The following is a 56,046-nucleotide window of genomic DNA, read 5'->3' as shown; positions in this document are numbered from 1 at the left end:
GGCACCCCGCGCACTAAATTTTAAGGGAGAGAAGGACATGAATATTTCGACAAAGACGGCTGCCGTCGCGAGCCTGGTTTTTTTCACTGCCACTGCTGCGTTTGCGCAGGACACCCTGCCACAAACCCTGTTCACCAACGTCCATGTCTTTGACGGAGTAAATGAGGCGCGGATCGAGAACGCCAGCGTTCTGGTTGAAGGCAACTTGATCAAAGAAGTGTCCACCGAGGCTATCGACGCGCCTGGCGCGACGGTTGTGGATGGAGGTGGTCGCACATTGATGCCCGGGCTGATCGACAGCCACGTCCATCTGAACCTGACCGGTCTGTTCACAAGCTTTGGTGGCGCGGAATATGCGAATTGGGACGGCGTCGGCGCGATGGCGGTCGCAAACGCGCGTGATTACCTTATGGATGGGTACACAACGGTTCGCGATGCCTGTGGCCAAGGTGATGCGATGAAAAAGCTGATCGATCAGGATATCCTTGTCGGGCCACGGATTTACCCGAGCGGTGCGTGCATCGGCCCACAATCTGGTCACACGGACTGGCGCAGCCCTCGTGCCCGGGCAGAAGGTGGCCCCGTCGCACAGGTGGAAGAACTAAATCTCGCGGTCGTTGCAGACGGCGTAGACGAAATCAGAACGGCCGCGCGCCGGAACCTCAGCTATGGGGCCACGCAAATCAAGCTAACCGTCGGCGGCGGAGTTTCCTCGGAATTGGACCCGCTTTGGTCCGTTGGATACAGCGTGGAAGAAATAAAGGCAGCGGTCGACGTTGCGGCTTTTTTTGACACTTATGCTTTCACGCATGCCTACACGGACGAAACTGTCCAAATGGCACTGGATGCGGGCGTCAAGGTCATTGAACACGGCCAGATGGTCACAGAAGAAACCGTGAAACGAATGGCTGATGAAGGGATATTCTGGTCCCTCAACACCGCCGGGTTCTCACCGATCCTGTTTGAGCACCCGAACTTTGCACCGGGTACGCCAGCAGGCATCAAGCTTGCGGTTGCACATGACCAAAGCAAGGATCTCATCGCGCTTGTCAAGAAATACAAACCCAAGGTCGTGCACAACGTTGATACAGTACTGTCAACGCTCGATCAGGGCCGTGCCCATCGCGATTTCGAAAAGTACCAGTTTGCTGATTGGTTCGGCAATCATGCCATGCTGGTCTCCGCTACGTCGACCGCGGGCGAACTGGCGCAGCTGACTGGCCAACGTAATCCTTATCCGGAGCAGTTGGGGGTGATCCAATAAGGAGCCTACGCCGATATCCTGATCGTCGATGGCAACCCGCTGGAAGATCTTTCTGTCTTGGGGGCCCAACCGAAATGGTTTGACGCGGAACCGCGTGAAGAAGGTTTCGACACCATCCGTGTCATCATGAAGGACGGCAAATTCTACAAGAATACGCTGGAATAAAGGAAAGTGGGGTGGTCTATCTTTGATAACCCCACACTTCAGCCAAGAAACCTTCCCTGAAAGGAAAGACTGTGAAACATCTCAGCCTTGGCGTCTTTATGGCGATCTGTGGTTCAATTGCCGCTGCTGAAGACGCCGAAAGCATGCGTACGTTTTTGTTCATTGGCACGTCCAATAGCACCGCTTGGGAAATGCAGATCGCCAATCCGGGGGATCGCGCAGCCTCGGTGAAGGGCGGGATCGAAGCGCTCGGTGGAGAGCTTTTGAGCTATTACTGGGGGCTTGGAAACGGGAAGAACTACATCACCGTTTCACTGCCAGACGATCCAAGCTTTATCCAGGCCTTCTATGTCAGCCGCCTCGGCGACGGCTTGTTGGATGACTACCAGATGATCGAATTGATGAGCAGCGCCGACATGGCTGTGGCGCTGGAACGTGTTCCCGAAATCAAAGCTGTGGATGACGTTAAGTGATTGGAGGCTTGTCGCACCAGAGATCGTATCTTCCACCACGACCGACCCTTGCCACTGCCTTATTGAGCGCCTTTGCACTATTTGGCGGTGCTGCTGATGCCCAGGAAAATTCTGCTCAGGCGAAACTGGAGGCCGCAGCCCAGGTATCGTTGGGTGGTCCGGGATCAGCCAGCGCGCAGCAGGAGCAAGACAGGTTGCGCCGGCTGGAAGATTCGCGTTGGCCCGGTTTGGACCGTGCCATTGATCCAACCGAAACCGCTTTGGGTCGATTTCGGGAAAACACCGGATTGGCGCTCAGCTTTGATTACCAAGCGCTATACCAACGCAGTTCTCACAGCCTGACCGGGCAGGACGAATCTGCATCCGGTCAGCTCAGGATGATTGGGACGTGGGAATTGGCAAACCGGGGTGGTGAAAACCCGGGTAGCCTTGTCTTTATTCTGGAGAACCGACACCGGTTGGGCCAGTCCATTGCACCCTCAGCACTGCCTGCGCAAATTGGATATCAAGGGGCAACTGCGGTCACGTTTGGGGACACGAACACGACCTTGTCGGTAGCTTACTGGCAACAAGCCTTCGCAAACGGACGAGGAGGAGTGGTGGCGGGTCGGATCGATCCGGGCGACTACTCTGACATTCTGGGTTACGTGAACCCAAGGACGACCTTTTCGAACTATTCAATCCTGTTTAGCCCGGTGCTGCCAATCCCCGATCCCGGTTTTGGTGTCACGGTCGGCGGCTACCTGACGGATCAAATTTATGCGTTAGGGGTGGTCAGCGATGCCAATGGGTCTCTCACAGACATTGAGTGGTTTTCCGGGGGTAGCGAATTCTACAAATACGCCGAGATCGGCTGGACGCCCGAAAAATCAAAACGATTTCTGACAAACGTTCATCTGGGGATGTTTCACACGGATGCGCGCCAACAAGTTGGCGTACCGGAAACATATGGAGCCACACTTTCTGCCAACCATACATTCGACAACCAACTGATGATCTTCGGACGGCTGGGATGGTCCAATGGCGGCGGTGCGTTGGCCAAGCGTGCAGTCAACGCAGGCTTGATGTGGCGACCTGGCCCCTATGATGATCTCCTTGGCATAGCGGCCACTGTTGCCGACCTGACGACACCAGGATTGCCCAATCAAACGACACTTGAAGCTTTCTTCCGTTTGGACTTGGCCGACAATCTGGCACTGACGGCAGACGTGCAATACCTGAAAAATCCCGGATCAAACTCGAACGACCCGCTGGTCTTGGGACTGAGACTGAGGGTCAATCTTTGATGAATGCCGGGTAGCAGTTTCCGTTCGGGCTTCATTTTGGCCGGAGCGGGCGGGGGCGGCAAGTGAGTGGGTCGCCCCCAACTATTTTTGATGGCAGACCTTTTCGGTCTCCTTATGATCTCTTCAGTCTTTATGTGGGAGCTTTAGTGTCATGACGCGATACATCTACGGTTTGGTTATTTTGCTCTTTGCTGCGGCGGTTTCGACGTCAAACGCTGTTCCAGCGTACGCACAGAACGCGGCGAGTGAACAGGAACCTGCCGAGGTACAGCAAGAAGATCTCTTAACTCAGGTTGCCGACAAATCAATTTCTGCCGGTGACCTGGAGATACTGCTTGTTCCGCTGACGACTGATGAGCTTTCGGAAATTGCTTTTGCCTGGCAAGACCATGTCCGCAACCAACTTGAAGAAATTGCCCGTATCAATCTTAGCCTTCAGGCCGGAAACGAAGCGCAAGAAGATGACCTGAGATCACAACTTTCTTTGATAAACGATACTGGCACTGTAATTTTGGATAATTACACTCTGGTCTTGGACGAATGGGCCCTAAAGGGTGCCGCAGAAGAAGACCTGAAGCCGCATACAGATTATCTCTTGGCGCTCAAAACTGGCGTGCTTAAAACAACGGATTTACAGACTTTATTTCACAACGCTCTCCAATGGTTGGTTTCCTGGGAGGGAGGTGCTGGTCTTCTATTGGCTGGGTTGGGTGTTTTGGCTGCTGTTTGGGTTATGATGTTTGTCGCCAAAATGGTGCGTCGTTTAACTGAGCGCGGTCTTGAAAAGATACCAACAATATCGCGGATGCTTAAGAAATTCATTGCGACCGCAGTGTTTTGGGCGGTCTTTATTCTCGGCATTCTGGTTGTACTTGCCTTGTTTGGTGTGAACGTCACTCCTTTGTTTGCAATATTTGGTGGATTGTCTTTCATTCTTGGCTTTGCGCTTCAGGAAACGCTAGGCAATCTCGCCAGCGGACTGATGATCATGGTTTTAAAGCCATTCGATACCGGAGACTATATTCAGGTTGGCGGGTCATCTGGTTTTGTTGACGAGATGTCGGTCGTTTCGACAAAAATCCGAACCTTCGACAACCAGATCATCATTGTGCCGAATAGTAAGATCTGGGGTGACGTAATCACAAATGTCAGCGCATCTGATGAGCGTCGCGTCGATCTGGTTTTTGGGATCGCGTATTCAGACAACGCTGCTCACGCAATCGATGTTCTGAAGGAATTGGTCGCAAGACATGAACTATGCCTGAAATCGCCTGATCCAGAAATATTTGTTGGTGAGCTTGGCGACAATTCAGTCAATATCTTTTGTCGACCGTGGTCCAAGTCTGACGACTACTGGACTGTCTATTGGGACCTCACAGGACAAGCCAAAGAGCGGTTTGACCAAGAGGGAATATCAATACCGTTCCCGCAGCGCGATGTTCACCTGATCCCAGTGGAAGGAGTAAAGACATGAGAGCATTAGTAATATGGGTGATGTCCTTTCTGCTTCTTTGCAGTGTAGCCTCGGCCCAGTCAGAAGAAATACTGCTGCCACAGCAGGAGCGAGAAGATCCCGAATTCATAGCACCGGTTATTGTCGATGGGGATGAGCTTTTTGTCGTCCGCGGATCCAGCGCATTGCCCGCAACGGACAGGGCCGCAAAGATTGAAGAAAGAATTGCTCAAGTCGCGGATAGATCAGAGAGCAAAACGGTCGACATCCAAATCTCCCGGGCTGAATTTGGACAACTCGTACGCGTCGACGGCCATATGGTCACTATTACCACTCAGGCTGACGCCGACCACGAACAGATGGACATTGAAGTTCTGGCCGGGCTGCAAGCAGAGGCCATCGAAAATGCCATTTTAAAGTACCGGGAAGCGCGATCCAGCGAAGGCCGCGTTGACAGCGCCTTGGCCGCTGTCGCTTGGACGGCGTTGTTTGCACTGGTGTCATACTTTTTCTTTGCCAAACGGAAGAAGTTTCTGGGCTACGTCAGAAACAACTTGGAAAAGAGAGCGGAAAGCGTCGAGGAAGCTACAAAGTCAATTCTACGAAGTAGGGCAATCGCGTCTATCATCGTTTATTCAATTCATGCTTTGATGTGGGTGCTGTTTCTGTTTTTTCTCTATTACTACCTGTCCTTGGTTTTGCTGTCTTTCGCGGAAACCCAGGCCATCGCTCAAGTTCTTCTAAAGTACGTTAGTGAGCCATTGATAAATGTTGTGTTGGCTGTCGTTGGGTACATCCCAAACCTGATCATGCTGGTGATTATTGCAGCCTTATGTCGATTTGCGATCCGCGGCCTCGATCTGTTCTTTGACAACCTGGAGAACGGTGCGTTCGAAATCAAAGATTTCGAGGCGCACTGGATCGCGCCGACGAACATGCTGTTCAGGGCTTTGGTCATCGTGATCGCACTGGTGTTCGCCTACCCGTACATCCCGGGCTCAGGTTCCCGGGCGTTTCAGGGCCTGACAATTCTTGCCGGTATCATGGTCTCGTTGGGATCCAATACAGTTGTATCGAACATGATGGCAGGTCTGTTTGTCATCTATCGGCGCAGCACGAATGTTGGTGATCGAATAATGGTCGGAGACAAGATTGGGGACGTAACCGAAATCAAGCTTATGGAAACACTTATCAAATCCATCAAAAACGAAATGATCAGTATTCCAAACGCTCAGTTGTTGAACTCAGAAGTCGTGAATTATTCGCGCAAAGTCGATGGTCGAGGCCTTCTCGTTCACACAACGGTCGGGATCGGGTACGAGGAGCCGCCAAAAAAAATCACGGCAATGTTGATAGAGGCGGCTCATCGCACACAGGGTTTGAAGAAAAACCCGGAGCCTTTTGTACTTTGGACACAGTTGGCTGACTATGCCATCAATTACGAAATTAACGCATACACATCTCGAGGATCGAGTTTGCCTAAGATTCTGTCTGATCTACACCAAAACATCGTGGAAGTGTTCAACGAGAACGGTACGCAAATTATGACACCGTCCTACATGGCTGACCCGCCAAGTCCTAAGATTCCCACCGAAGAATGGGATGGAAAGCTTGCTCATATAGCGGAGTAAAAGAATACCACGTCCACTCTGGGTCCACTAAACCCTTCCATTGCAGGTTGTCGGATTAGTTTGATTGATCCAGAGCAATGGGTAGGATTAATGAAATAGTTTTCAGAACGTTTTGAGGTTCCAGATGATCAATTGGGCATTTACTGCAATGGTAACGCTTCTCGCGAGTGGCGCTCTTGCCGCTGGTATGGAGCGGTGGGGTGAGTCCGGCGACTGGAAAATTTTGATCGACCCCGAGAAAGGAAATGGCTGCCTCGCGTGGAAGCCCTTCGAAGACGACATGACAGTTGAAATTGGCGTCGCACCCAATCAGGCTGGCGGTTTCTTTGCCGCCTACAATCCGGCCTGGGTTCAGATTGAGGACGGATCAACCGGCATCGTGAACTTCGATTTTGGTGACGCAAAGTTTGAAGGCGAAGCCATAGGTGTTTTTAAAAATGGCGTCCCCGGGGGTTACGCCTTTTTCGACAACCCTGCGTTTGTAACCGAATTCGGCAAGCGCCAAAGCGTCACGATTATTGGTGAAAGTGGAGCCGAAGTAGAACTTGATCTAAGTGGGTCCTCAAAAGCCATCGAGGCCGTTTTGGCATGCCAGGCAGAACAGCCTGAACCACTAAAGAACTAGGTCGTGACCGACTATTGAAGCTGATTCATGTCTGGCACGCACGGTTGCCTGTCTGCTGGCATCGCATCAGCACCTTCCGGAGCCTTGTTTCTGGATCCACCTACATCCAACTTGAACTTCGGTGACGAAAGTTGGCCAGTCACGTCAAACGGCCACGCGCTACGGGATAGCGGTTTGCCAACTCGACGAGGTTCTGCCCTGATCGCAATAGTATCTTTGACCCAATCCACTTGGCCCTTGGCCACCAATTGAACAGAACCCGTTTCAACCACGATGGAGTCTGAGCTTACCCGGCCGGCTTCGATGCTAATTGGTGCCACAACGCATGTTATGTCCGTGTAACCTTGACGGAGTTCCTCTGAAAACAGCCATGGGAAAATACCAAGCCCTGCCAACTCCAGAAGGCTGGTGCTGACATAGCCTTGTGACATCGATAAAGAAGCAGTGCCGCGCATGGAATTCACAAACGCTTTGCCAGACGCGGTATTGCCTGAAACGTTAAACTCACCACTCAAACGTCCATAGGCATCTATCCCGATACCCAGTTCATCGAGAATCTCTCCGAATTCCCATCCTGAGGTTGACCCCGACAAGGAGAGCCAATCAGGTGAGTCAATCAGATCCATCACTGCCCGTAGGCTGAAGTTTCCACCGCCATAAGCCATCTGGAGCGGGCCAAAATCTACGGTCCCTTCTTTTGCAGACAATTGGCTGGAAACAGAAGTTACGCCTTGTTGGCCAACAATCTCCTTAAAGTCGATCTGTACCTCGACGTCTGCCTCTCTCAGTACGCGCTGCACATCCAGAAGATCGGCTGGCTTTCCTTTCTCCTTTGGTAAAACCAGGGGCTGTACGTTGGTTTCCTTCGGTAGAACCAAGGGCTGTACGTCGGTTTCAGGATCTTTTGAAGCGTCGCCTACCAAGCTTTTAAGCTGGTCCAGCGTAGCGGTCAGGTTTTTTAGATCGTTTAAATCGAGCCTTTTACTCGCAACGTTTCCGCGAATTACAGAAGCGCCCTCGGGAAATTTTGCATCCAAAGCGGCCAGAAGGTGTGACGAACCGGCTTCAAACTCGATTGAGGCAGTGAAGTCCTCGCCCTGCTTCGACGTCACTGCATCGACGGCAAGTGCGCCAATCTCGACAGGTTGCAATTTAAGCGCAGTCAGAAAACTAGCTCCGTCGCTGACATCCAGTTCCACGTCAAAATCAAGGCCTGACAGCCCTTTCAATTCGCTGACCGATAGCGCGAGGTCAAGCGCCCAAATATCTGTGCCATAGGTGGTTGCATTAAACCTGTTGAGCGAAACAGGCCCTCCTTCATTGGACAAGCTGAAGTCGGCATTTATGCCACCGAGCTGATCGACAAAATCTTCATCCATATTTGGCAAAATCAATTTGGCCGGCCCGTTGAGTGTGCCTTCGAAAGTCACGTCCTGAAGCTGAAGCAGGTCGAGAATTTCGCCGTCGGCCTTTAGAATTGGGTCCGCAATGGGTCCAGCCTGTAAGGCGATGCCCAGCATCGCAAGCCGACCATCGGGCATGCGGCGAATGCGTTCGATAGAGGCTGGCCCGATCACGTCCAGGCCTTGATCAAATGCGTTAGTTTGGAACAGAAGTTTCTCGAACTCGAAAGACGCAAGTGATCCTATCATGTGCATTTCAAAGGCTGTGAACTTCAGCTCCTGGAAACTCTTTGCTGCGTTCGGCGGCTGCCCCTCAGGATAAAGCCGCGCGTCGAATAGCAGATCAACGCCCCGAGCTGTGTAGAGGTCTTCTATCGATCCTTCTGCTGTAAGTTGCTGTCCGTCCTCAAGGTTTACGGTGGTCGTAAAGGTCTCGATTTTCAGAGCATCCTGAGAAACAAGCTCTGCTTGCAACTGGCCATTCCCTTCCAGAACTCGCTCCAGCCCAATGACTTCAAGAAAGTCACCGAATTCACCAGTGTCCATCTGCAAGACAGCACGATAGCCACCTCCCTCGCTTTCCGAAAATGGTTCGCCGTCATAGCTCACCGTCATTTCGCCAAAATTGGCGCGCGTCGTAAACGGTGCACTATGAGGATAGTCTCCCTCGATTTCGAAACTTTGACCGTTGACGGAGCCGGTCCCCGATACCTTTGTTCTTTGCCCTTCTTCTACCTGTTCCAGAGCGAGAGACTGGAGGTCAAACACGAAAGAAAAGCCAGAGGTTTGATCATCAATGTTCAACCCAATGGATGTGAAAGCCACATTCTTGTCGCTCAGGAATGAGAGGATCCCGCTACCTTCTGGGTCGCCCTCATTGGACCCGCCTGTCTCAGCTATAGCTTCTTGATTGTCCTCTTCCGCGGCGTTTTCGGGTTCAGGTTTTGTCGTCGGTCGGCCTTTTCGCCAACTTGTTGTGCCGTCAGCAGCTGTAAGGAAATTCGCCTGGAGACCGTCAACGACGAGGTTGTCAAAGTGCAGACGTCGATTGGCCAAAGCGGCAACATCCAATTCCAGTTCCAGAAGGTTCAATTCTGCAAGAGATGTTTCCGGCATTGTTTGGCTCGGGATAATCACACCACCGACGTAAATGTGGGTGATGCGTCCAAGCGCGACACTTACATCGTCGTTGACTACAATCGGTTGTCCGATTTGTTCAGAAAGGACTTTTTCGACCAGGTCACGTCGCATCTCCGAGAATAGCGGCGCAGCAAGTAGCAACCAAACAAGTGCGATTGTTGCAAACACAAGTAGTACGACAATCCCAATTGTTCTAAACAGCCAAGTCCTCATGCATCCCCCTGACGTCGCCTACGCCGTTTTGTCTATCTGCAATTCGGCGTTTGCCAATCTACTGAAAAAGTTGGGCACGTAACTCGGTTCTCGCGCGCCGCGCATTTCGTGCTCATCGGTCCAAAGCTGCCAGGATACGGGCATCCCGTTCGTAAGGGTCCTCGCGGAAATGAACGACCCCGTCTTCGACCCACGCTGTCCAATATGTCAAAAGAACCGGCATTGGCTCAGGTAGATCAACGCGCGTTGTCTTTCCGCTATCCAAAATGGACTGCATCTTCTGCCGGCTCCAATCTGGCTCTCCCTCCATCAGAAGGCTCGCGAACTCGAACGGATACTCAAGGCGAACGCAGCCGGAACTGAGATTTCTCTCGTTTCGGTCAAAAAGGGTTTTGTCGTTTGTGTCGTGCAAGTATACAGCATATTTGTTTGGAAACATGAACTTAACCAAACCCAGCGCATTGTCTGGGCCCGGCTGCTGAACCAGGGTCACGCCGGGGTTCTTCGCCCCCCAGTTTACGGCGTTTGCGGGGATTGTCTGGCCATCCTTGTTCCGAACAACATAGTTGTTGCGTGTCAGATAGGCTGGATCCTTGCGGATGCGCGAAAGTTTGTCTTTACGAAAAATCGAGGCGGGAACGGTCCAGGTGGGATTGAATTCCATATACTTGATTTCGTCTCGGAACACTGGGGTCTTTCGATAGGCTGACCCTGTGATTGATCTAGTGGTCCAAAGCGTGCCATCCGATGTGACCAAATATGTGCGGGCTCCTGCAATGTTCACCAGCACGAATTCGTCGTCGACTTCCCGCATAAGCCAGCGGCCACGTTCCAAGCTGAGACGCAGCTTGTTAATTCGATCTTCCACCGGTTTGTTTAGCGATGCGAACGTCTTACCGCCAATGACCCCATCGGCTTCTAATCCATGCCGACTCTGAAAAGATTTGACTAATTTCACCAAGTTATCGTCGTAAACCCAAGCTGTGTTTATGCCGTTTTCACCATCTTCAGAAGAACCGCTTGTTTCAACGAAGCCTTCTGCCGCCAGCCTTTCGCGCAGCTTAGCGACAGCAGGGTCCACCATCTCTGGTTTAAGAACGGTTTCATCCGGAACATTGGTCCAACCGCCCTGTAAAGCAATGGCCCTATACTTACTCAGTGCTTCGACAAGCATCGTATACTGCGCATTGTCGATATCGATGCGTTCGATTAACGCGCTAAAACCTTCACCTTGAAGAAACTGATTCAGGGCAACGGCTGGGTCTTGTTGAATTACCGGTTTTGAGAAGTTCCAATCATCGTCCAGTGCATTTGGGTCGACTTTCCCAAACACCAAATGATGAACCAGTTTCACCGCAGCGTCCGTTGCCAGAATATCGAACAATGCTTGATTAGAAATATCGCCAGTTTGGGCGGCCTTAAATGCGGCTTGAAGCTCCGCTAAGTCAAAATCTTCCGGTCTGAAGCCCTGTTCTATAGCACTATCCAACTCATCAAAGAGTTCGTCTGCCAATTCATCGCGTGTCCACGCAGGAGTGAAGCCCCTCTCTTCGTAGAAACGCGGCACTAGGATTTCAGCATCCAAGCTCTTTCTGTCAGGTAGCGTGCTACTCACGTCCAACTTGGCACCGAGTAGAGAAGCAATCTGCTCTGATATCTCGTTTGCGACACTTGGGTTGGGGAATATTGTTACCAATGCAGTTAGCGAAATCGCGACTAACGACTTAACGTGACCCACCAATACCTCCTGCGGCTTCGCGCTATATGCTGTCTCTATGTGGGAGGATACTCATACATAATGTATAATCAAATCGTAATTTATGATTTTAGTGTGGCCATTTGATTGGAGGGTTCGAGAGTCGTGTGTATATGCAGGGGATTGACGCTGAACGTCCAAACGATCCTGTGGACGAGGCGGCCCTGTTGAATCTACTGTCATTGCAGTATCGACGGAGTTGGGCGGGTTATGGCGACATTTGTATTGGTCCATGGAGCGTGGCAAGGGGGATGGTGCTGGGCTCGCGTAGCCGCGCTTCTGCGCAGGGAGGGTCACGACGTTTTTACCCCTACACTGACAGGTCTGGGCGAGCGTGCTCATCTCGTGAGTGACGAAACCGATCTGGCCATGCATATCGAGGATGTCCTGGGGGTGATCACGTGCGAAGAACTCTCTGACATTGTTTTGTGCGGTCATAGCTATGGCGGCATGGTTGTCACCGGAGTCGCAAATAGAGCGCCCGACCACATTCGCTCACTTGTGTACCTCGATGCGCTCGTGCCGGGCGATGGGCAGGCCGCCTTGGATGTGTTGCCTGCGGATATCGCGGCAGGGCTTCGTGATAGTGCCGTCGATGGCAAAGTCGCGCCGGGCCCAGCGGAGGCTTTTTCGGTGAATGGAGCAGACTGTGCGTGGGTAGACCGCCGAAATGTCGCGCAACCACTCAAGACATTTGAGCAACCGATGCAACTGGTGAGCGGCGGAACCAAGGTGTTAAAGCGGACCTACATCTATGCCACTGGCTGGGTCCCAGGGCTTGGCCAACCGTTTTTTGAGCGATACCAGCATCAGTCGGGGTGGACAGCGATTTCGGTGCCATTCGGGCACTACGTGATGATCGATAGGCCTGAAGACTTGGCCCGAATTCTAATGTCCGCAATTTGAACGTGGCCGCCGATTCCTGCACGAGTGGGCAGACAGCGAAATCGCCCGTATTAGAATGGTTATTGCTTCCATTCCGATTGTCCTACTTCAACCACCGCTTCGGGGGAAGATGTGCCGCAGCGCCGCAGGTTGTCCCGCGTTTCAACTGATCAGCTGGCATTGATCTCAAGCGGTCGAAAGGCACCCATTGATGAGTTGAAGCAGGGGCAGGTCCAGATTGGCACCGCTGCACAATTTAGTTGCTGTAATGCAACGATTGGACGGCTCAAATCGGATGCCTAGATAGCATTGGATGAAGCGGAATATCATGGTTCCCAAAATACCGCGTGGAATTGGTGGTACATGAAGAGCGAATACCCTAGGCTTAATTTGCAATTAAAAAACAAATATTTGAGTAGAGAATCGCTTTGGGCTTTCTTGAAGCTAGTGCGTCGCTGTTTGTCAGAAACAATCTAAGGTTGAATTAATTTCACTTTTAGTATCAGTTTGACTTGACACACCGGAAACATTTACGTGATTGCTGCACTTCGGTCTCTTTTCCGCCAGATTCTGTCCTGATAAGTAGGTGCAGTAAGCAGTGATTTGTTGAAAGGTACAGGCGGATACAATGACAGCCGGGGACAGCGGTCGCATATCCATTTCGTGGACGCAGACAGAGTTAAACGGACTTGAGGCGGCGCCTCAGTCTTTTTTGAAAGTAGGAGCCGCATGGTCGTGGCGTGGGCAGGCTCTTTCATTGGCCAGTCCGGCCGAGCAGGGCCTTGTGTTGTCGGGTCAGGCCGAAGCATACGCATCAAAAGTGCTAAGCAGCATCGCGCCGTCGCCGAATCTGGCAGACGGAACGCTGGGTCGCATCGTTCTGACCAATGGCGCACAAAAGTACACGGCGCTTTTGTTTTTGGTCGCCGGAGACACACACCCGACACTGGTTTTCGAAAACGGGTATCCCGCGCGCGATCAGGAATTCTGGGTCAGTGCGTATACCGAGTTTGAAAGCGAAAGCAATTCCAGCCTCACGGACCAAACCGTTGTCGCTTTCCCGATGCGGTCGCCGATGGATAAGGGTTGGGAAAACGCAGTTGCGGACGTCCGAAGCGTAGCAGACTAAAGTTCCAATCAGGCTGCCTGCATTCGCACATAGCAAAAAACCCATAGCCGTGTTGACTCCGCCAGTTCTGCGGATATAAGCGCGGCTTCATTGGTGTTGGTGGGCCCCGTAAGGGGATTCCTGTCATGGGGGAAACCTCAAGAGGACAACGCCCTTCATAGTGGCCTGTACGGGCCTCGACCTAAAGAAGGAGATCAGCCGTGACCAAACGCACGTCTGCCAAGTACAAAATTGACCGCCGGATGGGCGAAAACATCTGGGGTCGTCCGAAATCCCCGGTCAACCGTCGCGAATACGGCCCCGGCCAGCACGGCCAGCGCCGCAAGGGCAAACTGTCGGACTTCGGTCTGCAGCTGCGCGCCAAGCAGAAGCTGAAAGGCTACTATGGCGACCTGACCGAGAAGCAATTCCGCCGCATCTATGCCGAAGCCGTACGTGTGAACGGCGACACCGGTGAAAACCTGATCGGCCTGCTGGAGCGTCGTCTGGACGCTGTTGTCTACCGCGCCAAATTTGTTGCAACTGTCTTTGCTGCACGTCAGTTCGTGAACCACGGCCACGTCAAAGTGAACGGCAAGCGGGTCAACATCCCTAGCTACCGTGTCAAAGAAGGCGACGTAATCGAAGTACGCGACAAGTCCAAGCAACTGGCTGTAGTTCTGGAAGCCGCTGCTCTGGCCGAGCGTGACGTGCCTGACTACATCGACGCCGACCACTCGAAAATGACCGCGACCTTCGTGCGCGCACCAGGCCTGGGCGATGTGCCGTACCCGGTCGTCATGGAGCCGAACCTGGTTGTCGAATTCTACGCGAAGAACTAATCGTCGCCGACATCGAATTTTCGAAAGGCCGCGCAATTGCGCGGCCTTTCTTTGTTTAAGGGGGGCTCTGTTCCCAATTGTCGCGGGCTGTGATTCCGCCGGGATAACTTGGCCAGACGAAGAGCGGATCAGATCGGCAAGGGGCGCCCCTCAGCGATTGCCTCCATTGCGAAATACGATGTGACACTGTCCAGTTCGACCTTATCGATCAGTCGCTGATATACTTTATCGTATGATGACATATCCTGGGTGACGACCTTCAATTGATAGTCATAGTCGCCGCCTATGCGATGGAAATCCACCACTTCGGGGATGGTCAGGACGTGGCGGCGAAAGGCCTGCAACCAGTCCGCCGAATGATGCCGGGTGCGTAGCATGACAAAGACGACAAGGCTTAGCCCCAGTTTCTCACGCGCGATCTGCGCGGTTGATCCGGTAACGACACCATTTTCGTTCAAAGCCTTTAATCGGCGCCAGCAGGCGTTTTGCGATAGCCCGACCCGATCAGCCAACTCACGCTGAGATAGCGTTGCGTCTGTTTGAAGCTCACGCAAGATACGTTTGTCAATTTGATCTAATTTTTTAGCCATTCCGAAGCATATGACACAAAAAAATGAAATTCTACCAAAAGATAGGGGAGGTATCCGCGGCAATACTCAATCATATTGGATTGTGCAATACGGAGATTTCACCATGACCTTGTCCAAATTTCGCGCAGACCTCCAATCCACCACTCGCAATTCAACCCTGCGCGATGGGCTGATCGGAGAGAATGTTCTGATCCCCGGTCTGAATGGGGACGTTCCGCTGGTTTACGCGGACTACGTCGCTTCCGGTCGTGCGCTGCAGCAGGTAGAGGATTTTGTCGCCCATGAGGTGCTGCCTTTTTATGCCAACAGCCATACCGAGGCCTCCTATTGCGGGTCTTACATGACCCGTCTGCGCCGCGAAGCGCGCGCGGAAATAGCCCGCATTGTTGGAGCAAAGGAAGACGACGCGGTGATCTTTACCGGGTCCGGCGCCACTGCGGGTCTTAACCGGCTGGTCAGTTTGACGGGAATTGAGGGGGCTGACCGGCCGGTTGTTCTGATCGGGCCGTATGAGCATCATTCGAACATCCTCCCTTGGCGGGAAAGCAAAGCGCAGGTCATCGAAATTCCCGAAGCGCCCGAAGGCGGCGTTGATCTCGGTGCACTTGAACGGACATTGGTGGACAATGCAGATTCCGATCTGATTGTCGGGTCTTTTTCCGCCGCCTCTAACGTAACCGGTATCATTACAGACCCGGACCCGATCACGCGGCTGCTCAAGTCTCATGGCGCTGTTTCGATCTGGGATTACGCTGGTGGTGGACCATATTTGCCGATGGACATGGGGCCGGAAGATGCGCGCAAGGACGCCATCGTCGTCTCGCCTCATAAATTCCCGGGCGGCCCGGGCGCGTCCGGTGTGCTGATCGTCAATCAGAACGCAGTTCGCCGCACTTGCCCAAGTTGGCCTGGTGGCGGCACTGTCAGCTTTGTATCGCCCTGGCGCCATGATTACAGCGAGGATTTGGCCACGCGGGAAGAAGCTGGAACACCCAATGTGATCGGAGATATCCGCGCCGCGCTGGCCTTCATCGTTAAGGATGTCGTCGGCACGGATGAAATTGCTGAACGCGAAGCCCGGTACAATGAAATGGCATTGAAAGGGTGGGGCGACAATTCGAACCTGACTTTGCTAGGTACTGAAAACCCGCATCGTTTGCCGATCTATTCTTTCCTTGTGCGGGACAACTCTGGCCAGCCGGTGCATCAGCAGTTGTTTACCCGGATGCTCAGCGACATCTACGGCATTCAGGCGCGCGGTGGTTGCGCGTGTGCCGGGCCATATGCGCATCGCTTGCTGGAAATCGACCGTGAAACGTCCGCTGAATTGCATGCCGCATTGTCCGCAGGGGAAGAGATGAAGAAACCCGGATGGGTCCGCCTGAATTTCTCGTACCTTATGAGCGAAGAGACGGTTCAGTTCATCATCGACAGCGTCAATGACCTGTCCCACCGGACTGAGGAATTTACCCCTTATTACAACGCGGACCCGGCGACCGCCCGCTTCAAAGCGGCGTGACGGAATTGCCGCTTTTCTCAACGCGTTGAGACGGGTATGAGAGGCTCCAACAACGGAGCCTCTTATGAACAAGATCACCCCGCAGCCCGGCATTATGGACATCGCGCTTTATCAAGGCGGTCAGTCGCATGTGGCCGGGATCGAGCATGTGATCAAGCTCAGCTCGAACGAAAATCCGTTTGGGCCAAGCCCCAAGGCTATCGAAGCGGTTCGCGATAGCGCGGCAACGCTTCATCGTTATCCCAGCACCGACCACGCCAGTCTGCGCGCGGCGATCGGCGAGCGTCACGCGCTGGACCCGGCACGACTTATCTGCGGCGTTGGCAGTGACGAAGTCCTGCAGTTCATCGCTCAGGCTTATGCGGGCCCGGGGGATGAGGTCATCTATACCGAGCACGGGTTTTCAATGTACCCGATCATCGCCCGCATGGCGGGCGCGACACCGGTGATGGTGGCCGAGCGCAATCGCCACGTGGATGTCGAAAACATTCTGGCCGCCGTGAGCGATCAGACCCGGATCGTGTTTGTGACGAACCCGGGCAACCCGACCTCGACTATGATCCCCGAGGCTGAGTTGCTGCGTCTGGCCGAAGCATTGCCTAAGACCTGCCTGATGGTGATCGACGGGGCCTATGCCGAGTTTGTCGATGGGTCCGACGGTGGTGCATCGCTGGTGGATCGGTTTGACAACGTGATCATGACGCGGACCTTTTCCAAGGTGTACGGTCTGGGCGGAATGCGTGTCGGTTGGGGCTATGCTGCGCAATCGATTATCGACGTACTGAACCGGGTGCGTCAGCCCTTTAACCTGTCCTTGACCGCTTTGGCGGCAGCAGAGGCTGCGGTGAATGACATAGAATTCCTGTCCTATTGTCAGGCTGAAAATGCGCGCCTGCGGGTGTGGCTGTCGGAAGAACTGGCCAAGATCGGCGTGCCCTCGGATGCGTCCTGCACCAACTTTATCCTCGCCCGCTTTGCCGATCGGGCAGAAGCTGAGGCGTGTGACGACTATCTGAAGACACAAGGTTTGATCGTGCGCCGTGTGGCGGGCTACAACCTGCCAAATGCCCTGCGGGTCACCGTAGGCGACGAAGAAGCCTGCCGCCGCGTTGTTGCGGCCATCACCGCGTTCAAAGGGGGCGTCGCATGAGCCAAGTTTACGACCGTGTGGCCTTGATTGGTCTTGGCCTGATCGCCTCGTCGATGTTCTGGGCGATCAAACGCGCCGGGCTTGCTGGCGAAGTGACCGGCTATGCCCGGTCCGAGACCACCCGTGACACGGCCCGCCGTATCGGTCTGTGCGACCGCGTTTGCGACAGCGCGCAAGAGGCGGTCGAGGGAGCGGATCTTGTCGTGCTCTGCGTCCCTGTCGGCGCGATGGGGGCTGTTGCAAAGGAAATTGCGCCCGCATTGAAACCTGGGGCGACAGTGACAGATGTCGGCTCGGTCAAACACCACGTTATTCAGGCCGTTGGACCGGAAATTCCTGATGGCGTTCATTTCATACCTGCGCACCCGTTGGCGGGGACCGAGCATTCTGGTCCGGAGTCGGGATTTGCCGAGCTGTTTGACAACCGCTGGTGCCTGTTGGTTCCGGTCGAAGGCTCTGATCCGGACGCGATTGCCCGCCTACGGGCGATGTGGGAAGGCATGGGCTCAAACGTTGATGAAATGGACGCGGATCACCATGATCTGGTTCTGGCCGTGACATCGCACGCGCCGCACTTGATCGCCTACACAATGGTTGGCGTGGCGGATGATCTGCGTCGGGTCACCGATACCGAAGTTATCAAGTATTCCGCTGCGGGGTTCCGGGACTTCACCCGCATTGCAGCCTCGGATCCGACGATGTGGCGTGACGTGTTCCTGACCAACAAGGAAGCGACGCTAGAGATCCTTGGCCGGTTTACCGAAGAGCTGTTTGCCTTGCAGCGCGCAATCAGAACAGGTGACGGCGAGCAACTATTCGACTATTTCACCCGTACACGCGCGATCCGCCGCGGCATCATTGATGCCGGGCAAGACACGGATGCGCCCGATTTCGGACGGGGGAAAACGAACCCATGACACGGGGCTGGAGAACCACTCTGATTGCATTTGCAGCGCTTTGCGCAGCGTCGACTCAGGCTGGTTCACTGGAACGCTCGTTAGTACCGTTGTCGCGGCCCGGCACTGTACTGGTCCCGCAACAGATCGTCCTCAGCAGCGCAGTGTTGCCTCAACTGCCTCCGGCGACGATACGCCCGGAGTTGCGGCCAGCGTCGCCACAGGTTTTGGCGGTTGCGGCCCGTCCCGCAGACCTGCCCCTGCTTGGACCAGACACATCGCTGATGCCGTACCTGCGGCCCAAAGCCCTTGAGCAGGAGGCGCTGTTCAAAAAGCGTAAGTTGCGTAAGGGGTCGGTATGCGGCGACATCAATATACAGGGCAAGCCAGTCGGCACTGTACCGGGTAAGATCAAGGCGTGTGGGATCAAGGACGCAGTGCAGATCACCTCGATCTCGGGGGTGACGCTTAGTCGTCCTTCCACGATGGATTGTGGAACGGCTGTTGCGCTGAACAAGTGGGTTGAAAAGGCAGTCAAGCCGACCTTCAAGAGACGCGGGCCGGTGGTCCAGTTGCAGGTCGCCGCGCATTATGCGTGTCGGACGCGAAACAACCGTAAAGGCGCCCGTATTTCCGAGCACGGCAAAGGCCGTGCAATTGATATCTCGGCTTTCAAGATGGCCGATGGAGAGGTTGTGTCGGTCCTGAACGGGTGGCGCAAGAACCCGTCCCAAAAACAACTGGTCAAGATCTGGCGCGAAGCGTGCGGGCCGTTTGGCACTGTACTAGGGCCAAACGCCGACCGATATCACCGGGATCATTTCCATCTGGATACCGCCCGCCATCGTCGCGGGCCATACTGCCGTTAACGCAAGATCAGGCGGGGCGCAGGCCCCAGCGGCAACGGCCCAAGTGCCACGAAACCGTCCCGAAAGTTAAGCTGCAGATCCAGCGCATTTGGGTTTCCACCCAACCCGGCCATGAAATTCAGCGCTCGTGTCACAGGATCAACGGCCTGATCGGGCAGGGCGCCTGCGGCATTGGCCATGGCAATCATGTCGCGCCAGTTTTCAGCTTTGACCGCAATCTCGCCCGTTGGGATGCCCTGGTGGTCAATGTCGAGCTCACCCGCCGCAAACAAACGCAAAGCGCCCCATTTCATCTCGGCCAGGTTCAGGTCAATCTTCACCGGCTGTGGTCTACCCTGTTCAAGAGCCGTACGATCCCACGGTTTGTTGAACGTGGCCGTCATGTCCAGTTCGAGCGTCTCAAACGCCTGCGGCAACGTGGTCGCAGACCGCATCAAATCGCGCAGACCATCTCCCGGGGTAAACCCGTCTATTCGAGCGCCGATGGCATAGGTTACCGGAATAGAGGTCTGTTCCATAACCAATGTCAGCGTATCGCCGCCAGCCAGCGCTTCGGCATCATCGGTGATCAACCATGAACCCGCGGTCAAAGCCATTTTTTCCAGCTCCAGCGCCACACCGGGTTGCAGCTGTAGCTCGGCTTGCAGATCGCTGGCTTCAATGGTCGCAGTCTGATCAAAATAGGACAGGCGCTGGGGCGTGTCGGCAAAGCGCAGCACCTGGCGCCCGGGCCAGATCGCAGGACTTTGGAACTCAATCCAATCCGCGCTCCACGCGGTGCCGTTGACCGGGTCTGCCAGAGCAGGACTGTTCAGGCGCGTAACGTGACGAAACGGATACCCGGCTGTTGAAACATCGGAAAAGTCCGCCTGCCAGCCTTGTTCCTGCTGATTGTCGAACCAGGCGGTGATTGCGTTGCGCAATCCGAATCCGGCAACGAACCAATAGGCGCTCCAGATAACCGTTAAGAAAATGACTACTCGTATTAGACCGCGCATGGCAGTTGGCCCTTTTTCCCGCGTTGAATTTGATGTTTATAGGCCGAAACGGGCAAGGACCAGAGCTATGACGATGTGGGTTTTTGGATATGGATCACTGCTGTGGAATCCGGGCTTTCCGGTCGCCCGCAGCGAACACGCCACATTGCATGGATACGCCCGGTCGTTCTGCATGAGCTCGATCCACCATCGCGGCACCGAAGAACACCCCGGCCTTGTGCTGGCACTGGATGAACAGGCCGATGCCAATTGCACTGGCTTGGCACTTTCGGTCGAGGCCGGCCATGAAGAGCGCACCTTGCATGAGTTGCGCGAGCGTGAGCTGATTTCGTCAGCCTATGTCGAGAAAAACCTTGATGTGCATTTGAACAATGGCGAAGTCGTCACCGCGGTGACCTATGTGATCGACGCGGATCACGTCCAATATTGTGGCGGTATGCCATTGGAAGAGCAGGCGCAGATCATAGCACACGCAGTTGGCGGGCGCGGTCCGAACACGGAATACCTGTATAATACTGCTGTACATCTGGCCGAGATCGACCTGCGCGATCCCGATCTTGAGTGGTTAGCGCAACGGGTGCGCAGCATTACCGCATAAATCCTTGGCGTACCCGGCGGATTTTGGCTAGATTCACGCCAGAGCAGGCAAGAACCGGGAAATACGCGCATGGCGCAGGCACATCAGGGCGCGAGACCCCAATTCTCGCATCCCATCCGTCAAATTGTGATGATGTTGGTCGCAATTGGTCTGGCAGGCTTGGGCGTCTTTATGGCGCTGCCTTATGTGTTGCCGGTATTTCAGGCCAACCCGTACCTCAATGGCTTTATCATCCTGGTTTTCATAATCGGCGTTTTCGCCTGTTTCTTTCAGGTGACACAGCTGATTGGGTCGGTGCGCTGGATTGAGGCTTTTGTTGGCGGCGTTGTCCGCGAAGACGCGCGCACGCCGCAATTGCTGGCTCCTTTAGCCTCATTGCTGCGCGAACGCGGTGCACGATCGCAGATCAGCTCCAGTTCGACCCGGTCGATTCTGGATTCGGTCGCGGAACGCGTCGAGGAAGAGCGTGAGATCACACGCTATATTACCAATGTTCTGATTTATCTGGGCCTTTTGGGCACATTCTTTGGCCTGGCGACCACCGTCCCAGCCATTGTCGACACGATCCGCAGCCTGAACCCGCAAGAGGGCGAAGAAGGGCTGGCCGTATTCAACCGCCTGATGGTGGGGCTTGAGGCCCAGCTACAAGGAATGGGCGTGGCATTTGGGTCGTCCCTTTTGGGCCTTGCCGGGTCTCTGATCGTCGGTTTGCTGGAACTGTTCGCAGGTCACGGCCAGAACCGGTTCTACCGCGAGCTTGAGGAATGGTTGTCCTCAATCACCCGCGTTGGTTTTGCGGCTGCAGATGAGGGTGGCGCAGAGCTTGCGGTTCTGACCCCAGTTCTGGACGCGATGTCCGAACAGATGGATGCACTGCAGGACCTGTTTTCGGGGCAAGAGGCTGATCGTGCTGCCGTGTCGGTCAAACTGGGTCAACTGATCGACGCGATTGGTGAGATGAACGTGCGACAGTCTGAATCCGAAGGGGTGACAGCCGCATTGGAACGCGTGGCCCTTGGGCAGGACGCCCTTCTGGATCACATGCGTGATCAGGGTACAGGGGATGGAATTGACGCCGAAAGCCGGATGCGTCTGCGGTCGATGGACGTTCAACTATTGCGCATCCTCGAAGAAATCTCGGCCGGTCGCCAGGAAAGCATGAGCGAATTGCGCAAGGATATCGAACTGCTTGTCAAAGCCCTGACATTGCCCCGAGGCGCCGTTCGCACCGCTCCGGAAGGAGAGTAATCCATGGCTCTGTCCCGCCGCACAGGTCAGCGTTTTCAGGGCTCGGTTTGGCCGGGTTTTGTTGACGCGATCACTGGGTTGCTGATGGTGCTGACCTTTGTTCTGACCATCTTTATGGTGGTGCAGTTCGTGTTGCGCGAAACCATTTCCGGGCAAGAAGACGAACTGACTGCTCTGTCGGATGAAGTCGCAGCGCTGGCCGGGGCGTTGGGATTGGAGGAGCGTGAAAATAACCGCCTGGAGGCCCGTCTTGGCGCGTTGAACACGACCCTGTCGCAAACTGAAGATACGCTGGCGCGGGCCGAAGTGGACCTGGCGCTGTCGCAGGCGCGTATCACGGATTTTGAGGCGCAGGTCGCCGCACTTTTGACGGATCAGGAGCGGGCACGCAGCGCAATTGCAACACTGGAATCCCAGCGTGCCAAGTTGCTGGAGGACCAAGAGGCGCTGAACCTCGCGCTGGCGCAAAGCCGGTCGGAGATCGATGAACAGGCCGAAGCCGCCCGGCTGGCAGCCGCCCAACGTGAAGCGTTGGAGGCGTTGGTTGCGGATCTCGAACAAAGCGATGCTGCGCAATCCACTCGGATCGGTGAACTGGAAAACCAGCTCAGCGCGGAAGAAGCCGCCAAGCTGGCCGAGGCTGCCGCTGCCGAGAACCTGCGCAATCGTCTGCAGAATGCGGATGCCGAGTTGACGGCGATGACGCTGGCATTGGAAGCGCAGCGCAAAGAAGCTGAGGATACGCTGACCCTGCTTGCCGCCGCTCAAGCTGCCAGGGCCGAACTTGAGCGCCAGTTTGGTGCGCTGGACGCAGAGGAGTTGCAGGCGCAACTACAAGCCGCTTTGGCTGCGCAGACCGAGGCGCAGGCCGAGGCACAATCGCAGCGCTCATTAGCCGAAGAGCGTGCAAACTTATTGGCTTTGGCCCGTGAAGCGATCTCAGATGAGAAAACGATTTCCGCAAAAGCGCAGCGAGAGACGGCGTTGTTGAACCAACAGATGGCGGCACTGCGCCAACAACTTGGCGGGTTGCAGGCGTTGTTGGACGACTATGAAGAACGCAACGCCGCTTCGGACATTCGAATTCAGACCCTGGGTCAGGACCTGAACGCAGCTTTGGCCCGCGCGGCCTCGGAAGAACGCCGCCGGCGTCTGCTGGAAGAGGCTGAGCGTGCCCGGCTGGAGGCCGAGGCCGAAGCTCTGTCTGGACAAAATCAGGAATTGGCGGCGCAGGCCGAGGACCTGCAGCGCTATCGGTCAGAGTTCTTTGGAAGATTGCGCGACGTCCTAGGGGATGAAGAAGGCGTTCGGATCGAAGGCGACCGTTTTGTGTTCTCGTCCGAGGTCCTGTTTGACACGGGTTCGGCCGTTTTGTCACCGGCCGGGCAGCAGGACATCGCCAAGGTGGCAAATATCCTGCGCAGCGTGGCGGCTGAAATTCCCGAAGGCCTGAACTGGGTGATCCGCGTTGATGGTCACACTGATAACGTGCCGCTGGCCGGTTCCGGGCGCTATCGCGACAATTGGGAACTTAGTCAGGGTCGTGCCTTGTCCGTAGTGCGGTACATGGTCGATGCGCTGGGTATCCCGCCGAGCCGATTGGCCGCAAACGGTTTTGGTGAGTTCCAGCCCGTAAACCCGGCAGACACCCCGGAGGCCCGGGCGCAAAACCGCCGGATCGAGCTGAAACTCACCGAAAGGTAACCGAGACACTCGTTAAGAAACCCGGGTTAGCGACGACCGAACCGAAAGCTGCTATCGGGCTTGCCCGTAAAGCAGCGCGGGATGACCGGGTAACTTTCAGTCAGGAAATAGGCATACGTTCCAGATGGATATTCAGGCGAAACCGTAAAGGCTCCGTTACATTCATCCAGATTTCCGGCGCCTGCTACATAGGCGTAGTCCTCATTGAACGTGCCATCATGTTTTCCGTCGGGCGCGTTTCCCCCGGGGCGGTTGCCGTTCTTCAGACGGTAGGACGACTTAATTTGTGTCACTTTCCCATCCACAACGCCGGTCATCGCGTAGATTGGGAAGCCGTCTGCCGCATATCCGATGAGCGGTGAATGTCGGTTGGGTGAATAGTTCAGCAGCTCAATAAAACCGGTGGGAATGCCGTGATAATGGTATTTTCCATTGGGTTGAACGTGCGCATAGTTTTCGTCGAACCCCAAAGTAACCGCGCCCCCAAGCGCATTGTATGACCAGCCTGAGCGGGGATTGCCCTGCCAGAACTCTGCGGCCAGCGGGTCGAACACGACGCCATTCAGAGACACACCAAAGTTCCATCCCATTTCAAGCGGGGTGGTGGATCGATTGGATTTCGGGTTCGTCGGTACTTTCAAATTGACGCGTTGCTCGGAAATGCGGTGCGGGTTGCCTTGGTTCGGAAAGCGCCCGACAAGGTGATCGGGGATTCCGTTGGCCGAGACCCGTATACTTTTGCGGGTCTCAGAGATTTCAGAGTGGCTGTGCCCCGGATCAACCGTTGCGGCCTGCAAGCGCAACGGCCGTGTTTCCGTCTCATCATGATACCTAAATCGATGCTGGGCGGTTGCAATGGCGGCAACGGCGGAGAGAGCGAAAGCAACGCTCCAAACAGCGACGGTTTTGGTCATGAAAATCCCCTTTTTGCGATTCAACTGTGACATTGAAACGCGCAGGGTTGGTTATTCCGTCGAATTCGATTGTGACGGAAACGAAATCGCCCGGTTGCTGGGCAACCGGGCGATCAATTTCATTGAGTTAATTGGGTCTTAGTCCGCGGTCAAAAGCGGAGGTTTGTCGCCCGGAATACGCGGTTGATCGGGGCCAAGAATTTCCAGGTTCAAATCGCCCTTTTTGACAGACACGCGGACCACACCACCCTTGGCCAGCTTGCCGAACAGCAACTCCTCGGCCAGTGGTTTCTTGATGTGTTCTTGAATAACACGACCCAGAGGGCGAGCACCCATCTTGTCATCATACCCTTTGTCCGCCAGCCACGCGGCGGCTTTGGGGGTCAGATCGATGGTCACATTGCGATCCAGCAATTGCGCTTCGAGCTGCAGAACGAACTTCTCGACCACCTGCAGGATGACCTCTTTCGGCAGTGGCGCGAAGGAGATCACAGCGTCCAGGCGGTTGCGGAATTCCGGCGTGAACATACGTTCGATTGCGGCCGTATCCTCGCCCTCGCGACGGTCACGGGCAAAGCCGATGGCAGCCTTGGCCTGTTCCTGCGCACCCGCGTTTGAGGTCATGATCAGCACCACGTTGCGGAAGTTCACCGTACGTCCGTTGTGATCGGTCAGCTCACCGTGGTCCATAACCTGCAGCAGGATGTTGAACACGTCCGGGTGCGCTTTCTCAATCTCGTCCAGCAACAGCACACAATGCGGATGCTGGTCGACGCCATCTGTCAGCAGGCCACCTTGGTCAAACCCTACATATCCTGGAGGCGCACCGATCAGACGGCTGACGGCGTGTTTCTCCATATATTCCGACATGTCGAACCGAAGCAGTTCCACGCCCAGCGTATCTGCCAGTTGTTTCGCGACTTCGGTTTTACCCACGCCGGTAGGACCAGCAAACAGGTAGTTGCCGATAGGCTTTTCTGGCTCACGAAGACCGGCACGTGCCAGCTTGATCGCACTGGAAAGCGCTTCGATTGCCAGATCCTGGCCAAACACCACACGTTTCAGCGAGGCTTCGAGGTCTTTCAGAACCTCGGCATCGTCCTTGGTGACGTTCTTGGGCGGGATGCGGGCGATCTTGGCGACGACCGCCTCGATTTCCTTAACCCCGATGGTCTTGCGCCGTTTGCTCTCAGCCACCAGATGCTGCGCTGCGCCGGCCTCATCGATTACGTCGATGGCCTTGTCGGGCAGTTTACGGTCGTTGATGTAGCGGGCCGACAGTTCCACTGCGGTCTTGATGGCATCAGCGGTGTATTTGATCTCGTGATGTTCTTCGAAATAGGGTTTCAGACCGCGCAGAATTTTCACGCTGTCTTCGACCGAAGGCTCGCTCACGTCGATCTTCTGGAACCGGCGGCTTAGCGCGCGGTCCTTTTCAAAATGCTGACGGAATTCCTTGTATGTGGTCGAGCCCATGGTGCGCAGCTTGCCGCCCTGCAGGGCAGGTTTCAGCAGGTTCGACGCATCCATCGCGCCACCCGACGTTGCACCGGCACCGATCACGGTGTGAATTTCATCTATGAACAGCACCGCGTCGGGGTGGTCTTCCAATTCGGTCACAACCGCCTTCAGGCGTTCCTCGAAGTCGCCGCGATAGCGGGTACCTGCCAGCAGAGCACCCATGTCGAGAGAATAAATTGTGGTCTCAGACAGTACATCTGGCGCTTCGCCGCCAACAATCTTACGTGCCAGGCCTTCCGCAATAGCCGTCTTGCCCACGCCCGGGTCCCCAACCAACAGTGGGTTGTTCTTGCGGCGACGGCACAGGACCTGAATACAACGCTCAACCTCATCAGCTCGGCCGATCAGCGGGTCGACATCGCCTGCGCGCGATTTAGCGTTCAGGTCAATGCAGTACTTCCCGAGCGCGCTTTCCTTCTGTTCGCCTTCGGTGACGCCAGGTTGAGCCTCTTCCTCGACCTGATCCGCGCCGGATACCGAGCGGTTTTCGCCGTAGGCAGGGTCTTTGGCCACGCCGTGCGCGATGAAGTTTACCGCGTCATAGCGCGTCATGTCCTGCTCTTGCAGGAAATAGGCGGCATTGCTTTCACGTTCGGCAAAGATGGCGACCAGAACGTTTGCGCCGGTCACTTCGGTCCGGCCCGAGCTTTGGACGTGGATCGCCGCGCGTTGTATGACGCGCTGGAAAGCGGCCGTTGGCACGGCCTCGGAACCGTCGATATCCGTGACCAGATTGGATAGATCTTCGTCAATGAATTCGACCAGAGTGCTGCGCAGTTCTTCCAGATCGACGCTGCAGGCCTTCATGACGCGGATGGCGTCAGGTTCTTCAAGTAACGCCAGAAGCAGATGCTCTAGCGTGGCAAATTCGTGACGCCGTTCATTCGCAGCTGCCAAGGCCGCGTGGATGGCTTGTTCTAATGTGCTCGAGAATGAAGGCACGCGGGTGCTCCTCTGTCTTGGGTCGAAAGGGGCAGGCTTCGGCCGGAACCCCATCCCAACCATGTCCTCATACTATTAGAGTTTGGTTGATCGTGGCCCGGCTTCAAGGGTTTTCTTGCTCTTGACAGTCACATTTCACGTGACCGTGGCCGTGAGGAAGGCAATTTGGGTACTAGAAGCTGTCTTTTCTAGTCCGAATTTCAGCAAAAACTTCTGCGGGGTCTGAATTTTGCATTCCCAAGTGCGCCTGAATCGCCGGATCTGCGGCCCGCAAGAACGGGTTTGTGGCCTTTTCCAGCGCCATCGTCGAAGGAACCGTGGGTTCTCCGGCAGCCCGCGCGCGGTTGATATCATCAGCGCGTTTTTGCAGCGCAGCATTGGTTGGATCGACGGTCAACGCGAATTTTGCGTTTGATTGCGTGTATTCGTGGCCCGAGCATACGATTGTCTCATCGGGAAGCGCGGCCAGCTTGCTGAGAGAAGCCCACATCTGCGGTGCCGTGCCTTCGAACAAGCGCCCACACCCCAAAGCCATGAGGCTGTCTGCTGTGAAAACAACTGCGCTGTCCGGCATGTAAAAGGCGACATGGCCAACAGTATGGCCGGACACATCCAGCACCCGAATCTGCTCGCTTCCGAATTCAAACGTATCGCCGTCACTGACCTGCTGATCCAGCGGGGGCAGGCGGTACGCATCGGCAGCCGCGCCAACAACTTTGGCCGGGTGTTTTTCCAAAATGGCAGACAGGCCATCCACATGGTCCCAATGGTGATGGGTTAGAAGAACATGGGATAATGTCCAGCCGCGCTTGTCCAACTCGGCCAGAATGGGCCCGGCTTCGGGCGCGTCGACCAGTGCGGTATTGCCGCTTGCGGCGTCACGCGCCAGAAATGCGTAATTGTCGCTGAGACATGGGATGGTGACGACCTCAAGAGGCATGGCCTTTTGCCCTTTCGTTGCTAGACTGCGCCCAGCTAAGCTGATTGACCAGGTGTCTGCAATGCATCTTGATGTGCAGGATTTGAGGAACTTCTACTATCGCAGCACTCTGGGTCGTGCCGCGCAAGCGGCGATCCGTGGGCGATTGATCGAGCAATGGCCCGAGGCCAAGGGGCAAACGGTTGCAGGATTCGGCTTTGCGGTTCCATTGCTGCGTCCTTATCTTGCGGACGCCCGTCGCGTCATCGGCCTGATGCCGGGGCCGCAGGGCGTCATGCCTTGGCCCGCCGGAATGCCCAATGTGTCGGTTCTGACCGAAGAAACCCTGTGGCCCATTGAAACGGGCCATGTTGACAAGCTGATCGTGATGCACGGGCTTGAGACGTCGCAGCGGCCCAGCCAATTGCTGAGCGAGTGCTGGCGGGTGCTGGGGCCGGGGGGGCGCGCATTCTTTGTTGTGCCGAACCGGGCAGGGCTGTGGTCGCGGACGGATAAGACACCATTCGGTTTTGGGCGGCCGTACACGGCTTCGCAGTTAGAGAGCCAACTTAAGGCGCATCATTTTAACCCGGAAAGCCATTGTTCCGCTCTTTACCTGCCGCCATCGTTCAGACGTTTCTGGCTAAAGTCGGCGAGCCTGATTGAAAAGACCGGGCAACGGCTGCCGACAATCATGGCGGGCGGCGTGCTGATGGTCGAAGTCACGAAACACATCCGACCGCCCAGTGGAAGTGTCACAAAAGATGCAGAACGTCGTCCGATCAAAGCGCTCGATGGCTTGCTGAAGCCAGCGTGAGCCGTCCAGCCAATTTCCCACTTCAATTTGCGAAAATTGAGGGAAATAGGACACAGGAATCGCAAAAACCTCCACTTTCGTAACATTTTTCGTCCGTTTAAGCCGGATAAAAGGGTCGCACCCGGCTTAACTATTTGAAATTAAACATTTTGTGGATAAGCCTGTTGCCGTGATAATATATTGCTAGCTGGGTTCGGCTCTGCTAGACCCCCGTTGATTTTGATCCCCGACCGTCTGGCCGGGGTTTCTTCACGCCCCCGGGGTAGCTGCCGCAACGCGAATTCGGGGCCCAAAATATCGGAAGGGTGGACGTGTCCGAACCAGCTTCGATTTCCACAGGCATCGCCAAGCGCTATGCCACCGCGATCTTTGAGATCGCCAAAGAGAATAATGACCTCGCAGGTCTGGAAACCGGAATCAACGATCTGGCAGCAGCATTGGGCGAAAGCGCCGAGCTGCGCGACCTGATCGCATCGCCTCTGGTGTCTCGCGCCGAACAAGAAGGCGCTATTATCGCAATCGCTGACAAAATGGGTCTGCACGCCATCATGCGTAACACGCTGGCTCTGATGGCACAAAAGCGCCGCCTATTTGTCGTTCCGGAGTTGGTGCAGGTTCTGCGCGACATGCTGGCGGACGAACGTGGCGAAGTGACCGCAGATGTTGCGTCGGCGAAGGCGCTGACCAAGACACAACTGGAAAAACTGTCCAAGACGCTGTCCGAGCGTGTGGGCAAGACCGTGACAATAAATGCGACCGTTGATGAAAGCCTCATTGGCGGTCTTGTCGTTAAAGTGGGCTCGAAGATGATCGATAGCTCGATCCGTTCGAAGCTCAACTCCCTACAGAATGCAATGAAAGAGGTCGGATAAATGGGAATCCAAGCTGCAGAGATTTCTGCAATCCTGAAGGACCAGATCAAGAATTTTGGTCAGGAAGCCGAAGTGGCCGAAATCGGTCGCGTGCTGAGCGTCGGTGACGGGATTGCCCGCGTATACGGTCTGGACAATGTGCAAGCGGGTGAGATGGTCGAATTCCCCGGCGGCATCATGGGCATGGCGCTGAACCTGGAAAGCGACAACGTTGGTGTTGTTATCTTCGGTTCTGACCGTGACATCAAAGAAGGTGACATCGTCAAGCGCACCAACTCGATCGTGGACGTTCCGATTGGTAACGGTCTGCTGGGTCGTGTTGTTGACGGTCTGGGTAACCCGCTGGACGGCAAAGGCCCCATCGAATCCACCGAGCGTGGCGTTGCTGACGTCAAAGCACCTGGCATCATCCCGCGTAAATCGGTTCACGAGCCGATGGCAACCGGCCTGAAATCGGTTGACGCGATGATCCCGATTGGTCGTGGCCAGCGTGAGCTGATCATTGGTGACCGTCAGACCGGTAAAACTGCCGTTGCTCTGGACGCGATCCTGAACCAGAAAACTTACAACGATGCAGCAGGCGACGACGAGTCGAAGAAGCTGTACTGCGTTTACGTTGCGATCGGCCAAAAGCGTTCGACCGTTGCGCAGCTGGTGAAGAAACTGGAGGAGTCCGGTGCGATTGACTACTCGATCGTTGTGGCCGCAACCGCGTCCGACCCGGCGCCGATGCAGTTCCTGGCACCCTATGCCGCAACCGCAATGGCCGAATTCTTCCGCGACAATGGCCGCCACGCACTGATCATCTATGATGACCTGTCGAAACAGGCTGTGTCCTATCGTCAGATGTCGCTGCTGCTGCGTCGTCCGCCCGGACGTGAAGCTTATCCTGGCGACGTTTTCTATCTCCACTCCCGCCTGCTGGAGCGTTCGGCGAAGCTGAACGAAGACTTCGGTGCTGGCTCGCTGACCGCTCTGCCGGTTATCGAAACGCAAGGTGGTGACGTTTCGGCGTTTATTCCGACCAACGTGATCTCGATCACCGACGGCCAGATCTTCCTGGAAACCGAACTGTTCTATCAGGGCATCCGTCCTGCTGTGAACACCGGTCTGTCGGTTTCGCGTGTGGGCTCTTCGGCTCAGACCAACTCGATGAAGTCGGTTGCCGGTCCGGTTAAGCTGGAACTGGCTCAGTACCGCGAAATGGCTGCGTTTGCGCAGTTTGGTTCCGACCTTGACGCCGCGACCCAGCAGTTGCTGAACCGTGGTGCGCGTCTGACCGAGCTGATGAAACAGCCGCAATACTCGCCACTGACCAACGCTGAAATCGTCTGCGTCATCTTCGCCGGCACCAACGGTTACCTCGACAAGATCGACGTGTCCGATGTTGGCCGTTACGAAGCTGGCCTGCTGGCGCACCTGCGCGGCAAGCACGCCGACCTGCTTCAGTGGATCACCGACGAAGATCCCAAGATCAAGGGCGACGCTTCCGACAAGATCAAGGCTGCGCTGGACGAATACGCCGCAACCTTCGCTTAAGGGAGAGGCGGGCACATGCCAAATCTTAAGGACCTTAAAAACAGGATCGAGTCGGTCAAATCGACCCGCAAGATCACCAAGGCCATGCAGATGGTCGCGGCCGCAAAATTGCGCCGCGCCCAGGAATCTGCCGAAGCCTCGCGTCCCTATGCTGAACGGTTTAATGCCGTGATGGCAGGGCTGGCGGCGTCGGTCGGGGGCAGCGACAGCGCCCCCAAGCTGCTCCGTGGTACGGGCAGTGATGATGTCCATCTGCTGGTTGTCATGACAGCTGAACGCGGCCTGTGTGGCGGCTTCAACTCGAGCATCGCCAAGCTGGCCCGTGTCAAAGCGGAAGAGCTGCGCCTGAAAGGCAAGACGGTCAAGGTTCTGACTGTCGGCAAGAAAGGCCGCGACGCGCTCAAGCGTGATCTTGGCGATCTGTTCGTTGGTCATATCGACCTGAGCGAGGTCAAGCGTCTGGGTTACACCAACGCGCAAGACATCGCGAAGGACGTCCTGTCCCGCTTCGACGGGGGTGAGTTCGACGTTGCAACGATCTTCTACTCGAAGTTCGTGAATGTTGTGACCCAGATCCCGACGGCGCAGCAGGTCATCCCTGCTTCGTTTGAAGACACAGAGGGTGACGACAGCGATGCCGTGTTCGATTACGAGCCCAGCGAAGAGGCTATTCTGGCCGATCTGCTGCCCAAGGGGGTTGCGACCGCGATCTTCTCGGCTCTGCTCGAAAACGGAGCCTCGGAACAGGGTGCACGTATGTCCGCGATGGACAACGCAACACGCAACGCGGGTGAGATGATCGACAAGTTGACGATCCAGTACAACCGCTCGCGTCAGGCCGTGATCACCAACGAGCTGATTGAAATTATTTCCGGCGCCGAAGCGCTGTAGAGACAAACCGGAGACGAAACATGGCGAATGCAAAAGGCAAAGTCACACAGATCATCGGGGCCGTCGTCGACGTGCACTTCGAAGATCAGCTGCCTGAAATTCTGAACGCGCTGGAAACCACCAACAACGGCAAGCGACTGGTGTTGGAAGTTGCTCAGCACCTGGGTGAAAACACTGTCCGCACCATCGCGATGGACGCGACCGAAGGTCTGGTCCGCGGCGAGGCTGTAACCGACATGGGCGCACCGATCTCGGTTCCCGTTGGTAACGCCACCCTGGGCCGCATCCTGAACGTTGTTGGCGACCCCATCGACGAAAAGGGCCCGGTTGAGGCAACCGAATCCCGCGCAATTCACCAGCCTGCGCCGACCTTCGCAGAACAGTCGACCGAGTCGGAAGTTCTGGTCACAGGCATCAAGGTTGTTGACCTTTTGGCCCCTTACGCCAAAGGCGGTAAGATCGGCCTGTTCGGCGGTGCCGGCGTTGGTAAAACCGTTTTGATCATGGAACTGATCAACAACATCGCAAAAGTGCACTCGGGCTTCTCGGTGTTCGCGGGTGTTGGTGAACGGACCCGTGAAGGGAACGACCTGTACCACGAGATGATCGAATCGAACGTCATCAAGCCTGACAACCTGTCGGAATCGCAGGTTGCCCTGGTTTACGGCCAGATGAACGAACCTCCGGGAGCACGTGCGCGTGTTGCTCTGACCGGCCTGACCCTGGCCGAGCAGTTCCGCGACCAGTCCGGTACCGACGTTCTGTTCTTCGTCGACAACATCTTCCGCTTCACGCAGGCGGGTTCCGAGGTTTCGGCTCTGCTAGGTCGTATTCCTTCGGCGGTGGGCTACCAGCCGACGCTGGCCACCGACATGGGTGCCCTGCAGGAACGCATCACCTCGACCAAGTCGGGCTCGATCACATCCGTTCAGGCGATCTACGTGCCTGCGGATGACCTTACCGACCCTGCACCGGCAACTTCGTTTGCTCACTTGGACGCGACCACCGTTCTTAACCGTGCGATCTCGGAAAAGGGTATCTACCCGGCGGTTGACCCGCTCGACTCGACTTCGCGTCTGCTCGACCCGGCCATCGTTGGTGAAGAGCACTACAAGGTTGCGACCGACGTTCAGCAGATCCTCCAGCGCTACAAGTCGCTGCAGGACATCATCGCCATCCTCGGCATGGACGAACTGTCGGAAGAGGACAAGCTGACCGTGGCCCGTGCCCGTAAGATCGAACGCTTCATGTCGCAGCCGTTCGACGTGGCACAGGTCTTCACCGGCTCGCCCGGCGTTCAGGTTCCTCTGGATGTCACCATCGCGTCGTTCAAGGCCGTTGTGGCTGGCGAATACGATCACCTGCCCGAGGCAGCCTTCCTGATGGTTGGCGGCATCGACGACGTGATCGCCAAAGCGGAGAAGATGGCCGCAGAAGCTGCCTAAGGAGCAAACCTGATGGCAAACACGATGCAATTTGACCTCGTCAGCCCCGAGCGGAGCCTTGCTTCGCTCAGCGCGACCGCGGTCCAGCTTCCCGGCGCGGACGGGGACATGACGGCAATGCCTGATCATGCCCCCACCATCACGACGCTGCGCCCGGGCATCCTGAAGGTCGAGGCACCCGAAGGGTCCAGTGAATACCTGGTCACCGGCGGGTTTGCTCAGATCAATGGCGATGGCCTGTCGGTTCTGGCCGAAAAAGCCATTCCGGTCGCCGAAGTGACACGGTCGCATCTGGACGATCTGGTCGCCGAGGCGCGTGCTTCGCACGAAGCAGCCAAGGCAGGCGATGATCAGACAATTGTCGATGACGCTGCTAAACTGCTGGCCGACATGGAAGCCCTTGGAACGCATATGAGCCTATAAGGCTCATCGCATTCCGACAGTTAGAAACGGCCCCGTAAACACGGGGCCGTTTTTTTATCGTGATTTTATCAATGCGACGGGTTAAGGTCCGGAATTACATAGATAAAGACAAATCAATGAAGACGTTTCGAACCCATCCAATTGGTATTGACCAAGGCGAGGCAGTTATTTTTTCCGAATTCGCCGATGGTGGCGAAATGTGGACGGGCGAAGGACCGCGCCAGAGGCGGTCGAGTGTTGTTTTCAACCAACCGTTCCGATCCAATCCGGTGGTTCAGATCGGTGTCTCTTTGTGGGATGTGGATACATCTTCCGCTCTGCGCGCCGAAGTCACGGCTGAAGACATCACACCAGAGGGCTTTAGCGCCGTTTTCCGCACATGGTCCGATACACGGATCGCCCGGATACGGGTCACATGGACCGCAATCGGAGAGGTGGCCCATGACGACGATTGGAATATCTCTTAATACTGAGGGTCAATCATTTGGCACCACCTCTGTTTCCATTCGCTCGTAGTTACTGCAAAGCGGAATAGAAGTACTCCATTAACTGCTCGGGCAATCCTGTAAAAAGGACTATCGAAAAGGTCGCCAATGCGCCGATTGCAAAATACACCGGAACTCGGCCAAGCGCATATCCACGCAGAAATACGCCAACGAGTCCGATGAGTATCGAAGAAACAAGCAAAGAAATCGAAACCACTAAAGTACTCTGAAAGACCTCAAACGCGGTCTCAGTTGCAACTCTTGTAGCCATCACCCCTGATAAAAAGCAAACGCATGCACCAACACCGAGTATGAGGCCAAAAACCGAGCTTAGTGTTTGCGCCTTGCCCGATGCTCTTAGGATTTGGGGTTCACCGTTCTCTGAACTTTGAAGCGCAGTGCCATTGCGGGAACTTCGTTTGCTCAAAAAAGCGCGAAAGAGGATAAAGCAACCCGCTAGAAGAAAAACCAAGCCACTCAGAGCAAACGCAGTTATGAACCCTAGGCCATTGCTATCGCGAAGCACTTCGTATTCTTCGTTTAGGTCCTTGATAATATATAGTCCCATGCACATTAAGAGAGAACCGGCAAACACAACAGCTAGGTTCGGTTTCTTTTTTACCTGTGTCGGGGCGGTTTGTGACCCGCCATACAACGTTGCCCGAGGTTGTTGGGATTTGGCGTTGATGCGTTGTATGCGATCGTGAAAATTGGCGTTTGACATAAGGTGATTTCTTTTGGTTTCGCAATAAACTGCAACTTGCTGCGAGAATGTGGTGACAATTGGTCGGGTGGCCTCTCTTGTGAAAGGTTTTCCAGCGGGAGCAAGCGTTGAAATACATCGAAAATGGGGGTGTGACGAGGACAGGCGGGTCCCCTCAACCACCTGCCCGATCCCTAAGGTGGTGGGCGTAATGTGTTTTCATCAGTGCCGTGAACAAGCGTTTTTTGCACTTAGTTTCGCTTCGAAAGGTCTTTGGACTTGAACCCTATCAATCGTTGTCTTCGATCATGGCCACACGGGTTGCGTGACGCCCGCCTTCGAACTCGGCCTCCAGAAACGCATCTACGATATCCAGGGCCTGACCTTCACCCACGACACGTGCGCCAATCGACAGCATGTTGGCGTTGTTGTGCGCGCGGATCATGCGGGCCGAGAAGGCGTCAGAACACACGCCACAGCGAATGCCCGGAACCTTGTTGGCCGCCATCATGATGCCCTGACCTGTACCACACAGGACGATCCCAAGGTGGCACTCGCCCGAGGCAACGGCCTGAGCTGCAGCTTTGCCGTGGACGGGATAGTGCGTGCTTTCCGGTGTTTTGGGGCCGATATCGACGACTTCCCAGCCTTGTGCCGAGATATGGTCGGCGACCGCCTGGCGCAGCGCGATCGCTGCGTGGTCACTGGAAAGAACAATGCGTTTTGAGGCTGTCACGGGTACGTCCTGCCTTGCTGTGTTGACAAAAAAGGGCGGCTGCAACGCCGCCCAACTCGGTCAGTCCATGTGATACATCGACTCGTAGATCGGTGTCAGAGTCTTATCCTCGAACAATGAAGACACGCTTGTCCCGTTCCAGATGTTCAGGATCGCCTGCGTAAAGATTGGCGCAGTCGGCACAATGCGGATGTTCTTGGCGTTGGTGATCTCTTTGGTGGGCTGGATCGTGTCGGTCAGCACCAGAGATTTCATCACCGAATTTGTCACACGTTCGACCGCCGGGCCGCTCATGACACCGTGGGTGATATAGGAGTGCACTTCTTTCGCGCCGTTATCCAGCAGTACCTGAGCGGCCTTGCATAGCGTACCGGCGGTGTCGCACATGTCGTCGACAATCAGGCAGATCTTGTCTTTGACGTCGCCAATCACTGTCATCTCGGCCACTTCGCCAGCCTTTTCGCGGCGTTTGTCTACGATCGACAGGGGGGCGTTGATGCGCTTGGCAAGCTCACGCGCTCGGGCCACGCCGCCTACGTCAGGTGATACGACCATAAGCTCGTCCAGATTGTTCTGGAACTGGTGTTTCACATCCAACGCAAAAATCGGCGAGGCGTAGAGGTTGTCGACCGGCATGTCGAAGAACCCCTGAATCTGCGCTGCGTGCAGGTCCATGGTCAGGATACGTTCGATCCCGGCACCGGTCAGCATGTTAGCCACCAGCTTGGCGCTGATCGGCGTGCGTGCCTTGGTGCGGCGGTCCTGACGGGCATAGCCAAAATAGGGGATCACGGCGGTGATACGCTGTGCGGAAGACCGACGCAGCGCATCAGCGATGATCAGCAGCTCCATAAGGTTGTCATTCGCCGGATTCGACGTCGGTTGGACAATGAACATATCCTCGCCGCGCACGTTCTCGAACACTTCGACGAAAATCTCGCCGTCATTGAAGCGTTCGACCCGCGCATCGACAAGATTCTGATCGACGCCACGATACAGGCTCATGCGTCGCGAGATGGATTCGGCAAGAGGAAGGTTGGCGTTCCCAGCGATAAGCTTGGGTTCGTTGAGTGTCGGCATCGGCTGAGGTCCCCGGGCAGCAATGGCAATGTGACAGATTCGTGATGTTGACACCGCTTAGCACGGGTCTAACGTCCAGCAAAGATAACGCAGCGGAGAAAGTGCAGATGACCCAGATTGACTACTATTTTGCGACACTCTCGCCCTATACCTACCTTGCAGGTATGCGGTTGGAAGAGGTGGCGGCGAAACATGGCGCGACGATCAACTACAAACCGCTGGATATTGTCGCTCTGTTTGGGCGTACGGGGGGCACTCCTCCGAAAGACCGCCATATTTCGCGGATCGAATATCGGGCACAGGAACTACAGCGACAGTCCAAACAGCTTGGTATGGAGTTCAATCTGCAACCCGCGCATTGGCCAACCAATGCGGCACCATCGTCCTATGCGATCATCGCTGCGATCAAGGATGGATCGGGCGACGTTGGAAAACTTGCGCATTCCTTCGTGCGGGCCTGTTGGGCCGAGGAAAAAGACATCGCGCAGGATGATGTGATCCGCGATTGCCTGACACAAGCCGGTTTTGATCCAGGGTTGGCGGATAGCGGCCTTCTGGTGGGCGCGGAAACTTATGGCGCCAACCTGGAAGAGGCTGTGGATCGCGGCGTATTTGGCGCGCCGTTTTACATCACCGAAGACGATCAGCGGTTCTGGGGGCAGGACCGGCTGGATGATTTGGACCGCCATTTGTCGAAACTGAAGGGATGAGGGACACCCCCCTGGAAGACAACATCTTTGTCAGAACGTCGGGGCAGGGCGCGCGCAAGGTGCTCGCCCTGCACTGCACGATCGCGCATTCTGGGGCGTGGTCGGGGCTGGCGACGGAACTAGAGGGCGTGGCGACATTTACGGCCCCCGACATGCCGTCTCATGGACGCAGTACAGATTGGGACGGGCACGGGGATTTCTTTGACCAAGTGACCCAACTGTCGGCCGCGCATCTGACCGAACCGATGGATGTGATCGGGCATTCCTTTGGCGGGATGCTAGCCCTTCGGCTGGCTGTCGAGTTTCCGGACCTGGTCCGCAGTGCGGTCCTGATCGAGCCTGTGTTTTTTGCAGTTGCGATTCAGGACACGCCCGATTTGGTGCGGCAACATGATGAAGAGGCGAAACCTGTCTCTGATGCGCTCGCGGCCGCAAATTTTGAAAAGGCCGCCCGTTTGTTCAACCGGATGTGGGGCGCACAGGACGGCCCACGATGGCCCGATTTGCCTGAACGAACCCGCGCGGGAATGATCCGCGGTATTCACGTTGTGCCCGCCGTTGATGACGCTTTGTTCCTTGATCAGAAGGGGATATTGAACCCTGGCGTTCTGGACCGCGCATCCATGCCGGTTCTGATCCTCAGCGGGTCTGAGACGCACCCCGTCATGCCCGCGATCGGAGAAGGTCTTGCCCGGCGGCTTCCCAATGCCAGAACGGGCGTTGTTTCGGGTGCTGATCACATGGTCCCAATCACGCACCCGGATCAGACGGCTGCCGTCATTCGAAAGTTTTGGGGTGGTCTATCCTGAACCATGTTGCGTACAGGATGACGCCCCTAATCCCTGAAATCACAACAAGCCGATGAACCGGTCGATATCATCTGAGTTGATCGACCAGTCGCAGACCAGTCGACAGGCCAGGATCTCGTCGTCATCCGCACCGTCCAGCTCTGCGCCCCACAGATGATAAACCGCACCCGCTTGGTGCAACTGCTTGTGACGCGCGCGCGAAAACTGCGCAAAGATCATATTGGCTTGCGGCTCATGTAGAAAGGTTGCGCCTTTGGCGCGTAGACCATCGGCCAGATGCGCGCAGTTAGCGTTGGCTTGTCGCGCCATCTGCAGCCACAGATCATCGTTCAGATATGCGGCCATCTGGGCGGACAAGTAACGATGCTTGGAGAACAGATGCGCACCACGCTTGCGCCGCAGTTCGAATTCCCAGGCCTTGGATTCGTCAAAGAAAACCACCGCTTCGACGCCCATCAGACCGTTCTTGGTGCCACCGAAGCTGACCGCATCGACGCCCGCTTTCCACGTCATCTCAGCAGGCGAGCAATTGAGCGCGACCAACGCGTTGGTGAACCGGGCACCATCCAGATGAACTGGCAGGTCGAATTCCTTGGCGATACTGCAAAGCGCCTGCAATTCGGCCAGTGAGTAAACCGAGCCACGCTCTGTCACCTGAGTGATCGACACGGGCCCACGCTGGGGACCGTGCACGCCACGTGTTTCTTCGGCCAAAATCGAGCGACGCAGCGCTGCGGGCTCCATCTTGTCGCCGCCCGGCACCAGTGTCAGCTTTGCGCCGCTATAGAACTCGGGCGCGTTGCATTCATCCTCGTGGATATGCGCGACGGGTGAACAGAACACGGTTTCCCATGGGTTTGAGAGTGTCGCCAGAGCCAGCGAATTCGCGGCTGTCCCGGTGGCTACCAGATAAACTGCGGCCCCTGGCGCTTCGAAGATTCCGCGAATACGATCGCGCACTTCGTTCATCAGGGTGTCCGCGCCATAGGCCATTTGATAGCCCTGATTGGCTTCGTTCAATGCGGCCATAACCCGCGGGTGAACCGGACCGGAATTGTCAGAGGCGAAATACATCAGCTGGGTTCCTCAATGATATAGTCTTCCCACTCTTCCAAGGGGGTTTCGAATTCGGATACCGTGCGCCCCTGAACTGACATGCCAGCTGCGTGCACGCTGTCCGGTGTACCTGATATCAGGGGATGCCATTCGTAAAGTGGTTTCCTTTCCCACAGCAGCCGATAGGCGCAGGTTTGGGGCAGCCAATAGGCGTGATCGTCGATGTTGTTGGGCTTCATCACGATGCATTCCGGGACGAATTGGTGGCGGATGTCGTATTGCGTGCAGCGGCAGGTCTCATCGTCCAGCAGACGGCAGGCGACGCAGGTCAGGGCGACCTCGCCGGTGTCCTCATCCTCAAGCTTGTTCAGGCAGCATTTGCCGCAGCCGTCGCACAAGGCTTCCCATTCGCGCTGGTTCATCTTGGTTAGCGGTTTGCGTTCCCAGAACCGCGGGCCAAGGCCTTTGCGATCGATCGGATCGGTGGTCATAGCGCGGCCAACAGGGTGCGGGCCTTGTCGCAATCGGCATCCATCTGCGCGATCAGGGCATCCAGCCCGTCAAACGTCATCTCAGGGCGCAGGTATTCGACCATGCCGACGGACAGGGTCGAACCATACAGATCGCCTGAGAAATCGAACAGGAAGGTCTCGATATTCGGAACCTCTCCGTTGAACATAGGGCGAACGCCGACAGAGGATGCGCCGTTATAGCTGCCCTGATGCGGTCCGTCGAGCACATCGACCAGCACCGCATAGACGCCAAATTTTGGCGGGTGCAACCCTTCGATGGACATATTCGCGGTGGGGAACCCAAGCTCGCGCCCGCGTTGTTCGCCGCCGATCACTTCGCCCTCGACGCGGTGCCAATGGCCCAGCATTGCCGCTGCGTCGCGGGGGCGGCCATCGGTCAGCGCGGTGCGGATACCAGTCGAGGATACCACATCGTCAGACCGTTCCATCAGCGGTGCAATGGTGACGCCAAACCCCATCTCTTGCCCGAACCGGGCCATATCTTCGGCGGTGCCACTGCGCCCTTTGCCGAAACAGAAATCCGCGCCGACCACGACGTGCGATAGACCAAGTCCCTCGCAGATGACATTGCGGGCAAAGCCTTCGGGCGTCAGACCGGCAAGCGCTGCATTGAACGGCAATTCGTACAGCTTTTGTACACCCAGTTTCTCCAACCGGTGCGCACGTGCGTTTCCGCGCATCAGACGAAAAGGTGGGGCATCGGGTGCAAAGTACTCGCGCGGGTGAGGCTCGAACGTCAGAACACCAAGCGGAGCATCCGGGGCCACGCTTTGTGCAAGTTCAATCACCGACTGATGGCCCACATGTACGCCATCGAAGTTCCCGATTGCCACACTGGCACCGCGGTCTTCTGGCTCGACAAACTGGAAATCACGGATGATCTGCATGTAGCTTGCCTAGCGGGACTGGTGACCGGGTTCAAGCACCTGATTGGTACAAATGCCGCGCAACAAAAAAGGGCACCATTCCCAGTGCCCTTCAAAAGGATAGATGTATCGAGGCTTCAGTCGAACTTGCGCGAAGGGGCCAAAACCATGGCTTCGCCTACCAGCACCTTTTTGCCATCGACCGCACAGTGACAATCCAGCTTCACGCGACGCTTGGCAAAATCAATATCGATCACTTTGACCTCGGCATAGACCATATCACCGGGGCGCACCGGAGCCAGGAATTTGAGAGACTGACCCATATAGACCGTGCCGTGGCCCGGCAGCTGCTCGCCGATCACGGCTGAGATCAGGCCCGCCGTCAACATGCCGTGGGCGATACGACCTTCGAAGATCGTATCGCGGGCATAGTCGTCGTCCAAGTGTACCGGATTCCGGTCCGTTGATACCTGCGCAAACATTTCGATATCTTCGTCCGTCACCACTTTGCGCAGGTGGCGGGTCATGCCCATCTCGATGTCTTCAATACAGATCGTGCCGCGTGGAAGATTATCCAACATGTCGCCCTCACTCGAGTTCAATGGGCAACAAAACAACTCAAGTCGCCCCAGTTTGGCAACTTTATTACTTCGCAGCTGCAGAAAATCAAGTCTTTTCTGACTATCTCAATCGACCGATTGTGTAGGTCGGATTAATGTTTTCCTTTGCAATATAGTCACTTAGGGATTCATGGTGCGGATGATGCTCAGTTTTTGTTTCCGCTGCGGCCAAGCCACCCGAGATGAACAGAGAATCAATCCCTTCGCCCATACCGCCCAGAATGTCCGTATGCGGGCCGTCGCCGATCACCAGAATGTCGCCATCCGGGATGTCGTGACCCAGTTCCTGCAGCCTGCGCCGCGCCAGATCATAGATCGGCGGGTGGGGTTTTCCGAAATAAAGGCTCTCGCCTCCCATCTCGGTATACAACTTCGCCAACGCACCGGCGCACCATTCCCTAACTTCGCCTCGATCGACAACAATATCAGGATTTGCGCACAAGAGTTTCATACCCATTTGCTTGGCATACAGAAAGTCTGCGCGGTTGACGGATGGGTCCGCCATCGGATCAAACGGGCCGCAGCAGACGATCCCTTCGGCCTGGTCCAGTGGAACGCGTTCGATGTGGATCGGGTGATGCAGAATTTTCAATGGTTCAAAGAATCCTGCGTCTCGCTGCCATTCCCCCATGAAATAGACTTTTTGACCGACTGCTCCACGGAACATGGCCGAACGTGCCGAATCCCCACTGGTGGCGATGGTGTCATAGGCGTCTGCGGGGACATTGAATTGTCCAAGCTGCTCAGCCACGCCAGCACGTGGTTTGGGTGAGTTGGTGACCAGTACAACGATCCCGCCTTGCGCCCGGTAGTTTTGCAAAGCTGCAACCGCCTCGGGATAGGCAGTGATGCCGTTGTGAACGCATCCCCACAGGTCAACGAACAGTGCCTTGTAGCGGCCTGAAATCTCGGAAAGCGTGTGGATGATCTGGGTCATGGGAGCCTCGGGATCTGAAATTCTGAGTTGTGACAGCTATGGCAAAGCTTTCACCTCTTGGCCATCCCGCAATACCAATTGCGGGTCGAACACGGTGTGTCTGATCGTGTCATTCGACGATTTCTTCGACATCGGGTGCTTGTTGGACGTTTTCGGTGCCCAATATGATCTGTGCGCCGATCCTGTTCTGGAAACGCACTACGACCAGATAACCCAGCCCCAGTTCTTTCTGAAGTACGTCGACCAAAGGCGTGTCGCGCAGGGTCTCGGGCAGCAAACCGGCGATCGAGGATACTTTGTAAGCCGCTTCAATCGGAAGGTCCACGATCAGCCAAATATCGGCGTGTTTACGTTTGGCATTCACGTCCACGCGGATGATCTCGACCGACACCGGATCGGCCCAGTCCCGGATCGTTTGCGCCAACTGTGCCTCGGTCCGGGTTTCGAGGTAACGGTTGTAGGTCGACTTTCCCAGTTGAAGGACAACGAAGGCCAGGAATGCCAGTGTCACCACCACGCTTGCGGTGAAGTTCAGCTTGCGCCGACCCTTGCTAAACACCACCGCGCGCGCCGCATATACGATGTAAACCGCGCAGGCCGACAGAATGATTGCTCCAAGGTTGGTGGCAAACAGCAGGCCGGCCTCATAGGCCTCGGCGGGCTCGTCGAAATACAGCAAAACACCCGATGCAGACAGAGGTGGCACCAAGGACACGCCGATGGCTGCACCGGGAAGCAGGCTGGCCTCGGACCGGTTGATTTGAACGTAAGCTGCGGCCACTCCGGCGGCGAGGGCAACGATCAGATCCTCGGTGCCCGGATCCGTTCTGGCGAGAACCTGATCGGGGATCAGAATGCCGCGCGGGACGTCTGCGACATAGACAAGAAGCCACGCCAGCAAGACGCTGATTACCGCGGCACCGCAGACAATCAAAGCCAGTTTGAACGCGCGACCCAGCCATCCCATGACCATCGCCGCCGCGACCCCAAGGATCGGGGTCATCAATGGCGCAACAAGCATTGCGGCAATTACCACCGCACCGGAATCTCGCAGCATGCCCATCGTGGCGATCACCACGGATAAGGTCAGAAGCATGGCAAACCGTCGCCAATAGGCAGATTTGTCCTTGCCTTCAAATCTCAGGATGTCGCGTGTGGTGCTGAACTTGCGGGAACTCATGAACGTCGTCTGACCCAATTCGCTGTCTGGCTATTAATGTCAGACTACCAACGGATGCCATTCGCGCAAAACATTAGTAGCAAAGAAAAAAGGCGCCCGGGTGGGGCGCCTTTCGGTTGGGATGTTTGTCAGCGTCAAACCTTGAGGTTCGGGATGATCTGTTTTTTGCGGCTCATGATGCCGGGTAGGACTACGGCATCGCCGTCCACGCTTGCGCCAAAGCTCTTTTCGGCGACACCTTTGACCAGATCGTTGGGTACCAGCAGAGTGGCCTCTTCGTTCAGGATATCGACTACGAACAGCAGAACCTGATCAACACCGTCTTCCTTGGCTACGTCAGCCATCGAACCCGCCAGGCTGGCCTTGCGGTCCAGAACGACGCCGGGTGCAGTGGTTTCCAGAACCGAAACGCGGAACTTGGTACCGTCGACCTCATATTCCTTGCTGTCCATGCGGATCAGTTCGGCGTCCGAGAAGGACGAGACATCCGATTTGGCCGCGAACATTTCCGCGGCATAGGTCGCGACGTCCAGACCCAGCTCGGCAGCCAGCTTCTCGGCCACTGCGCGGTCATGTGCGGTGGTGGTGGGTGAGCGGAATTCCAGCGTATCCGACAGGATGCAGGTCAGTGCGGCGGCTTTGATGGCGTCGGGCATCTTGGCGGCGTCGTCACCGATCAGGTCCATCATGATGGTCGCCGTGCAGGCCAGCGGGCGCACGGTGATGTCGATCGGGCCTTTGGTTTCCAGGCCACCAACCAGCTTGTGGTGGTCGATGATTGCGCGGATGTCGGCGCTGTTTACGCTGGCTGGCAGCTCGGCCGGGTTGTTGGTGTCCACGATGACTACCGGTGCGCCCTCGGCCACGTCCTCGATGATGCGCGGCTTTGGCAGGTCCCAGCGCTGCAGCAGGAATGCCGCTTCGGTGTTGGGTTCGCCCAGCAAAACCGGCTCAGCCTGTTCGCCTTTGATTTCGTTCAGGTACCATGACCACAGTATAGGTGAGCCTGTGGAGTCGGTGTCGGGGGATTTATGTCCAAATACGAGCGTTGTCATGTCAGCGTCCTGAGGGTGATCATTTTGCGCGCCTTATAGGGCGGTCCGCCGGGGTTGTCACCCGACAGTGTTTACGCTGCGACGGTTGGTCTGAAATCGAGGTGGGTCAGAACGGGGCGCGGGTCAGGGTGTACCCGGTCTGATGCAATTGGTTCAGCAGCCCGTAGTCGCCCCCAAGATGCCCGGCACCGACCGCGATCACGACAGTTTGGTCCTGAATGTTCAGAATTTTCTGCATCCAGTTGCTGTTGCGCTCGACCAGAAGCTTTTGCTCGAAATCATTCCATTCCTCGTCGAATACTTCGGGCGGCAGACCCGAGTCTTCCAATCCCTGAAGGCGGGCGAGCTGGATGATTTCGACATGCTTCTCTTCCAGGTAGGCGTTGGCCATCGTCGCCAGTTGATCCTCGCTGCCGCCCATGGCACCGGCCATCCTCACAAGGGACTGGACCTGTTTTTCGATGGGGTGGCTGTCGAACATATTCATAAGATCGGCAATCTGTTCAAGCGAGCGTTTGGGGATGCCCAACTCGTCAGCCAGCTGATCCAGACGGGCGTCCATCCCGTGGTTCGCACTGGGGTCCTGCATCATACACGGGGGGACGCCCAGCATCATGCTCAGAAACCAGGGCCGCATTTTGGCTGCCATCCAACCGGGGATACCGCGTTCGGATAACCCGTCAGACAGGGCAGACCAATCCTCCTCAGACATCAGGTCAATCAGGCTGGGTCCCGAGGTGATCATCACCGGGCTCATGTCCTTGGCCAGGTTTTGTTCGAACGCGTCCATTTCTTCCTGCGTTACCTCGAAATAAAACGCGTCCGCATCGCTGAGGGCCGGCGTTAGTCGTTCGACCACTGCGTCCATGCGTGGGTCATTGGCATGCAACGTACCAACAAGGTGCAGGATCGTGTCCCCCTTGGACGCGATCCAGTGATTACCTTCGGCAAACGGGATATCAGCGACTGCCTGTTGCAGTTCGGACTTTACCGCGGGGCTCAGTCCCGGCCTCAGATCATTCCCTTCGCATGCGGCCTGCACTGCGGCGGGCAGGAATAAGAAAAGCAGCGGTGCAAACAGGCGCATAAGGATCATCTCGGAAACTTCAGTGTGACCGCGACATTGCCTTTGCGCAGCAATGTATTCAAGCCAGATGCAGGTGATGGCTGGCGTTCGCGGCAAATTTGCATAGCATGGCGGAATGGACCGTGAGCAGGATCTATACCCGCCGATCAAGGCGCTGTTCGAGCGTCAGGGCTACACCGTCAAAGGCGAAGTCGGCGCAGCCGACATCGTCGCCATTCGGGATGGTGATGAGCCGGTGATCGTTGAGCTGAAGCTGCGGTTCTCATTGGCGCTGTTTCATCAGGCAATCACGCGGTTAAGGGTGACTGACCAGGTCTATATCGGTGTGTGCAAACCCAAGGGGCGAACCGCGCGGCGTGCGTTAAAGGACAATTTGGCGCTGTGCCGCAGGCTTGGTCTTGGTCTGATCACTGTACGTGCTGACGGCGCGGTCGAGGTGCAGTGTGACCCTGGCCCGTATGCACCGCGAAAAAACAAAGCAAAAGCGGCTCGTCTTTTGCGTGAATTTGACCGGCTTGAAGGTGATCCCAATGCAGGAGGGGCCACCCGGCACGGGATCGTGACGGCCTATCGTCAGGACGCGCTGAAATGTGCAGCCCATCTGGCCGAATGCGGCGCGACAAAGGGGGCAGAAGTTGCCCAATCCACCGGCGTCGCCGAGGCCACGCGCCTGATGCGGGATAATCACTACGGGTGGTTTGATAAGGTCGATAAGGGGGTCTATGCGCTGTCGACTACAGGGGTCGAAGGGTTGAAACACTGGGCCTATAGCTGGGAAGAGACCGGCTGAGCCTCGCAACTAAAAAATCCAACACAGCTTGTTGACACGGGGTTTCCGACCCCCTAGCTATGCCTCGTTATCACTCTCTACCCTTGAGTGCTAACGCCTCGCCAGCCGGCGAGGGGAGGATAATAAACTTTGAGCCCAAGGAGCTGCAAAGATGGCATTGAAACCGCTTCATGACCGCGTGCTGGTTCGTCGTACCGAAAGCGATGAAAAAACCGCAGGCGGGTTGATCATTCCCGAAAGCGCAAAAGAAAAGCCCAGCGAAGGCGAAGTCGTTTCGACCGGTGAAGGCGCGCGCAAGGACAGCGGCGAACTGATCGCAATGGCTGTAAAAGCTGGCGACAAGATCCTGTTCGGCAAGTGGTCGGGTACCGAGGTTCAGGTCAACGGCGAAGAGCTGCTGATGATGAAAGAAAGCGACATCATGGGGATCATCGAGTAAGCGCTCGCGCTTCTCTGATCTTCATTTCCAACATTTTTCTCAAGGAGAAACAACATGGCTGCTAAGGACGTCAAGTTCGACACCGATGCCCGCAACCGCATGCTGTCAGGTGTGAACATCCTGGCCGATGCTGTCAAAGTAACCCTGGGCCCCAAAGGCCGCAACGTGGTGCTGGACAAATCCTTCGGCGCACCGCGCATCACCAAAGACGGTGTATCGGTTGCCAAGGAAATCGAACTGGAAGACAAGTTCGAAAACATGGGCGCGCAGATGGTGAAAGAAGTCGCCAGCCGCACCAATGATGAAGCTGGCGACGGCACCACCACTGCAACTGTCCTGGCTCAGTCGATCGTCAAAGAAGGTCTGAAGCAGGTTGCTGCTGGTCTGAACCCGATGGACCTGAAGCGCGGCATCGACCTGGCAACTGCCAAAGTCGTTGAAGGCATCAAAGAGATGGCGCGTGAAGTCAAAGACTCGGCAGAAGTCGCTCAGGTTGGCACCATCTCGGCCAACGGCGAAGCCGAAATCGGTCAGCAAATCGCAGACGCGATGCAGAAGGTTGGCAACGAAGGCGTTATCACTGTCGAAGAAAACAAAGGTCTGGAAACCGAGACCGATGTTGTCGAAGGTATGCAGTTCGACCGTGGCTACCTGTCGCCTTACTTCGTCACCAATGCTGACAAGATGATCGCAGATCTCGATGATTGCATGATCCTGCTGCACGAAAAGAAACTGTCCTCGCTGCAGCCGATGGTTCCGTTGCTGGAGCAAGTGATCCAGTCGCAAAAGCCTCTGCTGATCATTGCTGAGGATGTTGAAGGCGAAGCGCTGGCAACTCTGGTTGTCAACAAACTGCGCGGCGGCCTGAAAATTGCTGCTGTCAAAGCACCGGGCTTCGGCGATCGCCGCAAGGCCATGCTGCAGGACATCGCAATCCTGACCGGCGGTCAGGTCATCAGCGAAGATCTGGGCATGAAGCTCGAGTCCGTCACTATGGACATGCTGGGCACTGCCAAGAAAATCGAAATCACCAAAGACGAAACCACCATCGTCGACGGTGCTGGCGAGAAAGCCGAGATCGAAGCACGTGTTGCTCAGATCCGCACTCAGATCGAAGAAACCTCGTCGGACTACGACCGTGAGAAGCTGCAAGAGCGCGTTGCTAAACTGGCAGGCGGTGTTGCTGTTATCCGCGTAGGTGGCATGACCGAAGTTGAAGTGAAAGAGCGTAAGGATCGTGTTGACGATGCTCTGAACGCAACGCGCGCAGCCGTTCAGGAAGGCGTTGTTGTGGGCGGTGGCGTTTCGCTGGTTCAGGCCGGTAAAGCACTGGACACTCTGAAAGGCGCAAACGCTGATCAGGACGCAGGCATCAATATCGTGCGTAAAGCCATCGAAGCGCCGCTGCGCCAGATTGCTGAGAACGCGGGCGTCGACGGCGCAGTTGTTGCAGGCAAAGTTCGCGAATCTTCTGAAGCGGCCTTTGGTTTCAACGCTCAGACCGAAGAGTATGGCGACATGTTCTCGTTCGGCGTTATCGATCCGGCCAAAGTTGTCCGCACTGCGCTGGAAGATGCAGCATCGGTTGCTGGCCTGCTGGTCACCACCGAAGCAATGGTTGCTGACAAGCCTGCCAAAGACGGCGCGCCTGCTGGCGGCGGCATGCCCGACATGGGCGGCATGGGCGGCATGATGTAAGACGTCGAATTCGCCTCGGCGAATTCTGACGGTCCCGACAGGCGCTTGGCTGTAAGGCCAAGCTGCCGAAGGGGAAGCCTTAAAATATAGGGACGGGGTCGCCTTCGGGCGGCCCCGTTTCGTTTTGCGGACCATCCCGCAGGAATGTGAGTGTGCAAAACGCGCCGAAACCGGCTATGTGGTTGATATGAAACTGTTCCTACTCACGTGCCTGACGATGTGCGCCTTTGCGTCCAACTCGATACTTAATCGGCTAGCGATTGATAGTGGCGCCAGCGATCCCGCTGCCTTTGCCGTGGTGCGGGTTTTAGCCGGTGCAGTGGTGCTGGCCGGGTTGGTTCTTCTGAGGGCTGGCCATTTGCCCCTGTTTGACCGGCGCAGGATTGCCGGGGCAGGGTCGTTGTCCCTGTACATGATCGGATTCTCTGTCGCCTATCTGACGCTGGACGCGGGTCTTGGCGCGCTGATCCTGTTCGGGGTGGTGCAGGTGACGATGTTCACTGTGACATCAGTGAAAGGCACTCTGCCCACTGGTCGGCAGATCGCGGGCGCCGCAATCGCGTTGCTGGGGTTGGGCTACGTGCTTTGGCCGTCCGGATCGATACAGGTCAACCCGGTCGGAGCAGCTCTGATGATTGCTGCCGGGATCGGCTGGGCGATCTATTCGCTGGTTGGCAAGTCCGAACCGGATGCCTTATCCGGCACTGCTGCAAATTTCGTCGTGGCATTGCCAGTGACAACGCTGGCTTTATTGGCGACAGGAGGGGCGTGGCACATGACTGCTAACGGATACTTGCTGGCCGCGTTGGCCGGTGCGGTCACATCAGGGATGGGGTATGCGCTGTGGTATCAGGTTCTGCGGGAATTGACGCCCACAACGGCGGCCGTCGTGCAACTCAGCGTTCCGATTATAGCCATTATTGGCGGTGTCCTCCTGCTGGGCGAGGCCGCCAGCCTGCGCCTGATCATGGGGGCCGGGCTGGTATTGGGCGGAATTGCACTGGCCGTTCTGCGCAGGACGCCGCGGTAGGGGTTTATTCGCTGGACGTTAGGCCTTATCTGGCGGCTATGCGTTATTTGCTTGCCCTCTTTCTGTTCTTTGTGCCTGCCATTGTGCAGGCAAAATGCGTGGTCCTGCTGCATGGGTTGGCACGGACCGAAGCGTCTTTTACCGTCATGGAACAGTTGTTCAAAACGCATGATTATACCGTGGTGCGCCCGGGGTATTCCTCTACCGACCTGCCAATTCCCGATCTGGCTGCACAGACGCTGCCGGGTGCATTTGCGGAATGCAGCGACGACAAAGTCAATGTTGTCGCGCATTCGATGGGCGGTATTCTGTTGCGCTATTGGCTGCAGGACAATCATCCGGAAAACCTGGGTCGCGTAGTCATGCTCGGCCCGCCCAATCAGGGCAGCCAGCTGGTGGACGAACTTAGCGCGTATGAGGTGTTCGGGATGTTGAATGGCCCGGCCGGTCTGGCGCTGGGCACGGGCCCCGAAGGTATCCCACGACGACTGCCCCCCGTGGATTTCGAACTTGGTGTGATCGCCGGGGAGAATTCGTTGAACCCACTGTTTTCTTCGATGATCGATGGCTCGGATGACGGGAAAGTTTCGGTTGAAACGACCAAGGTCGAAGGGATGGCGGATCATATCGTCCTACCGGTGACTCACACGTTCATGATGAACAATCCACGCGTGATGGCGCAAGCGCTGCATTTCATCGAGTTCGGTCAGTTTGATCCGCAGATCACATGGCTGGATGGGGTGATGGAAATCATCGATGAAATCTGCATTGGGCAGGATTGCTCGGAACCGGACTCGGAGCGCTCTGAATGACCGCACTTTCTCTGACTTTGTCCGGCGCAGAGGTTCTGTTGCCGGATCAGGGCATGACTCGTGCCGATCTGTCCATTTCTGACGGGGCCGTGCAACGGGACCGGGCGGGACGGACAGTCGACCTGTCTGGATATCTGGTGATGCCCGGCATCATCGACCTGCACGGCGACGGGTTCGAGCGTCACATCGCACCGCGACGAGGGGCGATGAAGCAGATGGACGAGGGCATCCTGTCGGTCGAGGCCGAACTGGCCGCCAACGGGATCACGACGGCGGTCCTGGCCCAGTTTCTAAGTTGGGAGGGCGGCGTACGCGGCCCTGAATTCGCTGGCCAAGTGTTCGATGCTATTGCGTCGGTCAAAGATCGCGTCGTCACCGATTTGCTGCCTCAGCTACGGTTCGAAACCCACATGCTCGAGGAATATCCGAGCCTGCCTGAACGTATTGCCGCGTGGCGTGTGCCATACGTGGTGTTCAACGATCACCTGCCACATGACAGGCTGGCCGAGGGGCGCAAGCCGCCGCGCCTGACGGGGCAGGCGCTTAAGGCCGGGCGTAATCCTGAAGCACATTTTGAGATGTTGCTGTCCATGCATGCCCGAGGCGATGAGGTTTCCGCAGCCTTGGACGCGCTCTGTGCGGCATTGTCCGAGCAGGGTGTCCGTATGGGCAGCCATGACGACGCAACGGCTGAAACTCGCGCCGATTGGCGGGAGCGAGGTGCTCAGATTGCCGAGTTTCCCGAAACGCTAGAGGCGGCTGAGGCCGCTCGGGCTGCTGGGGACCACGTTATTCTCGGATCACCCAACGTGGTGCGCGGCGGATCGCACAAGGGCAACGTTAGTGCGCTGGATCTGATCACCATGGGGCTGTGTGATGCGCTGGCCTCGGATTACCATTATCCCAGTCCCAGGCGAGCGGCTTTGATGCTGGCCAAATCCGGTCTGTTGGATCTGGCCGGAGCCTGGGCGTTGGTCTCGTCCGGTCCGGCACGGGTTCTTGGGTTGCAGGACCGGGGCACTCTTGCCCCGGGTCAACGCGCAGACCTAGTGATACTTGATGCTCGGTCCCACCACGTCGCTGCTACGCTGGCTGGCGGGCGGGTTAGTTTCATGTCCGGTGATATCGCCGCACGGTTCGTGGGCTGAGTTACCGCGTGATGCGGTTGAAATGCGCCATCTTGCGGCCCGGTTTGACTTCAGCCTTGCCATAGAGATGAAGCGCAACGTCGCGTTCCCGCGCCAATTCCGGCACGCGGTCCATACCGTCGCCGATCAGATTCTCCATAACCACGTCTGAATGGCGTTGACCGTCGCCCAACGGCCAACCGGCTACGGCGCGAATATGCTGTTCAAACTGATCCACCGCGCAGCCGTTCTGCGTCCAGTGGCCCGAGTTATGCACCCTTGGCGCGACCTCATTTACGATCAAACCTTCCGACGTGACGAACAGCTCGACGCCCATGACGCCCACGTAATCCAGCGCGTTCAGGATATTCGCGGCCAGTAGAACGGCATCGGTTCGCTGCGCCGGCGCGAGGCGGGCGGGTACTGTCGTGGTGTGCAGGATGCCATCGCGGTGTACGTTCTCGCCGGGATCGAAACAGGCCACCTGTCCGTCGATACCACGGGCGGCGATGACCGATACCTCGTGGCTGAAGTTAACGAACCCTTCAAGGATCGCAGGTGCTCCCGCCATATCGGCCAGCGCTGTTTCGGCATCTTCCGGGCTACGCAGGCGCGCCTGCCCCTTGCCGTCATAGCCGAAACGACGTGTTTTCAGGATGGCTGGCGTGCCAATCTGGTCAATTGCTGCCTTTAGGCAGTCCAGATCGGTGATGTCGGCGAACGGCGCTGTTTTCAAGCCCAACCCGGCAAGGAACGTCTTTTCGGTCAGGCGGTCCTGACTGACGCGCAGTGCTTCGCGCCCCGGATGAATTGGGCAATGTGCTTCCAACAGGTCTAGCGCTTCGGTCGGGATATTTTCGAATTCATAGGTGATGACATCAACCGACTCGGCAAACGCTTTCAGCGCCGCAGCGTCGTCATAGGCTGCAGTGGTCACATTATCCGCTACCTGACCGGCGGGTGGGTTCGCGCCCGGCTCAAAGATGTGGGTTACAAAGCCCAACCGGGCTGCGGCGACGGACAACATCCTGCCCAATTGGCCTCCGCCCAAAATTCCAATCCGCGCCCCCGGAGCAAGCATGTCCGTCATCAGTCTGTCTCCAACCTTTTTCCAATCGCCTGCAGGGCCGAGCGCAGCGCATCATGTGCTTTGCCCGCATGCAATGCCTGCGTCATCTGCAGGCTGAGTGTTCCATCCGTCGCCAGCGCGTCCCGTTCCTGGGCCAGACGCCCGGCTTGCCCGGTTTGCATCGTCTGCAGAAATCCGGACAGTAGCTGTGTTGTATAAAACTCTGAGGCATCCGCGTCGCCTGTCTGCTCGGCCAGCCACTCGGCACCTGTTGCCATTACGTCCAGAAGGCCCGGGACCATCGCGCAGATCGCAAAATGCGCGTTCAACGCCGCCTCGGTTGCGACTTTGACAACCGGGTTTTCGGGTTCGAACAATTCGGCCAGCAAGGCATCGTTGCCAAACGCTGCAAGCGGGCATCCGCCTTGCCGCAAAAACCCCAAAGGGATTGTTTGAACGAAGTCAGTCGCCGGAGCGCACAGGGATGCAAGCTGGTCCGCTGATACAGCTGCCATCACAGATACGATTTGCTGACCCGAGCGAAAACTCAGGTTATCCAGAACTTCCGGGGCGATCTGAGGGCGCAGGCAAAGAAAAACGATATCCGATGCGTCGATAACCGCTTGTGGGTTTGTGACCGTTACGCCCAGTTCAGCCTCCAACTCAGCTGAGACTTTGGCGTTTCGCTCTGTAACGGCAATGCTGTGCCCTTTGTCCGTAAGAAAACGCGCAATGGGGGCTGCGATATGTCCGGTTCCGATAAAGCCGATACGGCTCATCCTTGGGGTTCCTCGGGGATAGAAGCAGACAAAGCTTCGCGCCAGGCATCCAGCCGATCAGCCAGTGCTGCGTCCTGCAAGGCGAGGATGCCAGCCGCCATCAACCCGGCATTGGCCCCACCGGCAGAGCCGATAGCCATCGTCGCCACCGGAAAGCCTTTGGGCATCTGCACGATGGAGTATAGCGAATCGACGCCGGACAGGGCACGGGTCTGCACAGGAACGCCGATCACCGGTACGCGCGTCTTTGAGGCCATCATCCCCGGCAGATGCGCAGCACCGCCCGCACCGGCGATAATCACATCCAGGCCACGCTGAACGGCGGTTTTACCATAGTCCCACAGGCGATCAGGGGTGCGGTGCGCCGAAACGATGCGTTTTTCAAACGCAATGCCCAGTTCATCCAGAATGTCTGCGGCCTCTTTCATCGTGGGCCAGTCCGACTGGCTGCCCATGATGATCCCCACTTTTACATCGCTCATCCGCTTGTCGCCTCTGCCCGTCGAAAGAGCGCGCACTATAGCCAAATCGGCCTATCTGGCAATGCGGTACAGGGGTTTTAGGCGATGATATCGGGTGTCAGACGGTCCTCGATCAGGCGAATGATGTCCTTTAGACGCAGTTTCTGTTTTTTCAGCCGCTTGATCGTCAACTGATCCGAAGTCCCCGTGGCCTGCAGCGCCTCGATCGCTTCGTCCAGATCGCGGTGCTGGCGGCGAAATACCTCAAGCTCGACCCGAAGAACTTCATCTGTTTTCATTGAAATGTCAGTGGGCGCGTTCATGGGCGACTCAGTTGTTATTATGGTGCTTGTCACACAAGATAGTGTGTCAGACTTTATCCGACCAGACCTTGTGGACATCCCTGCATATTCCCATATTCTATCATACGCGGTTGCCAGAATGGGGCCGCACCACACGTCGCTTTGGCAATAAAGGACGAAAATACGTGTCGAAACTTACTCTTGGCTCATACCCGCATCTTTTGGGGTTCGAGCAATTGGAACGCCTTCTGGAACGGTCTGCAAAGGCCGGAAACGAAGGATACCCGCCCTATAACATCGAACAGACCTCGGATTTTTCCTATCGCATTACGCTGGCCGTGGCCGGTTTTGCGGAACAGGACCTGTCGATTACCATCGAGGATCGCCAGCTGGTGATCCGGGGCCGTCAACGCGACGATAGCGAGGGGCGCATCTTTCTGCATCGCGGCATCGCGGCGCGTCAATTTCAGCGCATGTTCGTGCTGGCGGACGGAGTCGAGGTTGGCGAGGCGATCATGGAAAACGGTCTGCTGCATGTGGACCTGACCCGCGCCGTGCCGGAAACCGTGGTTCAGACAATCAATATACGGAAGGGGTAAGAGCAATGAATACACCGATTGAAATCAACACCGAAGGCGATCGGATCGTTTATGTGAAAGCTGTCGATGTAGCTGACCTGCCGCGCGAAGTGCGCGAACAGGCCGGTGATCTGGATCAGCTTTACGCTGTTCACGACTCCGATGGCCAGCAACTGGCGCTGGTTGCAGACCGCAAGCTAGCCTTTGTTCTGGCGCGCGAACATGACTTCTCGCCGGTGGCCGTTCACTGAAACGGCCCCGCAGAAGGTGATTTTCCCGTGACATCCGCCGCCCCACGGGTGAGATATGCGAACCAATACAGGTTCGCAGGGCGGAGGCACCATACATGAGCTGGTTTGATTTCGACTGGGTGGACGCATTCAGCGACCGTGCCTTTGGCGGCAATGGATGCGCCGTGGTGCATGGTGGGGCCGTCCTGCCCGAAGATGTCTGTACCGCTTACGTGCGCGAAACGTCCTTGGTCGAATGTACCTTTACCGGGCCGTCTGACGTGGCCGACGTCCGAGTGCGCTATTTTCTAGCCAGCCGTGAGATCCCTTTTGCGGGGCATCCCACAATAGCCACTGTGGCGGCGATGCGGTCGCGTGGGCTGTTTCAGGGGGATGCGCTGACACTGGACACCGGGGCAGGGATCGTTTCAATCCAACTCAACGGTGATGAGATTGAAATGACGCAGGTTGCCCCGCAATTCGGTGCGATCGTTCCTGCCGACCTGGTTGCCGCTGCCATCAGCCTACCGGAAAGCGCGATCATCTCGCCACCTCAGATGGTATCCACAGGGTTGCCGTTTTGCGTCACTGTGCTGCGCGACCTCGAAGCGCTACGTGCCGCAAAGCTGGCACAAGAACCGCTGCGCAAGGTGATAGAGGCCGGAGGGTATTCCGGATCGGACATGGCCGAGCCATTTATTGTGACGCTGGAGGGCGCGAGCGAGGCGGGCGACACGTTCTCACGCCTTTTGATGTTGCCGCCCAGCCCGCCCGA

56 protein-coding genes (1 of these 56 running past the window's edge) are annotated in these 56,046 nt (G+C 56.4%); 34 read left to right on the top strand and 22 right to left on the bottom strand.

From position 1 onward, the window contains the following. The first annotated feature begins 37 nt into the window (after positions 1-37). From AC2FJC_RS02240 to AC2FJC_RS02215, 6 genes are all read left to right on the top strand, one after another. Positions 38-1,264: an amidohydrolase family protein gene (locus tag AC2FJC_RS02240; protein WP_496738241.1), complete on the top strand. Its 1,227-nt coding sequence runs from the start codon at positions 38-40 to the stop codon at positions 1,262-1,264. A gap of 236 nt (positions 1,265-1,500) precedes the next feature. After that, positions 1,501-1,902: a hypothetical protein gene (locus tag AC2FJC_RS02235; RefSeq protein ID WP_299640498.1), complete on the top strand. Its 402-nt coding sequence runs from the start codon at positions 1,501-1,503 to the stop codon at positions 1,900-1,902. A 62-nt stretch (positions 1,903-1,964) separates the two neighbouring features. Beyond that, the gene (locus AC2FJC_RS02230) at positions 1,965-3,188 is read left to right on the top strand and encodes a carbohydrate porin (protein WP_496738240.1); all 1,224 of its coding nucleotides are present in this window, start codon (positions 1,965-1,967) and stop codon (positions 3,186-3,188) included. A gap of 151 nt (positions 3,189-3,339) precedes the next feature. After that, positions 3,340-4,662 (top strand): mechanosensitive ion channel family protein, encoded by a 1,323-nt coding sequence (locus AC2FJC_RS02225; protein WP_496738239.1) that lies wholly within the window; start codon positions 3,340-3,342, stop codon positions 4,660-4,662. After that, positions 4,659-6,272, top strand: a complete 1,614-nt coding sequence (locus AC2FJC_RS02220; protein WP_496738238.1) for a mechanosensitive ion channel family protein — start codon at positions 4,659-4,661, stop codon at positions 6,270-6,272. Before AC2FJC_RS02225 ends, AC2FJC_RS02220 begins: the two co-directional genes overlap by 4 nt. A gap of 124 nt (positions 6,273-6,396) precedes the next feature. Further along, positions 6,397-6,897, top strand: a complete 501-nt coding sequence (locus tag AC2FJC_RS02215) for a hypothetical protein (protein ID WP_496738237.1) — start codon at positions 6,397-6,399, stop codon at positions 6,895-6,897. 11 nt (positions 6,898-6,908) lie between these two features. Here the strand turns inward: AC2FJC_RS02215 and AC2FJC_RS02210 are convergent, their stop codons facing one another. Both AC2FJC_RS02210 and AC2FJC_RS02205 read right to left on the bottom strand, forming a co-directional pair. Beyond that, the gene (locus AC2FJC_RS02210) at positions 6,909-9,653 is read right to left on the bottom strand and encodes an AsmA family protein (protein WP_496738236.1); all 2,745 of its coding nucleotides are present in this window, start codon (positions 9,651-9,653) and stop codon (positions 6,909-6,911) included. Between the two features lie 112 nt (positions 9,654-9,765). Next, on the bottom strand, positions 9,766-11,391 hold the full coding sequence (locus tag AC2FJC_RS02205) for a L,D-transpeptidase family protein (protein WP_496738235.1): 1,626 nt from the start codon (positions 11,389-11,391) through the stop codon (positions 9,766-9,768). A gap of 228 nt (positions 11,392-11,619) precedes the next feature. On the opposite strand from AC2FJC_RS02205, the gene AC2FJC_RS02200 reads away from it, so the two are divergent. The 3 genes from AC2FJC_RS02200 (at position 11,620) to rpsD (ending at position 14,244) form a co-directional block, all read left to right on the top strand. After that, on the top strand, positions 11,620-12,315 hold the full coding sequence (locus AC2FJC_RS02200; RefSeq protein ID WP_496738234.1) for an alpha/beta fold hydrolase: 696 nt from the start codon (positions 11,620-11,622) through the stop codon (positions 12,313-12,315). A gap of 607 nt (positions 12,316-12,922) precedes the next feature. Then, on the top strand, positions 12,923-13,423 hold the full coding sequence (locus AC2FJC_RS02195) for a hypothetical protein (RefSeq protein ID WP_496738233.1): 501 nt from the start codon (positions 12,923-12,925) through the stop codon (positions 13,421-13,423). 200 nt (positions 13,424-13,623) lie between these two features. After that, positions 13,624-14,244, top strand: a complete 621-nt coding sequence (gene rpsD / locus AC2FJC_RS02190; protein WP_058275494.1) for a 30S ribosomal protein S4 — start codon at positions 13,624-13,626, stop codon at positions 14,242-14,244. A gap of 128 nt (positions 14,245-14,372) precedes the next feature. Here rpsD and AC2FJC_RS02185 read toward each other — a convergent pair whose 3' ends face one another. After that, positions 14,373-14,834, bottom strand: a complete 462-nt coding sequence (locus tag AC2FJC_RS02185) for an Lrp/AsnC family transcriptional regulator (RefSeq protein ID WP_496738232.1) — start codon at positions 14,832-14,834, stop codon at positions 14,373-14,375. Positions 14,835-14,937: 103 nt separating this feature from the next. Between AC2FJC_RS02185 and AC2FJC_RS02180 the strand changes: the two genes are divergently transcribed. The 4 genes from AC2FJC_RS02180 (at position 14,938) to AC2FJC_RS02165 (ending at position 19,268) form a co-directional block, all read left to right on the top strand. Continuing rightward, positions 14,938-16,353 (top strand): aminotransferase class V-fold PLP-dependent enzyme, encoded by a 1,416-nt coding sequence (locus AC2FJC_RS02180; protein ID WP_496738231.1) that lies wholly within the window; start codon positions 14,938-14,940, stop codon positions 16,351-16,353. A 64-nt stretch (positions 16,354-16,417) separates the two neighbouring features. Next, positions 16,418-17,503, top strand: a complete 1,086-nt coding sequence (gene hisC, locus AC2FJC_RS02175; protein WP_496738230.1) for a histidinol-phosphate transaminase — start codon at positions 16,418-16,420, stop codon at positions 17,501-17,503. Further along, positions 17,500-18,420: a prephenate/arogenate dehydrogenase family protein gene (locus tag AC2FJC_RS02170; RefSeq protein ID WP_496738229.1), complete on the top strand. Its 921-nt coding sequence runs from the start codon at positions 17,500-17,502 to the stop codon at positions 18,418-18,420. The genes hisC and AC2FJC_RS02170 overlap by 4 nt, the downstream gene beginning before the upstream one ends. Beyond that, positions 18,417-19,268, top strand: coding sequence for an extensin-like domain-containing protein (locus AC2FJC_RS02165; RefSeq protein WP_496738228.1), 852 nt, complete (start codon positions 18,417-18,419; stop codon positions 19,266-19,268). The genes AC2FJC_RS02170 and AC2FJC_RS02165 overlap by 4 nt, the downstream gene beginning before the upstream one ends. On the opposite strand, the gene AC2FJC_RS02160 is transcribed toward AC2FJC_RS02165, so the two are convergent. Further along, positions 19,265-20,266 carry a DUF2125 domain-containing protein gene (locus AC2FJC_RS02160; protein WP_496738227.1) on the bottom strand — a complete coding sequence of 334 codons (1,002 nt, stop codon included), beginning with the start codon at positions 20,264-20,266 and terminating at the stop codon, positions 19,265-19,267. The genes AC2FJC_RS02165 and AC2FJC_RS02160 overlap by 4 nt on opposite strands. Positions 20,267-20,333: 67 nt before the next feature. On the opposite strand from AC2FJC_RS02160, the gene AC2FJC_RS02155 reads away from it, so the two are divergent. The 3 genes from AC2FJC_RS02155 to AC2FJC_RS02145 all read left to right on the top strand — a co-directional run bounded on the left by AC2FJC_RS02155 (position 20,334) and on the right by AC2FJC_RS02145 (position 23,816). Beyond that, positions 20,334-20,864, top strand: a complete 531-nt coding sequence (locus AC2FJC_RS02155) for a gamma-glutamylcyclotransferase (protein ID WP_496738226.1) — start codon at positions 20,334-20,336, stop codon at positions 20,862-20,864. 69 nt (positions 20,865-20,933) lie between these two features. Then, a complete protein-coding gene (locus AC2FJC_RS02150) occupies positions 20,934-22,112 on the top strand; it encodes a biopolymer transporter ExbB (protein WP_496738225.1) in 1,179 nt (392 codons plus the stop codon). Positions 22,113-22,115: 3 nt separating this feature from the next. Then, positions 22,116-23,816, top strand: coding sequence for a peptidoglycan -binding protein (locus AC2FJC_RS02145; RefSeq protein ID WP_496738224.1), 1,701 nt, complete (start codon positions 22,116-22,118; stop codon positions 23,814-23,816). Between the two features lie 26 nt (positions 23,817-23,842). Here AC2FJC_RS02145 and AC2FJC_RS02140 read toward each other — a convergent pair whose 3' ends face one another. The 3 genes from AC2FJC_RS02140 to gloB form a co-directional block, all read right to left on the bottom strand. Further along, positions 23,843-24,730: a YHYH protein gene (locus AC2FJC_RS02140; protein WP_496738223.1), complete on the bottom strand. Its 888-nt coding sequence runs from the start codon at positions 24,728-24,730 to the stop codon at positions 23,843-23,845. Between the two features lie 138 nt (positions 24,731-24,868). Further along, entirely contained in the window at positions 24,869-27,193 is a 2,325-nt protein-coding gene (clpA, locus tag AC2FJC_RS02135; RefSeq protein ID WP_496738222.1) for an ATP-dependent Clp protease ATP-binding subunit ClpA, read from the bottom strand. 172 nt (positions 27,194-27,365) lie between these two features. After that, the gene (gloB, locus tag AC2FJC_RS02130; RefSeq protein ID WP_496738221.1) at positions 27,366-28,133 is read right to left on the bottom strand and encodes a hydroxyacylglutathione hydrolase; all 768 of its coding nucleotides are present in this window, start codon (positions 28,131-28,133) and stop codon (positions 27,366-27,368) included. A 61-nt stretch (positions 28,134-28,194) separates the two neighbouring features. Here gloB and AC2FJC_RS02125 point away from each other — a divergent pair, with 61 nt between their 5' ends. The 7 genes from AC2FJC_RS02125 (at position 28,195) to AC2FJC_RS02095 (ending at position 34,566) form a co-directional block, all read left to right on the top strand. Next, a complete protein-coding gene (locus tag AC2FJC_RS02125; protein WP_496738220.1) occupies positions 28,195-28,929 on the top strand; it encodes a class I SAM-dependent methyltransferase in 735 nt (244 codons plus the stop codon). A gap of 311 nt (positions 28,930-29,240) precedes the next feature. Continuing rightward, positions 29,241-29,801 carry a F0F1 ATP synthase subunit delta gene (locus AC2FJC_RS02120; protein ID WP_108859262.1) on the top strand — a complete coding sequence of 187 codons (561 nt, stop codon included), beginning with the start codon at positions 29,241-29,243 and terminating at the stop codon, positions 29,799-29,801. Further along, on the top strand, positions 29,802-31,340 hold the full coding sequence (atpA, locus tag AC2FJC_RS02115; protein WP_058275507.1) for a F0F1 ATP synthase subunit alpha: 1,539 nt from the start codon (positions 29,802-29,804) through the stop codon (positions 31,338-31,340). A 15-nt stretch (positions 31,341-31,355) separates the two neighbouring features. After that, complete coding sequence (locus AC2FJC_RS02110; protein ID WP_108859263.1) at positions 31,356-32,231, top strand: F0F1 ATP synthase subunit gamma; 876 nt, start codon at positions 31,356-31,358, stop codon at positions 32,229-32,231. Between the two features lie 20 nt (positions 32,232-32,251). Next, entirely contained in the window at positions 32,252-33,676 is a 1,425-nt protein-coding gene (gene atpD, locus AC2FJC_RS02105; RefSeq protein WP_108859264.1) for a F0F1 ATP synthase subunit beta, read from the top strand. A gap of 12 nt (positions 33,677-33,688) precedes the next feature. Further along, positions 33,689-34,099, top strand: a complete 411-nt coding sequence (locus tag AC2FJC_RS02100) for a F0F1 ATP synthase subunit epsilon (protein ID WP_058276005.1) — start codon at positions 33,689-33,691, stop codon at positions 34,097-34,099. Between the two features lie 116 nt (positions 34,100-34,215). Then, positions 34,216-34,566, top strand: a complete 351-nt coding sequence (locus AC2FJC_RS02095; protein ID WP_282151793.1) for an H-type lectin domain-containing protein — start codon at positions 34,216-34,218, stop codon at positions 34,564-34,566. Positions 34,567-34,615: 49 nt separating this feature from the next. Here the strand turns inward: AC2FJC_RS02095 and AC2FJC_RS02090 are convergent, their stop codons facing one another. From AC2FJC_RS02090 to AC2FJC_RS02080, 3 genes are all read right to left on the bottom strand, one after another. Beyond that, positions 34,616-35,308, bottom strand: coding sequence for a hypothetical protein (locus AC2FJC_RS02090; RefSeq protein ID WP_496738219.1), 693 nt, complete (start codon positions 35,306-35,308; stop codon positions 34,616-34,618). Positions 35,309-35,576: 268 nt separating this feature from the next. After that, the gene (gene rpiB, locus AC2FJC_RS02085; RefSeq protein WP_496738218.1) at positions 35,577-36,023 is read right to left on the bottom strand and encodes a ribose 5-phosphate isomerase B; all 447 of its coding nucleotides are present in this window, start codon (positions 36,021-36,023) and stop codon (positions 35,577-35,579) included. Between the two features lie 60 nt (positions 36,024-36,083). After that, positions 36,084-37,103: a ribose-phosphate pyrophosphokinase gene (locus tag AC2FJC_RS02080; protein WP_496723970.1), complete on the bottom strand. Its 1,020-nt coding sequence runs from the start codon at positions 37,101-37,103 to the stop codon at positions 36,084-36,086. A 107-nt stretch (positions 37,104-37,210) separates the two neighbouring features. On the opposite strand from AC2FJC_RS02080, the gene AC2FJC_RS02075 reads away from it, so the two are divergent. Both AC2FJC_RS02075 and AC2FJC_RS02070 read left to right on the top strand, forming a co-directional pair. Then, complete coding sequence (locus AC2FJC_RS02075; protein ID WP_496738217.1) at positions 37,211-37,813, top strand: 2-hydroxychromene-2-carboxylate isomerase; 603 nt, start codon at positions 37,211-37,213, stop codon at positions 37,811-37,813. Then, positions 37,810-38,622: an alpha/beta fold hydrolase gene (locus tag AC2FJC_RS02070; protein WP_496738216.1), complete on the top strand. Its 813-nt coding sequence runs from the start codon at positions 37,810-37,812 to the stop codon at positions 38,620-38,622. Before AC2FJC_RS02075 ends, AC2FJC_RS02070 begins: the two co-directional genes overlap by 4 nt. A 39-nt stretch (positions 38,623-38,661) precedes the next feature. Here AC2FJC_RS02070 and AC2FJC_RS02065 read toward each other — a convergent pair whose 3' ends face one another. The 8 genes from AC2FJC_RS02065 to AC2FJC_RS02030 form a co-directional block, all read right to left on the bottom strand. Then, the gene (locus AC2FJC_RS02065) at positions 38,662-39,696 is read right to left on the bottom strand and encodes a threonine aldolase family protein (protein WP_496738215.1); all 1,035 of its coding nucleotides are present in this window, start codon (positions 39,694-39,696) and stop codon (positions 38,662-38,664) included. Continuing rightward, complete coding sequence (locus AC2FJC_RS02060; RefSeq protein WP_496738214.1) at positions 39,696-40,169, bottom strand: YcgN family cysteine cluster protein; 474 nt, start codon at positions 40,167-40,169, stop codon at positions 39,696-39,698. The genes AC2FJC_RS02065 and AC2FJC_RS02060 overlap by 1 nt, the downstream gene beginning before the upstream one ends. Further along, a complete protein-coding gene (locus AC2FJC_RS02055) occupies positions 40,166-41,098 on the bottom strand; it encodes a bifunctional riboflavin kinase/FAD synthetase (RefSeq protein WP_496738213.1) in 933 nt (310 codons plus the stop codon). The genes AC2FJC_RS02060 and AC2FJC_RS02055 overlap by 4 nt, the downstream gene beginning before the upstream one ends. Before the next feature lie 116 nt (positions 41,099-41,214). After that, on the bottom strand, positions 41,215-41,658 hold the full coding sequence (locus tag AC2FJC_RS02050; RefSeq protein WP_058275996.1) for a MaoC family dehydratase: 444 nt from the start codon (positions 41,656-41,658) through the stop codon (positions 41,215-41,217). Between the two features lie 100 nt (positions 41,659-41,758). Next, a complete protein-coding gene (locus AC2FJC_RS02045; protein WP_496738212.1) occupies positions 41,759-42,634 on the bottom strand; it encodes a TIGR01459 family HAD-type hydrolase in 876 nt (291 codons plus the stop codon). Between the two features lie 109 nt (positions 42,635-42,743). After that, entirely contained in the window at positions 42,744-43,814 is a 1,071-nt protein-coding gene (locus AC2FJC_RS02040; protein ID WP_496738211.1) for a DUF389 domain-containing protein, read from the bottom strand. Between the two features lie 134 nt (positions 43,815-43,948). Next, positions 43,949-44,869 (bottom strand): manganese-dependent inorganic pyrophosphatase, encoded by a 921-nt coding sequence (locus AC2FJC_RS02035; protein WP_472723122.1) that lies wholly within the window; start codon positions 44,867-44,869, stop codon positions 43,949-43,951. Positions 44,870-44,975: 106 nt separating this feature from the next. Continuing rightward, a complete protein-coding gene (locus tag AC2FJC_RS02030) occupies positions 44,976-45,965 on the bottom strand; it encodes a TraB/GumN family protein (protein WP_496738210.1) in 990 nt (329 codons plus the stop codon). A gap of 106 nt (positions 45,966-46,071) precedes the next feature. On the opposite strand from AC2FJC_RS02030, the gene AC2FJC_RS02025 reads away from it, so the two are divergent. From AC2FJC_RS02025 to AC2FJC_RS02000, 6 genes are all read left to right on the top strand, one after another. Further along, positions 46,072-46,746 (top strand): DUF2161 domain-containing phosphodiesterase, encoded by a 675-nt coding sequence (locus tag AC2FJC_RS02025; protein ID WP_496738209.1) that lies wholly within the window; start codon positions 46,072-46,074, stop codon positions 46,744-46,746. Positions 46,747-46,897: 151 nt separating this feature from the next. Then, a complete protein-coding gene (locus AC2FJC_RS02020) occupies positions 46,898-47,185 on the top strand; it encodes a co-chaperone GroES (protein WP_058275523.1) in 288 nt (95 codons plus the stop codon). Between the two features lie 54 nt (positions 47,186-47,239). Further along, a complete protein-coding gene (gene groL, locus AC2FJC_RS02015) occupies positions 47,240-48,883 on the top strand; it encodes a chaperonin GroEL (RefSeq protein ID WP_058275524.1) in 1,644 nt (547 codons plus the stop codon). Between the two features lie 187 nt (positions 48,884-49,070). Beyond that, positions 49,071-49,913, top strand: a complete 843-nt coding sequence (locus tag AC2FJC_RS02010; protein ID WP_496738208.1) for a DMT family transporter — start codon at positions 49,071-49,073, stop codon at positions 49,911-49,913. A 38-nt stretch (positions 49,914-49,951) separates the two neighbouring features. Continuing rightward, on the top strand, positions 49,952-50,725 hold the full coding sequence (locus AC2FJC_RS02005; protein WP_496723998.1) for an alpha/beta fold hydrolase: 774 nt from the start codon (positions 49,952-49,954) through the stop codon (positions 50,723-50,725). Continuing rightward, positions 50,722-51,873 carry an alpha-D-ribose 1-methylphosphonate 5-triphosphate diphosphatase gene (locus AC2FJC_RS02000; protein ID WP_496738207.1) on the top strand — a complete coding sequence of 384 codons (1,152 nt, stop codon included), beginning with the start codon at positions 50,722-50,724 and terminating at the stop codon, positions 51,871-51,873. The genes AC2FJC_RS02005 and AC2FJC_RS02000 overlap by 4 nt, the downstream gene beginning before the upstream one ends. Position 51,874: 1 nt before the next feature. Here AC2FJC_RS02000 and AC2FJC_RS01995 read toward each other — a convergent pair whose 3' ends face one another. The 4 genes from AC2FJC_RS01995 to AC2FJC_RS01980 form a co-directional block, all read right to left on the bottom strand. Next, positions 51,875-52,942 (bottom strand): 5-(carboxyamino)imidazole ribonucleotide synthase, encoded by a 1,068-nt coding sequence (locus tag AC2FJC_RS01995; RefSeq protein ID WP_496738206.1) that lies wholly within the window; start codon positions 52,940-52,942, stop codon positions 51,875-51,877. Beyond that, on the bottom strand, positions 52,942-53,700 hold the full coding sequence (locus AC2FJC_RS01990) for an NAD(P)-binding domain-containing protein (RefSeq protein ID WP_496738205.1): 759 nt from the start codon (positions 53,698-53,700) through the stop codon (positions 52,942-52,944). The genes AC2FJC_RS01995 and AC2FJC_RS01990 overlap by 1 nt, the downstream gene beginning before the upstream one ends. Then, the gene (gene purE, locus AC2FJC_RS01985) at positions 53,697-54,182 is read right to left on the bottom strand and encodes a 5-(carboxyamino)imidazole ribonucleotide mutase (RefSeq protein ID WP_496704802.1); all 486 of its coding nucleotides are present in this window, start codon (positions 54,180-54,182) and stop codon (positions 53,697-53,699) included. The genes AC2FJC_RS01990 and purE overlap by 4 nt, the downstream gene beginning before the upstream one ends. Positions 54,183-54,259: 77 nt before the next feature. Continuing rightward, the gene (locus tag AC2FJC_RS01980) at positions 54,260-54,484 is read right to left on the bottom strand and encodes a YdcH family protein (RefSeq protein ID WP_058275529.1); all 225 of its coding nucleotides are present in this window, start codon (positions 54,482-54,484) and stop codon (positions 54,260-54,262) included. Between the two features lie 164 nt (positions 54,485-54,648). Here AC2FJC_RS01980 and AC2FJC_RS01975 point away from each other — a divergent pair, with 164 nt between their 5' ends. From AC2FJC_RS01975 to AC2FJC_RS01965, 3 genes are all read left to right on the top strand, one after another. Then, a complete protein-coding gene (locus tag AC2FJC_RS01975) occupies positions 54,649-55,062 on the top strand; it encodes an Hsp20 family protein (protein WP_058280036.1) in 414 nt (137 codons plus the stop codon). A gap of 5 nt (positions 55,063-55,067) precedes the next feature. Beyond that, complete coding sequence (locus AC2FJC_RS01970; RefSeq protein WP_170466716.1) at positions 55,068-55,292, top strand: DUF1150 family protein; 225 nt, start codon at positions 55,068-55,070, stop codon at positions 55,290-55,292. Positions 55,293-55,387: 95 nt separating this feature from the next. Then, a protein-coding gene (locus AC2FJC_RS01965) for a PhzF family phenazine biosynthesis protein (protein ID WP_496733891.1) crosses the window boundary here: on the top strand, positions 55,388-56,046 show its 5' portion. Its footprint extends 226 nt past the window's final position; only the first 659 of its 885 coding nucleotides appear in the window; it begins with the start codon at positions 55,388-55,390; the stop codon falls past the right edge of the window.

The sequence above is a fragment of the Ruegeria sp. CDSB117 genome, assembly GCF_059611005.1.
Note: the sequence above shows the minus strand (reverse complement) of the source record. Positions and strands in the feature narration are given on the sequence as shown.

What these genes read in the sequence shown, in the direction of transcription:
- AC2FJC_RS02050 (WP_058275996.1), bottom strand. Translation starts at nt 41,658, where the DNA reads ATGTTGGATAATCTTCCACGCGGCACGATCTGTATTGAAGACATCGAG.
- AC2FJC_RS02060 (WP_496738214.1), bottom strand. Translation starts at nt 40,169, where the DNA reads ATGACCACCGATCCGATCGATCGCAAAGGCCTTGGCCCGCGGTTCTGG.
- AC2FJC_RS02160 (WP_496738227.1), bottom strand. Translation starts at nt 20,266, where the DNA reads ATGCGCGGTCTAATACGAGTAGTCATTTTCTTAACGGTTATCTGGAGC.
- hisC (WP_496738230.1), top strand. Translation starts at nt 16,418, where the DNA reads ATGAACAAGATCACCCCGCAGCCCGGCATTATGGACATCGCGCTTTAT.
- AC2FJC_RS02030 (WP_496738210.1), bottom strand. Translation starts at nt 45,965, where the DNA reads ATGATCCTTATGCGCCTGTTTGCACCGCTGCTTTTCTTATTCCTGCCC.
- AC2FJC_RS02180 (WP_496738231.1), top strand. Translation starts at nt 14,938, where the DNA reads ATGACCTTGTCCAAATTTCGCGCAGACCTCCAATCCACCACTCGCAAT.
- atpA (WP_058275507.1), top strand. Translation starts at nt 29,802, where the DNA reads ATGGGAATCCAAGCTGCAGAGATTTCTGCAATCCTGAAGGACCAGATC.
- AC2FJC_RS02200 (WP_496738234.1), top strand. Translation starts at nt 11,620, where the DNA reads ATGGCGACATTTGTATTGGTCCATGGAGCGTGGCAAGGGGGATGGTGC.
- AC2FJC_RS02025 (WP_496738209.1), top strand. Translation starts at nt 46,072, where the DNA reads ATGGACCGTGAGCAGGATCTATACCCGCCGATCAAGGCGCTGTTCGAG.
- AC2FJC_RS02125 (WP_496738220.1), top strand. Translation starts at nt 28,195, where the DNA reads ATGCATCTTGATGTGCAGGATTTGAGGAACTTCTACTATCGCAGCACT.
- AC2FJC_RS02110 (WP_108859263.1), top strand. Translation starts at nt 31,356, where the DNA reads ATGCCAAATCTTAAGGACCTTAAAAACAGGATCGAGTCGGTCAAATCG.
- AC2FJC_RS02010 (WP_496738208.1), top strand. Translation starts at nt 49,071, where the DNA reads ATGAAACTGTTCCTACTCACGTGCCTGACGATGTGCGCCTTTGCGTCC.
- AC2FJC_RS02195 (WP_496738233.1), top strand. Translation starts at nt 12,923, where the DNA reads ATGACAGCCGGGGACAGCGGTCGCATATCCATTTCGTGGACGCAGACA.
- AC2FJC_RS02140 (WP_496738223.1), bottom strand. Translation starts at nt 24,730, where the DNA reads ATGACCAAAACCGTCGCTGTTTGGAGCGTTGCTTTCGCTCTCTCCGCC.
- AC2FJC_RS02070 (WP_496738216.1), top strand. Translation starts at nt 37,810, where the DNA reads ATGAGGGACACCCCCCTGGAAGACAACATCTTTGTCAGAACGTCGGGG.
- AC2FJC_RS01990 (WP_496738205.1), bottom strand. Translation starts at nt 53,700, where the DNA reads ATGAGCCGTATCGGCTTTATCGGAACCGGACATATCGCAGCCCCCATT.
- AC2FJC_RS02215 (WP_496738237.1), top strand. Translation starts at nt 6,397, where the DNA reads ATGATCAATTGGGCATTTACTGCAATGGTAACGCTTCTCGCGAGTGGC.
- AC2FJC_RS02240 (WP_496738241.1), top strand. Translation starts at nt 38, where the DNA reads ATGAATATTTCGACAAAGACGGCTGCCGTCGCGAGCCTGGTTTTTTTC.
- AC2FJC_RS02145 (WP_496738224.1), top strand. Translation starts at nt 22,116, where the DNA reads ATGGCTCTGTCCCGCCGCACAGGTCAGCGTTTTCAGGGCTCGGTTTGG.
- AC2FJC_RS02080 (WP_496723970.1), bottom strand. Translation starts at nt 37,103, where the DNA reads ATGCCGACACTCAACGAACCCAAGCTTATCGCTGGGAACGCCAACCTT.
- AC2FJC_RS02210 (WP_496738236.1), bottom strand. Translation starts at nt 9,653, where the DNA reads ATGAGGACTTGGCTGTTTAGAACAATTGGGATTGTCGTACTACTTGTG.
- AC2FJC_RS02065 (WP_496738215.1), bottom strand. Translation starts at nt 39,696, where the DNA reads ATGTATTTCGCCTCTGACAATTCCGGTCCGGTTCACCCGCGGGTTATG.
- AC2FJC_RS01995 (WP_496738206.1), bottom strand. Translation starts at nt 52,942, where the DNA reads ATGACGGACATGCTTGCTCCGGGGGCGCGGATTGGAATTTTGGGCGGA.
- AC2FJC_RS02220 (WP_496738238.1), top strand. Translation starts at nt 4,659, where the DNA reads ATGAGAGCATTAGTAATATGGGTGATGTCCTTTCTGCTTCTTTGCAGT.
- AC2FJC_RS02005 (WP_496723998.1), top strand. Translation starts at nt 49,952, where the DNA reads ATGCGTTATTTGCTTGCCCTCTTTCTGTTCTTTGTGCCTGCCATTGTG.
- AC2FJC_RS02225 (WP_496738239.1), top strand. Translation starts at nt 3,340, where the DNA reads ATGACGCGATACATCTACGGTTTGGTTATTTTGCTCTTTGCTGCGGCG.
- AC2FJC_RS02090 (WP_496738219.1), bottom strand. Translation starts at nt 35,308, where the DNA reads ATGTCAAACGCCAATTTTCACGATCGCATACAACGCATCAACGCCAAA.
- AC2FJC_RS02165 (WP_496738228.1), top strand. Translation starts at nt 18,417, where the DNA reads ATGACACGGGGCTGGAGAACCACTCTGATTGCATTTGCAGCGCTTTGC.
- AC2FJC_RS01980 (WP_058275529.1), bottom strand. Translation starts at nt 54,484, where the DNA reads ATGAACGCGCCCACTGACATTTCAATGAAAACAGATGAAGTTCTTCGG.
- AC2FJC_RS02185 (WP_496738232.1), bottom strand. Translation starts at nt 14,834, where the DNA reads ATGGCTAAAAAATTAGATCAAATTGACAAACGTATCTTGCGTGAGCTT.
- AC2FJC_RS02150 (WP_496738225.1), top strand. Translation starts at nt 20,934, where the DNA reads ATGGCGCAGGCACATCAGGGCGCGAGACCCCAATTCTCGCATCCCATC.
- AC2FJC_RS02035 (WP_472723122.1), bottom strand. Translation starts at nt 44,869, where the DNA reads ATGACAACGCTCGTATTTGGACATAAATCCCCCGACACCGACTCCACA.
- groL (WP_058275524.1), top strand. Translation starts at nt 47,240, where the DNA reads ATGGCTGCTAAGGACGTCAAGTTCGACACCGATGCCCGCAACCGCATG.
- AC2FJC_RS01970 (WP_170466716.1), top strand. Translation starts at nt 55,068, where the DNA reads ATGAATACACCGATTGAAATCAACACCGAAGGCGATCGGATCGTTTAT.
- AC2FJC_RS02040 (WP_496738211.1), bottom strand. Translation starts at nt 43,814, where the DNA reads ATGAGTTCCCGCAAGTTCAGCACCACACGCGACATCCTGAGATTTGAA.
- AC2FJC_RS02095 (WP_282151793.1), top strand. Translation starts at nt 34,216, where the DNA reads ATGAAGACGTTTCGAACCCATCCAATTGGTATTGACCAAGGCGAGGCA.
- atpD (WP_108859264.1), top strand. Translation starts at nt 32,252, where the DNA reads ATGGCGAATGCAAAAGGCAAAGTCACACAGATCATCGGGGCCGTCGTC.
- AC2FJC_RS02155 (WP_496738226.1), top strand. Translation starts at nt 20,334, where the DNA reads ATGACGATGTGGGTTTTTGGATATGGATCACTGCTGTGGAATCCGGGC.
- AC2FJC_RS02170 (WP_496738229.1), top strand. Translation starts at nt 17,500, where the DNA reads ATGAGCCAAGTTTACGACCGTGTGGCCTTGATTGGTCTTGGCCTGATC.
- AC2FJC_RS02075 (WP_496738217.1), top strand. Translation starts at nt 37,211, where the DNA reads ATGACCCAGATTGACTACTATTTTGCGACACTCTCGCCCTATACCTAC.
- AC2FJC_RS02045 (WP_496738212.1), bottom strand. Translation starts at nt 42,634, where the DNA reads ATGACCCAGATCATCCACACGCTTTCCGAGATTTCAGGCCGCTACAAG.
- purE (WP_496704802.1), bottom strand. Translation starts at nt 54,182, where the DNA reads ATGAGCGATGTAAAAGTGGGGATCATCATGGGCAGCCAGTCGGACTGG.
- AC2FJC_RS02100 (WP_058276005.1), top strand. Translation starts at nt 33,689, where the DNA reads ATGGCAAACACGATGCAATTTGACCTCGTCAGCCCCGAGCGGAGCCTT.
- AC2FJC_RS02000 (WP_496738207.1), top strand. Translation starts at nt 50,722, where the DNA reads ATGACCGCACTTTCTCTGACTTTGTCCGGCGCAGAGGTTCTGTTGCCG.
- AC2FJC_RS02055 (WP_496738213.1), bottom strand. Translation starts at nt 41,098, where the DNA reads ATGCAGATCATCCGTGATTTCCAGTTTGTCGAGCCAGAAGACCGCGGT.
- AC2FJC_RS02020 (WP_058275523.1), top strand. Translation starts at nt 46,898, where the DNA reads ATGGCATTGAAACCGCTTCATGACCGCGTGCTGGTTCGTCGTACCGAA.
- gloB (WP_496738221.1), bottom strand. Translation starts at nt 28,133, where the DNA reads ATGCCTCTTGAGGTCGTCACCATCCCATGTCTCAGCGACAATTACGCA.